Raw genomic sequence first — 56,882 nt, forward strand, 5'->3', positions numbered from 1 at the left:
TTATTTTGAAGTTTTTGCGAGAAACTCGTTTAGCTTCAAACACTTGGCTCGCTTCGATCTCTCGTAGCGGGAGGCGAATAATACAGCGTTTAGAAACGCTGTCAACCACCATTTCAACCACTATCGATCAGATGACCGAAGCACCTCCAGCACTACCTGGATTAAGCAACCCATTGAATTTCAAGGAGTTTCTCGTTCCGACTACGCTGGGAGTGGGGCGCATTATAAGGGGATTCGAGAACGCGTCAAGGCTTAATTCCAATTAACTTCACAATCGCTGCAAAACAAAGCGGGGAGGCCTGCCGGCCTCCCCGCTGCGCTTCTCACACCTTAAAGGCTAGGGAAGGCAAATTGCGACGCCTCGTGGCTCGCACGCTGTGGCCACCGCTGGGTAATCGCCTTGCGACGGGTATAGAAGCGTACGCCATCCGGCCCATAAGCATGCAGGTCGCCAAACAGCGAGCGCTTCCAGCCGCCAAAGCTGTGGTAGGCCACCGGCACCGGCAGCGGCACGTTCACGCCAACCATACCCACTTCGATCTCATCACAGAACAGGCGTGCCGCTTCACCATCACGGGTGAAGATGCAGGTCCCGTTACCATACTCGTGATCGTTGATCAGTTGCATGGCCTGCTCCAGGCTGTTCACGCGCACCACGCACAGCACTGGGCCGAAGATCTCTTCTTTATAGATGCGCATTTCTGGCGTCACCTTGTCGAACAGAGTGCCGCCCACGAAGTAGCCATCTTCATTACCCGCCACACGCAAACCACGGCCATCCACCACCAGCCTGGCGCCAGCAGCAACACCCTCATCGATGTAGCCCACTACCTTGTCACGGGCAGCCGCAGTCACCAGCGGCCCCATGTCCAGGCCACAAGAGGTGCCAGCACCGATCTTCAGCGCCTTGATCTGCGGCTCCAGCTTGGCGATCAGCGCATCGGCAACCTGGTCGCCCACACACACCGCCACCGAAATTGCCATGCAACGCTCGCCGCACGAACCGTAGGCCGCGCCCATCAGTGCGCTGACCGCGTTGTCCAGGTCGGCATCGGGCATCAGCACTGCATGGTTCTTCGCACCGCCCAGTGCCTGGACGCGCTTGCCGCGCTTGGTACCTTCGGCATAAATGTACTCGGCGATCGGGGTCGAACCCACAAAGCTCAGCGCTTTAACTTCCGGCGCCTCGATCAGCGCGTCCACGGCTTCCTTGTCACCGTGCACCACGTTGAGGATGCCCTTGGGTAGGCCGGCTTCCAGCAGCAACTGGGCAATGTACAGGGTAGAGCTTGGGTCACGCTCGGACGGTTTGAGGATAAAGGCGTTACCGCAAGCGATGGCCAACGGGTACATCCACAGGGGAACCATGGCCGGGAAGTTGAACGGCGTAATACCGGCGACCACACCCAGCGGCTGGAAGTCGGACCAGGCGTCGATGTTCGGGCCGACGTTACGGCTGTATTCACCCTTGAGCACCTCAGGTGCCGCACAGGCGAACTCAACGTTCTCGATACCGCGCTTCAGTTCGCCTGCAGCATCTTCCAGTGTCTTGCCATGCTCTTCGCTGATCATCTGCGAGATACGTGCCTCGTTCTGCTCCAGCAGCTGCTTGAAACGGAACATCACCTGGGCGCGCTTGGCCGGGGGGGTGTTGCGCCAGGCAGGGAAGGCTGCCTTGGCAGAGTCGATCGCTTCCTGCACGGTCGCGCGGCTGGCCAGTTCGACCTTGCGCACGGCCTGGCCGGTGGACGGGTTGAAGACATCGGCGGTGCGCTCGCCCTTGGAAACCAGCTCGCCGTGGATCAGGTGCTGAACAATGCTCATGCAAAACTCCAGATAAAGAAGGTTGATGCTGGCGCGCTAACAGCTCGCGCGCCTTACGTCAGAATCAGAAAGATCAATCGATCTTGTTCAGCGCCTCACCGACCGCGTCGAACAGGCGGTCCAGTTCCTGCGGCTGGGTATTGAAGGTTGGGCCGAACTGCAGGGTATCGCCGCCGAAGCGTACGTAGAAACCGGCTTGCCACAGCTTCATCGCGGCTTCATACGGACGCACAATGGCATCGCCATCCCGGGCCGCGATCTGGATCGCGCCGGCCAAGCCGTAGTTGCGGATGTCGACGATGTTCTTGGTGCCCTTGACGCCGTGCAGCAGCTTCTCGAAGTGCGGTGCCAGTTCGGCGGCCGACTGCACCAGATTTTCCCTTTGCAGCAGATCGAGCGCGGCGATACCCGCAGCACAGGCAACCGGGTGGGCCGAGTAGGTGTAGCCGTGGGGGAATTCCACAGCATATTCCGGGGTCGGCTGGTTCATGAAGGTCTGGTAGATCTCGCTGCTGGCGATCACTGCGCCCATCGGAATGGCGCCATTGGTGACCTGCTTGGCGATGCACATCAGGTCAGGGGTCACGCCAAAGGCCTCGGACCCGGTCATGGCGCCCATACGGCCGAAGCCGGTGATCACTTCGTCGAAGATCAGCAGAATATTGTGCTGGGTGCAGATTTCACGCAGGCGCTTCAGGTAGCCCTTAGGCGGCGGCAGAACACCCGCCGAACCTGCAAGCGGCTCGACAATCACAGCTGCGATGTTCGAAGCATCGTGCAGTTCGATCAGCTTGAGCATCTCATCTGCCAGGGCGATGCCGCCCTCTTCCGGCAGGCCTTTGGAGAAGGCATTGACCGGCAGCACAGTGTGCGGCAAATGGTCGACGTCCAGCAGCTGGCCAAACATCTTGCGGTTGCCGTTTACGCCACCCAGGCTGGTACCGGCGATGTTCACGCCATGGTAACCGCGGGCTCGGCCAATGATTTTGGTCTTGGTGGCCTGGCCCTTCAGGCGCCAGTAGGCACGGACCATCTTCAGCGCGGTATCGGCGCACTCGGAACCGGAGTTGGTATAGAAGACGTGATTCAGGTCGCCAGGGGTCAGCGCGGTGATCTTCTCGGCCAGCTGGAACGACAGTGGATGACCGAACTGGAAAGCAGGCGAGTAATCCAGCGTTCCAAGCTGACGCGCCACCGCCTCGGTGATTTCCTTGCGGGTATGCCCGGCACCGCAGGTCCAAAGGCCCGACAAGGCATCGAAGATCCTGCGCCCTTTGTCATCGACCAGATAATTACCTTCGGCCGCCACGATCAGGCGTGGGTCGCGATGGAAATTGCGGTTGGCGGTGTAAGGCATCCAGTGCGCATCCAGCTTGAGCTGGCTTGCGATACCGGCAGGGGCGGTTTCGGGCATGTTCATCGGCGGTTCCTCGAAAAACGAATAGGCAACGATGGATGTTGTTGCAGCTAAATTCGCACGTGGATAAAGTCTGAAAAAGACTACTTTTCTAATCTTCAGGTAGCGCAAGACTAAACTTATGAGCCGACGCCCCGACCCACTCGCCCAAGTCAGCGATTTCGACATCCGCCTGCTGAAAATCTACCGCAGCGTAGTAGAGTGCGGCGGCTTCTCGGCTGCCGAAAACGTGCTTGGCATTGGCCGCTCAGCCATCAGCCAGCAGATGAACGACCTCGAACAGCGTTTGGGCCTGCGCCTGTGCCAGCGTGGCCGCGCCGGCTTTTCGCTGACCGAGGAAGGCCGCGAGGTCTACCATTCGGCGCTGCAACTGCTCAGCGCGCTGGAAACCTTCCGCACCGAAGTCAACGGCCTGCACCAGCACCTGCGCGGAGAACTGAACATCGGCCTGACCGATAACCTGGTGACCCTGCCGCACATGCGCATCACCCATGCATTGGCCGAGCTCAAGGATCGCGGCCCCGAGGTACGCATCCAGATCCGCATGATCGCCCCAAGCCAGGTCGAGCAGGGTGTGCTCGATGGCAGCCTGCATGTCGGCGTGGTGCCGCAAACCAGCCCGCTATCGGGCCTTGAGTACCAGCCGCTGTACAGCGAACGCTCGCTGCTCTATTGCGCGGTCGGCCACCCGCTGTTCTATGCCGACGATCAGCAGATCGACGAAGCCCGCCTCAACAGCCAGGAGGCGATCGCTCCGACCTTCCGTTTACCCGCCGAAATCCAGGCGCTTTATCAGGCCCTGAACTGCACCGCCAGCGCCTCGGACCGTGAGGGCATGGCATTTCTGATCCTTACCGGCCGCTACATCGGCTACCTGCCCGACCACTACGCCACGTTCTGGGTCCAGCAAGGCCGGCTGCGCGCCCTCAAGCCCTCACAGCGCTTCTATGACCTGAGCCTGAGCTGGGTAACCCGCAAAGGGCGACGGCCGAATCTTGTGCTGGAAAGCTTCCTCGAGAGCCTGGCTGCGACACGCTGATGCCTGCTTGTGACGCTAATGCTTGTTACTTGAGCGCAGGAAGGTAATCTTGTCCGACATCCGTTGCCACAGACCTGTACGGAATCGTCCATGACCCTAGAAGTCCCTGCGCATCGCCTTTCCGCCTCGGGCAAGCCCGCCGGCCGCATCCGCCAGAAGAACGAACAGGCCATCATCCAGGCCGCCGAAGACGAGTTCGCCCGCCATGGCTTCAAGGGCACAAGCATGAATACCATTGCGCTCAAAGCCGGCTTGCCCAAGGCCAATCTGCATTACTACTTCACCAACAAGCTCGGCCTGTACATTGCCGTGTTGAGCAACATCATCGAGCTCTGGGACAGCACCTTCAACGCCTTGAGCGTCGATGACGATCCAGGCGTTGCGTTGAGCCATTACATCCGCACCAAGATGGAGTTCTCCCGGCGCAACCCGCAAGCTTCCCGGATATTCGCCATGGAGGTGATCAGCGGCGGCAGTTGTCTGACCGAGTACTTCAGCGCCGACTACCGCGAGTGGTTCCGTGGCCGGGCGGCGGTATTCGAGGCGTGGATCGCAGCAGGCAAGATGGACCCGGTAGACCCGGTTCATCTGATATTCCTGCTCTGGGGCAGCACCCAGCACTATGCCGACTTCGCCACCCAGATCTGCCAGGTTACCGGCCGCAGCCGCCTGACCAAGCAAGACATGGAAGATGCGAGCAACAACCTTATCCACATCATCCTCAAGGGGTGCGGCATCACGCCGAGTGCCTGACATCTACTTATGCCTTCTACCCTGCTCGACCTCTGCGAGTTTCGCGAGGAAATCCGTAAGAGCCGCTTCATCACCCTTGCCGGCCCGATATCCAGCGCCACCGAGGCGATGAGTTTCATCGAACGCCATAGCGACTTGGCTGCCACCCACAACTGCTGGGCCTGGAAACTGGGCGGGCAGTACCGCAGCAGCGATGATGGCGAACCTGGCGGCACGGCCGGCAGGCCAATCCTGGCTGCCATAGAAGCCCAGGACTGTGACCAGGTCGTGGTATTGGTGATCCGCTGGTACGGGGGCATCCAGCTAGGCACCGGCGGCCTGGCCCGGGCGTATGGTGGCGGTGCCAACAAGTGCTTGCAGCAGGCGCCGAAAAGGCTGCTGGTGCAACGAAGCGAGTACAGCTGCAGCTGCAGCTTCAGCGAACTGGCCCTGGTCAAACTGCGCCTGGCCGAAGTCGACGGTCTCGTGCTGGAAGAGCGGTTCACCGCCAATGGGGTCGACCTGCACATTGCGGTCGGCGAGGCGCACACCGGCGCGCTGCAACAGCAACTGGCCGACCTCAGCCGCGGGCGCATCCTCTTGGAAGCCCACTGACCTTTGCCCACAACAACTGTGGGCCTGCCTGTGGATAAGCTTGGGGCACTCCGATGCAGGCCACGCCCTTCATGGCCTGCAGAGCATTGAGCATTTTTTGATCATAGTACGATAAAAGGCTCGGTCGGCTGAGCTTGGGTGAGTTATCCCCAGTCATGAACCCTCTATAACCAAGGCCGCCTGGCATCTTGCGCACATTAACTGTGGAACAGCCTGTGGATAACCCGTTAGCCAACAAGCGAAGCCCCCGGGCACGCACGGCCAAACACCATTGATCATTTCTTGACCACTCGTGATGCGGCGCATGACGCCAGTCTGCAGTATGCTCAAATCCTTTTCCCTACTGCGACAGGAATGTACCTATGACGACTCCAAGAACTGCCCTCATCATCGGTGCCTCCCGCGGGCTTGGCCTTGGCCTGGTGCAGCGCCTTCACGAAGATGGCTGGAACATCACGGCCACGGTGCGTGACCCGCAAAAACCCAGCGCTCTCGATAACGTGCCAGGGGTACGCGTCGAACAGCTGGAAATGAACGACACCGCACAGCTCGATGGCCTGAAGCAGTGCCTGCAAGGCGAAGTGTTCGACCTGGTGTTCATCAATGCCGGTGTCATGGGGCCGCTGCCGCAGGATTTGGAAACCGTACAGCGCAATGAAATCGGCGACCTGTTCATGACCAACGCCGTCGCGCCGATCCGCGTTGCCCGGCGCCTTGCCGGCCAGGTGCGTGAAGGCTCGGGCGTGTTGGCGTTCATGAGCTCGATCCTGGGTAGCGTGACCATCCCCGACGGTGGCGAGGTCTGCCTTTACAAGGCGAGCAAGGCTGCGCTGAACTCGATGATCAACAGCTTCGTGATCGACCTGCAGCGGCCTGACCTCTGCGTATTGGCCATGCACCCGGGCTGGGTCAAGACCGATATGGGCGGCGAGAACGCCGAAATCGACGTGCTCACCAGTACCCAGGGCATGCTCGAACAGATCAAGGCGCAAAGTGGCAACGGCGGGCTGCGCTTCATCAACTACAAAGGCGAATCGCTCGTCTGGTGAGTCGAACCTGATCGGTGGTTGAAACGATGCAAGGCCAGGCCGGGCGCAATACCCGGCCTGGCCCTGTAGAATGGCGGCAACCGTACCTGATTTGAGAACACCCACTATGTATGAATGGTTGAACGCCCTGCCCAAGGCTGAACTGCACCTGCACCTGGAAGGCTCACTGGAGCCGGAGTTGCTGTTCGCCCTGGCCGAGCGCAACAAGATCGCCCTGCCCTGGAACGACGTCGAAGCCCTGCGTAGCGCTTACGCCTTCAACAATTTGCAGGAATTCCTCGACCTGTATTACCAGGGTGCAGACGTGCTGCGCAGCGAGCAGGACTTCTATGACCTGACCTGGGCCTACCTGCTGCGCTGCAAGGCGCAGAACGTCATCCACACCGAGCCGTTCTTCGACCCGCAGACCCACACCGACCGCGGCATCCCGTTCGAGGTAGTGCTCAATGGTATCAACCAGGCACTCAAGGATGGTCGCGAGCAACTGGGTATCAGCAGCGGCCTCATCCTCAGCTTCCTGCGCCACCTGAGCGAAGAAGAAGCACAGAAAACCTTGGACCAGGCCCTACCGTTCCGCGACGCGTTCATCGCGGTCGGCCTGGACAGCTCCGAGAAAGGCCACCCGCCGAGCAAGTTCCAGCGTGTCTTCGACCGTGCCCGCAGCGAAGGCTTCGTCGCCGTGGCCCACGCTGGCGAGGAAGGCCCACCCGAATACATCTGGGAAGCCCTCGACCTGCTGAAAATCAAGCGCATCGACCATGGCGTGCGCGCCATAGAAGACGAACGCCTGATGCAACGCATCATCGACGAGCAGATCCCACTCACCGTGTGCCCGTTGTCCAATACCAAACTCTGTGTGTTCGATCACATGAGCCAGCACAACATCCTCGACATGCTCGAGCGCGGCGTGAAGGTGACCGTGAACTCGGATGACCCGGCCTACTTCGGCGGCTACGTCACCGAAAACTTCCACGCCTTGCACACCCACCTGGGCATGACTGAAGATCAGGCCCGCCGCCTCGCGCAGAACAGCCTGGACGCACGCTTGGTGTGACCGGGCAAGGCGTTGCAGCTACCCCACTTGCAACGCTGGAACGCGGGCAATGCGATTGATCTGTTGAATCCCCAGTGCCGAGATCTGCAATGCCCGCGTGTTCTCCGCCTCGCGTATCCATCCCGACTGCAGGAACAACGTGAGCAAGGCCTGCCCCAGGCTGCCGCCAAGATGAGGCCCCTGGTCGCTCCACTCATTACAGTGGCAGATCACGCAACCGCGCTGCTGCTGAGGCGCCAGTGCATCGATATAGACGCCAATGCCAGCCAACTGCGCCCGGCCCTCCTCACTGACCATCATCTGGTGCACGCTGCCCTCCAGCCAGCCTGCTACTACCAACCGATGATAGAGCTCACCGGCCAGCTCGCCGCCCAGGTGATCACCGCAACGACGGGCCCGGCGCGTCGACATCGGCATTGGCAGCGGCTTGGCCTGCACGCCCCGGTCGGTACCCAGCTGCACGCTGGCCAAGGCTTCCACGGCCGCCCCCACTTGTGGCGTCGCCAGCCGGAAGTAACGCTTGCGACCGCGCGCCTCAAGCCTGAGCAGGCCTGCCGACGACAGCAATGACAAGTGGGCGCAGGCCGAGGAGGACGTCAACCCAGCCATCATCGCCAGCTCATCGGTCGGTCGCGGCGTGCCATCGATCAACGCCCACAACATGGCGCTTCGCTTGGGGTCGGCCATCAGGCCGGCAATCTGACTGATACTGCTGACTGTATTCATGTCCCTTCAACTCCCTGCAAGATCCGAATTCCAATGGCCAACATTGGCAACGCCGATGGCCCCCTAGCTGCTACCGGCCTGGCACCGGGGTCAGTATAAGCCGCATGAACGGCCCGTCCGGCAGCCGCGCAGACAGCCCAGGGGAGTCAAAGAGGGATGGGTAGGGCAACCCTTGACCGATTGGAATAGGCCAATGGCCCCGCGTCAGTTTTAGGTGACAGGCATCAGGCCGCGAAATAGAAGGGAAGAAACGACGCACGAGGAACAATGGCCCCGCGCGGGCAGAGACTCTGCCGACAGCGCCGTTCCATAAATAGCGCAAACAAAAGTGAAGGTTCTACACCCTCCAGCCATTGCCTCTGGAAGCGTCTGACGCCCCTGCCGGAAAATGCCCTGACCGCCAGTCAGGACGCCCACTCATACCCTGGCACCCCGCAACCGCAGCGCTACACTTGAGCCGCTCTCCCCATCCTTCGGAGGTATGCCGCGATGGAGATTATCGTCAGTGCGTCTAACCGTAACCCCAACGGCCCCTGGGAAGTCAGGCTTGACCAGCATGTGGTGAGCTTTCGCAGCGAAGCAGAAGCACGCGCCTTCGTCGTCACACTGGAAGCTCGTCTGCGCGCGCCTCACCCACTCAAGCCGCAGGCGTGGCCTGCAAGCGCCGGGTCAACAGCGCAACACTGACCACCAGCGCCCCGCACAGGCTGATTACCAACGCCATGGGCACTGCACTGCCATCGTGCAGCAGGCTGACCAGCGCCGCCGCGCCTGCGGCGACGCTGAATTGCAGGCAGCCCATCAAGGCCGAGGCGCTACCGGCGCGTGCGCCCTGGCCGCTCATGGCGCACGCCGAAGCATTGGGGATGATGCAACCCAGGCTGGCGATGCAGATGAACAGCGGCACCAGCAATGGCCATAGTTCAGCTGGGCGCAGCGCTGCCACACCGAGCAACACCAGCCCCGCAGCCAGGTACAGCCAGACTGCACGCACCAGCAGGAAGGCCGGCCCACGCTTTGCCAGCAGACGCGCGTTGATCTGCGCCACCAGGATGAAACCTGCCGCATTGGTACCGAACAACCAGCCGTAGTGCTCGGCCGGCACACCGTAGAGCTTAATGAACACGAACGGTGAACCGGCGATGTAGGCAAACATACCCGCGATGGCGATCCCTCCGGTCAATGCATGGCCAAAGAACGTGCGGTCAGCCAACAACCGAAGGTATTGACGCAAAGCGCCCGACAACGGCTGGCGCGGCATGTGCGCAGGTAAGCTCTCTGGCAACCCCAGGCCGACCGCCAGCAAGCAAGCAGCACTGAACAGGCTCAATGTCAGGAAAATCGACTGCCAACCCGCCAGGTTCACCAGTACGCCGCCGAGCATCGGTGCAAGAATTGGCGCCAACCCCATCACCAGCATCAGTTGTGAGAACACTTTGGCCGAGGCCACCGGGTCGCACTTGTCACTGACGATGGCCCGTGACAACACCATTCCGGCGCAGCCGCCCAGCGCCTGGACGAAGCGCGCCAGGATCAGCGTGTCCAGGTTTGGCGCGTAGGCGCAGGCCAACGACGCCAGGGTAAACAGCGTGACGCCAAACAGCAGCGGCTTGCGCCGGCCAAAGCGATCGGCCACCGGCCCATACGCCAGTTGCCCGAGCGACAGGCCGAGGAAGTAGGCGGCCAGCGTGGTCTGGACGTGTTTTTCGTCGGTGGCGAACGCCTGCGCCATGGCCGGGAAGGCGGGCAGGTAAAAGTCGATCGCAAGGGGCCCGAACGCACTGAGTGCGCCCAGGATCAGCACCATTCGCAGGTTCATCAGGAATCCATAGCAGGCTAAGCAAGTGCGTAAGTCTACCTGCAAGCGACGCCATCAGCATGAAAACATTTGCAACAAAACAGGGCCGCAGAAGCGGCCCATTCGACTTCAGGCCACGTCGGCCTGGTAGCCCTCTTCACGAATCGCTGCCAGCAACTGCTCAGCAGCCAGAGCGCTCTGCACACGCACCTGCCTGCCGGCCAGATCGACCTCGACCTTGGCGCTCGCATCCTGGTCCTGCACCGCGCGGGTGACCGCCTTGACGCAATGGCCACAGGTCATGCCTTGTACGTTGAACACTTGCATGGGTGTTGCCTCCTTCAGGGTTTGGCGCAGTTTCAAGCTTGCCATCGGGGCAAGGTCAAGTTCTGCATCGAACGGCCGGGCTGGAAATCCCTACCAACCTCGGCCAAGCTGCGCCTTTACGATTCGGCAAGCAGGAGATTCTTCATGTTCAGGACAGCAGTGGGCGTTGTCGGGCTATTGGGCACGCTGGCAGCAGTGCCACCGGCAAGCGCCGAAGGCAACTCGGACTACAGCGTGCTGATCATTTCACGCGAACGCCTGGAAGTGGCCACCAGCTGCGAAATCGGTGTCTATCTGAACGACCAGCTCTCCGGGCGCGTGTTCCAGGAGCAGTCGGCCTCCTTCAACCTGCCGCCCGGCCCTGTTGACGTGCGCTTGCGCCTGCTGCCGGGGCAGATGCCCGGCTGCGCGCCCGGCCTGGAAGACCAGCGTAGCACTCGGCTGACCCTGCAAGCGGGCCAGATCAACAAGTACCGCATTGCCATGGGCCACAATGGGCTGGTACTGAGGCGAGCCAGCCTGGACTATTGACCTTCCCCACATGGCAAGGTTGATGCTGGTGGCCTGTCCAAGGAGGAGAGCCATGCCCGCATCCACTTCATTCGACCTGCCGATCTCCGGCATGACCTGCGCCAGCTGTGCTGGCCGCGTCGAGCGCGCGCTGCGCAAGGTCAATGGCGCTGAAAAGGTCAGCGTCAACCTCGCCAACGAACAGGCCAGGGTCCAAGCCCCGGCCGGCAGCCTGCCGGCCCTGGTCGAGGCCGTGCGCAGCGCCGGGTACCAGGTACCGACCCGCACCCTGGAGCTACGGATCGAGGGCATGACATGCGCCAGTTGCGTCGGCCGTGTCGAGCGCGCACTCGGTAAACTACCGGGCGTTGAGCAGGTGAGTGTCAACCTTGCCAACGAACGTGCCCACCTTCAGGTGCTGCAGGGCCTTGATGACAACCTGTTGCTCGGCGCGGTCGAAAAGGCCGGCTACGGTGCCAGCCTGCCGCTGCCGGCCGACAACGATCAGCAAGCCGTCCAGCGCCGACTGCGCAACGAACGTCTGGCCGTAGGCGCCGCCCTTGTGTTGGCCCTGCCCCTGGTGTTGCCGATGCTGCTGCAACCCTTTGGTGTGCACTGGATGTTGCCGGCGTGGGCGCAATTCGCGCTGGCCACCCCCGTGCAGTTCATCCTTGGTGCACGCTTTTATGTGGCGGCCTACAAGGCTGTGCGCGCTGGCGCCGGCAATATGGACCTGCTGGTCGCGCTGGGCACCAGTGCCGGTTACGGCCTTAGCTTGTACCAATGGGCCAAGGCACCGGTCGGGATGGCCCCGCACCTGTACTTCGAGGCGTCGGCGGTGGTGATCGCCCTGGTGTTGTTGGGCAAGTACCTTGAAAGCCGCGCCAAACGCCAGACCGCCAGCGCCATCCGTGCCCTCGAGGCGCTGCGCCCAGAGCGCGCAGTAAGGGTGGTCGATGGCCACGAAGAAGACGTTGCAATTGCCCGATTGCAGCTCGGTGACCTGGTGCTGGTCAAGCCAGGGGAGCGCTTCCCGGTCGATGGTGAAGTGGAAGAAGGCACCAGCCACGCCGACGAAGCCCTGATCAGCGGCGAGAGCCTGCCAGTGCCCAAGCAACCGGGCGATAGCGTTACCGGCGGCGCGATCAACGGCGAGGGCCGGCTGCTGGTGCGTACCCGGGCGTTGGGTACAGAAACCGTGCTGGCCCGCATCATCCGCCTGGTCGAAGATGCCCAGGCTGCCAAGGCGCCCATCCAGAAACTGGTAGACCGGGTCAGCCAGATCTTCGTGCCGGCCGTGCTGTTGATCGCACTGCTGACCCTGATCGGCTGGTCACTGGCCGGCGCGCCGCTGCAGACTGCGCTGATCAATGCCGTCGCCGTGCTGGTGATTGCCTGCCCTTGCGCCCTTGGCCTGGCCACACCTGCCGCGATCATGGCGGGCACAGGCGTTGCCGCGCGCCACGGCATCCTGATCAAGGACGTCGAGGCACTGGAGCGCGCCCATGCAGTGAACCGCGTGGTGTTCGACAAAACCGGTACGCTCACCTCTGGCAGCCCGCGCGTTGTCCACAGCCAGGCACTGGTCGGTGAGAAAGCTGAAATGCTTCGCTTGGCCGCTGCCCTGCAACGGGGCAGCGAACACCCCTTGGCGAAGGCAGTACTCGATGCCTGCACCGGGCAGGGGCTGGAGGTGCCTACGGTAACCGGCAGCCAGTCCCTTACCGGCCGCGGTATCGCTGGCCAGGTGCAAGGCCGTGACCTGGCCTTGGGCAACCGGCGCCTGCTCGACGAATGCAACCTGCAACCCGGCGCCCTCGCCACACAAGCACAGGCCTGGGAAGCCGAAGGCCGTACCCTGTCCTGGCTGATTGAACGGGGCCCACAGCCTCGCGTGCTAGGGTTGTTCGCCTTCGGCGACAGCCTCAAGCCAGGTGCCGAACAGGCTATCTCAGCCCTGCACCAGCGCCATATCAGCACCCACCTGTTGACCGGCGACAATCGCGGTAGCGCCAAGGTGGTCGCCGACACCCTCGGCATCGACGATGTACATGCCGAAGTGCTCCCGGCCGACAAGGCCGCCACGGTAGCCGAGCTGAAAAAGGGTGGTGTAGTGGCGATGGTCGGCGACGGTATCAACGACGCCCCAGCGCTTGCCGCCGCCGATATCGGCATCGCCATGGGGGGCGGCACCGACGTGGCCATGCAGGCTGCCGGTATCACGCTGATGCGTGGTGACCCGCGCCTGGTGCCTGCCGCCCTGGAAATCAGCCGCAAGACCTATGCGAAAATCCGCCAGAATCTGTTCTGGGCATTCATCTTCAACCTCATCGGCATCCCGCTGGCCGCGCTGGGTTATCTGAACCCAGTAGTGGCCGGCGCCGCCATGGCGTTGTCCAGCGTCAGCGTGGTGAGCAACGCCTTGTGGCTCAAGACCTGGAAACCCACCAGCACCTCGCAGGAGGCCCCATGAATATCGGCCAGGCCGCCCGCCGCAGCGGGCTCAGCACCAAGATGATCCGCTATTACGAAGCAATAGGCCTGCTCAAGCCGGCCACCCGCAGCGACAGCGGGTACCGCCTGTACCAGCCAGAGGACCTGCACAGCCTTGCCTTCATCAAGCGCTCACGCGACCTGGGGTTTTCCCTGGAAGAGGTGGGCAAGCTGCTGACCCTGTGGCAGGACCGGCAGCGCGCCAGCGCCGACGTGAAGGCGCTGGCGCTGCAACACATCGATGAGCTGAACCGGCGTATCGAGGAACTGGCCAGCCTGCGTGACACCTTGAGCGAACTGGTAGCGCACTGCAAAGGCAATGACCGGCCTGACTGCCCGATTCTCAAAGATCTCGCAAAAGGGAGTGAATGCTGCAGTTGAGCCCACGCTTGGTATGCCATATTAGCCTGGAGCCGACCGAATAGTCGCCAAATGCGCCTTTGCCCAATAAATACGGGCATTTTCACTCAAAAAAACCCGGACGCCGCCGATACAGTTTCTACCTGCCTCGCGTGTCGAAAAAAATAAATTCCGGGAGCGTCGATGAACATCAAACAGAAACTGACCTGGGCATTCGCGGTCATCGCCGCACTGCCCATCGTCCTCGTAGCCACCTTGGTGGTCATCAACCTGCGCGGCGAAGCCCGCGACGATTTTCTTGACGGCAGCAGCCGGGAAATCCGCCAGGTCAGTAACGCGATGAACCTGTTTTTCCAGGGCATCACCCAAAACGTCGACTACCTGGCCAGCCTCCCCCAGGTCACCGGTAGCGGCGACAACGTCAAGAAACACATCAGCGCCGACGCTGCGCAAATCACCCCCAGCGAACAGGACAAGACACTGTACGAACTGTTCACGCGCCTGGCCAAAAGCCACCCGGACTACGCCTACGTGTCCTATGGCCTGCAAGACGGCGGCTACGCCTTCTGGCCAGGCGATCCGAACATGAGCAACTACGACCCGCGCACCCGCCCCTGGTACCAGGCGGCCATGGCCAACCCTGGCAAGACCCTGCGCACCGCCCCCTACTACTGGGCCGGCGACGATGCCGTACTGGTCAGCACCGTGCGCACCGTTGCCAACCAACTGGGCAGCCCCGGTGGCGTGGTCAACATCGACGTATCGCTCAAGGGCCTGACCGAAATCGTCCAGCAGATCAAACTAGGCGAAAGCGGCTACCTGATTCTCATGGAAAACAACGGTAACGTGATGGTCGACCCACGCGATGCCAGTCACAATTTCAAACAGCTGGCCAGCTTCGGCGACGGTTATGCCGAGCTGGCCAAAGCCGGCAAGGGCTTGGCTGAGGTCGAAATCGGCGGCGTGCGCTACATGGCCAACGTCTACCCCGACGAAAAACTCGGTTGGACCTTCATAGGCCTGATCCAACAAAGCGAAGTGATGCAGACCACCACCCGCCTCACCTGGCTCATCGGCGGCGTCGCGCTGGTGCTGGCTGCGCTGTTCGCTGTGGTCGGCGCCACGTTCGCCAAACTCATCGTACGCCCCATCAACAGTGTTTCCAGTGGCCTGGAGGACATCGCCCAGGGCGAAGGCGACCTGACCCGCAACCTGGAAGTCCGTGGCCGTGATGAAACCGCGCAACTGGCCGGTTGGTTCAACCAGTTCCTCGGCGCCATCCGCAGCCTGATCCAGCATATCGGCTCGGCGGCGAGCAAGATCCTCAGCACCTCCACCAGCTCCACTCAGGTCTCCAGCGACATGGCCGAGGCCGCCGGGCGCCAGCGCGAAGCAGTGGACATGGTCTCCACCGCATTCCACGAAATGGTCGCCACCGCCAACGAGGTTGCCCGCTCCTGCAGCCAGGCCGCGCAGTCGGCCGACAGCGGCCAGCAACAGGCCCGCGAAGGCCAGCAGCAGATCGATGCGGCCGTCAACAGTGTCGACCGGCTGAGCCAGGAGATCGAGCAATCGGCCCAGTCGATCCAGCAATTGGAGCGCGACAGCAATGCCATTCAGTCGATCCTCGGCACCATTCGCTCGATTGCCGAACAGACCAACCTACTGGCGCTCAATGCCGCGATCGAAGCCGCCCGCGCCGGCGAACAGGGCCGCGGGTTTGCGGTAGTGGCCGACGAGGTCCGGGCGCTGGCCAAGCGCACCGCCGACTCGACGGCTGAAATCGATGGGCTGCTTGGCAACCTGGCCAGCCGTACCGCCGAAGTGGCCGAGCAGATGCATGCCAGCCTGGAAGTGTCGCAGCAGTCGGTCAACCGCATTGGCCTGGCCCGCGACAGCTTTGGCCAGATACGCGAGTCGGTGGACATCATCCGCGACATGAACACGCAAATCGCCACCGCGGCAGAAGAACAGCACCAGGTTGCCGAAGACATCAACCGCCATATCAGCCAGATCCACGGTGATGCGCAGTTGGTGGCCGACCTGGCGCAGGCGGCGCGGCAGGACTCGGAAAGCCTGGCCGGGTTGTCCAATGAGCTGGATTCGCTGGTACGACGCTTCCGCACCTGACCGGCAGGCTGCACCGGCCTCTTCGCAGGTTCCCCGAGAAGAGGCCGGCCCCCCCGCTACAACGTCAACTCACCCGGTGTAGAGCCAAACAATTGCTTGAAGGCGGCGATGTAGGCCGACGTCGAGTCATAGCCGCAGCCCAGCGCCGCGTCAGTCACACTCGCCCCCGTCTCCAGCAACGCCAGCGACGACAATAACCGCATGCGTTGACGCCAGTTGCGAAAGCTCAACCCCGTCTCGCGCTGAAAAAGGCGCATCAGGGTCTTTTCCGAGCACTGCAATTGGCCGGCCCACTGCTGCAAGGTTTGCACCTGATCCGGCGCGGCAATCAAGCTGTTGCACAGCGCCAGCAAGCCGGCATGCCGGGGCAGCGGCAGGGAGAACCCCACTTCAGGCAAAGTACGAAGCTGGTCGAGCAGCACCGAGACCAAGCGGCCTTCGACGCTATCGCCTTCGGGATAGTGCGGTGGGAAAACACAGAACTGCTTGATCAACTCACGCGCCAGCGGTGTCACTTCCAACACCCGGCACTGCGCCGAAGCCCAAGGGCAAGCGTCGCGGCGAATGTACAGGCTGCGCATTTCCGCCCGTCCGGAGGTCACCACTTCGTGTTCAGCGTCGGCAGGAATCCACACACCCCATTGCGGTGGGGCGAAATAGCTGCCATCACGCGTGTAGACACCCAGCACACCGCTGATCGCATAGGAAAACTGCACCCAGTCGTGGCTGTGGCGAGTGGTCCAGGAGCCGGCCCCCAGGCTTTCAGCACGGGCATAGAGCGGCCTGGGCAAATGGACCAGGGCTGGAATGGCGCGGGGGTGTCCGATACTCGGCATAGTGAGTTCTTGTGGTTCTGACCAGACAAGCCTAACACCGCCTACCGGCACCCTGCAGCCCAACAGGCGGTCACCGCTCGACGATCACTGTCACCCCTTGCCCGCCCGCCGCGCAGATCGAAATCAAGCCGCGCCCCTTCCCCGCCGTCGCCAGCAGTTTGGCCAGGTTGGCCAGGATCCGCCCCCCGGTCGCCGCGAACGGGTGCCCTGCCGCCAATGAGCTGCCCTTGACGTTGAGCTTGCTCCGATCGATCGCGCCCAGCGGCGCCTCCAGCCCCAGCCGCTCGCGGCAGTACTCGGCACTCTCCCAGGCTTTGAGCGTGCACAGCACCTGGGCAGCGAATGCCTCATGGATCTCGTAATAATCGAAGTCCTGAAGGCTAAGGCCATTGCGCGCCAGAAGCCGCGGTACCGCATAGGCCGGCGCCATCAGCAGCCCTTCCTGCCCTTTGACGAAGTCCACCGCAGCCGTCTCGCCATCGACCAGATAGGCCAGCACCGGCAGGCCCTGTGCCTGCGCCCACTCCTCCGTGCCCAGCAGCACCAGCGACGCACCATCGGTCAGCGGTGTGGAATTGCCCGCTGTGAGTGTGCCCACGCCGCTGCGGTCGAAGGCGGGCTTGAGCTTGCTCAACTGCTCGAGGGTCAAGTCCGGCCGCAGGTTGTTGTCGCGCGTGAGGCCCAGAAAGGGTGTCAGCAGGTCATCCTGCCAACCCTCGGCATAGGCCGCTGCCAGATGCTGATGGCTAAGCAGCGCCAATTCGTCCTGCTCGGCGCGGTCAATCTGCCAGGCCTGGGCCATGCGCTCGCAATGCTCGCCCATCGACAACCCGGTACGCGGTTCGCCATTGCGCGGCAACTCGGGCTTCAGATGCCCCGGGCGCAGTTGTAGGAACGGCTTTAGCCGCTCGCCCAGGGTCTTGCCACGGTTGGCCTGCAGCAAGATGCGCCGCAGCCCCTCATTGACCCCGATCGGGGCATCGGAAGTGGTGTCGACGCCACCGGCGATACCGCTGTCGATCTGCCCAAGGGCAATCTTGTTGGCCACCAGCAAGGCCGCCTCCAGCCCGGTGCCGCAAGCCTGCTGAATATCGTAGGCCGGCGTCTGTGGCGAGAGCCGCGAACCCAGCACACATTCGCGCGTCAGGCTCATGTCGCGAGAATGCTTGAGCACCGCACCGGCCACGACTTCACCCAGGCGCAAACCGTGCAGGCGGTAGCGTTCTGTCAGCCCCTCCAGCGTGGCCGTGAGCATTGCCTGGTTGCTGACAGTGGCGTAGGTGCCGTTGGAGCGGGCGAAAGGTATTCGGTTGCCGCCCAGAATCGCGACCCGGCGAAGTGAACGCATGCGTAGATTCCTCCTGAAACATCTCGATCCGAACAGCCTAGGTGTTTTTGCCGCATTCGAACGACCTTCCTACAAAGTTGGTCCACACTTCAGTGCTTGCCTTCAGGGAGACCCGCACATGAGCGACCGCTATCTCGACTTTGCCAACTCCAACCTCGGCCGCCGCCTCATCGATGCCGTCGGGCTGCCACACCCGGCACCGCTGGAACGCTGGCAGGCAGGCCGCCTACGCCCCGTGGAAGGTGCGCTGGTGATCGGCGGAGGGCCTTTGGCAAATCAGGTCGAAGCCATCGCTCCCCGCCTGACCAGCGAATGCTACAGCTTCAATGGCGCAAGCCTGCAGGCGCCGGCATGGGTGGCGGGTCTGGGGCCCAAGCTCAAGGCGGTGGTATTCGATGCCAGCCATCTGTCCGACAGCGACGAGCTGAAGCAGTTGCGCGAATTCTTCCAGCCGTTGCTGCGCAGCCTGGCGCCCTGCGCCCATGTGGTCATACTCGGGCGCCCTCCGGAAGGCATCGACGACCCGCTGGCCAGCGTCGCCCAGCGTGCCCTGGAAGGCTTCAGCCGCTCGCTGGCCAAGGAGCTGCGCAACGGTGGCACGGCGCAGCTGTTGTACCTGGATGAAGCTGCCGACAACCAGCTCGAAGGCGCCTTGCGCTTCTTTCTGTCACCCAAGAGTGCGTTCATTTCCGGCCAGGTGCTGCGCTTGCAGGCCTGTGCCAGCGAGGTCGAAGACTGGACGCGGCCGCTGGCCGGGCGCCGGGCACTGATCACCGGTGCTGCGCGAGGGATCGGCGCAGCCATTGCCGAAACCTTGGCGCGTGATGGTGCCGAGGTGATGCTGGTGGACGTGCCGCAGGCCCAACAAGACCTCGATGCCCTCGCCGCCCGCCTGGGCGGCAAGGCGCTGGGCCTGGACATCTGCGCCAGCGACGCCGCCGAGTTGCTGCTCCAGGCTTTGCCCGGCGGCATCGACATCGTCGTGCACAACGCCGGCATCACCAAAGACAAGACCCTCGCCAACATGACCCCTGACTACTGGGACGCGGTGATGGCAGTCAATCTCAAGGCACCCCAGGTACTGACCCAGGCACTGTATGCAGCCGGCGCGCTGGGGGCGGACGTACGCATCACGCTGCTGGCCTCGGTCAGCGGCATCGCCGGCAACCGCGGCCAGGCCAACTATGCCGCAAGCAAGGCCGGGCTGATCGGTTTTGCCCAGGCCTGGGCGCCGAAGCTTGGCGCGCAAGGTGGCAGCATCAATGCCGTGGCCCCCGGTTTCATCGAGACGCACATGACCGCCGCCATGCCCATGGGCCTGCGCGAAGCCGGGCGGCGCCTGAGTTCGCTGGGCCAGGGCGGTCGCCCTCAGGATGTCGCCGAGGCCATCGCCTGGCTCAGTCAGCCCGGCTCCGGCGCGGTCAATGGCCAAGTGCTGCGGGTCTGTGGCCAGGCATTGATGGGAGCGTGACCATGAACCGCCCTTGGCATGACCTGAACAGCCCCGACTCACGCGCAAGCCTCTATCTGCGCGCTGCCAGCAAACGCAAGATCAGCGGCCAGGCGCTGCCAGCCGATGGCCTGCGCTGCTTCATGCGCGTGCAGCACGGCAATCTCGCAGCGTACCGGCATCTTTGCCACTTCACCGATGACGCCCGCTTGCCGGGCACCTACCCCCACATCATGGCGTTCACCCTGCAGTTGCAGTTGCTGACCGCCGACAACTTCCCCTTCCCGCTGCTGGGCCTGGTACACCTGCATAACCGCATCGAGGTGCTGCGCCCCCTGGGTGGCATCGACGGGCTGCACTTTGCGGTCTATGCCGACAACCTGCAGCCACATGCCAAGGGCGGCACATTCGACCTGATCACCGAAGCCGAAGATGGCTTAGGCCTGATATGGCGCGAAACCAGCCGGATGCTGGTGCGCGGTTTGAAACGTGAAGGGCAGCCCGAAGAGCGAGAGGAAAGCGAACCCCAGCCATTGCCTGAAGCGACCCGCTGGTACGCCGACAGCGATATCGGCCGGCGCTACGCCAAAGTCTGTGGCGACTACAACCCGATTCACCTGAGCGCCACCAGTGCCCGGCTGTTCGGCTTCCCCAAAGCTATCGCCCATGGCATGTGGAGCAAAGCCATGGCACTGGCAGCGCTGCGCGGGCACCTGCCAGACAGCGGATATGCCTTTGAGGTGGATTTCCGCAAACCCGTGCGGTTGCCCTCGGAGGTGGTATTGAGCGCCAGCGCGGCCGGTCCTGCCGGGGAACTGCGCCTGGATGGGCATGGCCAGCTGCTGCATATGGTCGGGCGCTGGGCGGCGCTGTGAAGGCCGCAGGCTACCGTGGCCCGTGAATCCTCTTGCTTTGCGTTGGGGCTGCACGGAAGCTATGCGGCACTAGGAGACCCGCGATGAACCTGCAAGAACTCACTCAACGCCTGCACCAGATCCGTGACAACAACGACTGGCGCGGCTTCCACAGCCCGAAGAACCTGGCCATGGCGGCCAGTGTGGAAATGGCCGAGCTGGTGGAAATCTTCCAATGGCTCAGCGAGGACGAATCGCGCCAGCTGCCTGCGGACAAACTCGCCCACGCCGGCCAGGAGGTAGGTGACGTCGTCCTCTACCTACTGCTGCTGTGCAGCGAACTGGGCCTGGACATGGAGCAGGTGGTACGGGCCAAGCTGGCCGACACCGAAAGGCGCTTCGCTCGATGAACGACCGTCACTTCGATGAACTGGCCACCCGCTTCGCCGAGAAAATCTACGGTGGCGCCAAGGGCGCTATCCGCCTGGCCGTGCTGCAGGCCGACCTGGCCGAAACCCTCCCAGACCGCCCGCTACGGGTGCTCGACATCGGCGCAGGGCTCGGCCACATGGCGTTATGGCTGGCCGAGCGCGGTCACCAAGTGACCCTGGCCGAACCGGCCGCACCCATGCTCGAAGGTGCCCGCACGCGCTTTGCCGATGCCGGCCAGACCGCCACCTTCATCCAGGCGCCATGGCAGGACCTGCTCGGTCAACTCACCGAGCCCTACGATCTGGTGCTGTGCCACGCCGTGCTCGAATGGCTGGCCGAGCCAGAGAGCATCCTTCCCGTGCTGCACCAGCTGACGGCGCCCGGCGGGTGGTTGTCCCTGGCCTTCTACAACCGGGATGCGCTGGTTTATCGCAACCTGCTCAAGGGCCATTTCCGCAAGTTGCGCAGTAACCGCCTGGAAGGTGAAAAACAGAGCCTCACCCCGCAGAAACCGCTTGATCCGCGTGAGCTCAAGGTGCAACTTGATCCTCTATGGCAGGTCGAAACCGAGAGTGGCGTGCGAGTGTTCCACGACTACATGCCCAGGGAGTTCCAGGCCAAGGCGCAGATGCTCGACCTGCTGGAAATGGAACTGGCCCACCGCCGCCACCCAAGCTTTGCCGGGCTTGGTCGCTACCTGCACTGGATGTGCCGCCCTCGCTGACCTGCCCGCCGGGAGGACCTCATGCCGTACCGCCTGTTGTACCTGGCCTTGCTGCCGCTGGCCCTCAGCGCCTGTCAGGGCAGCAACCCGTACGTTGCCAGCAGCCGCCCCTTGCCACCGGCGCCCGCGCAGGCAGCCACCACCTTCGACGCCAGTGCCTACCCTGCCCCACCGCGTGACTATGGCCGTTACCGCAGCTGGAGCTGGCGCAACGGCCAGTTGCCAAGCGGCACTGCCGACGCCGACCCGGGGCAACTGGCCGATGCCGTCAGTGGTGCCCTCGACCAGCATGGGCTGCGCCCAGCCCGGGGCGCGACCGGCGACTTGCTGGTCAGTGCCGACATGCGCCTGGAGCGGCGTTTGCGCCAGGTACGCGACTATGACTACTACGACCCCTACTACGGCCCGTCCCCCTATGGCGGTGTCGGTTTCGGCGGCTACCGCAACGGTTATGGCGCCTATGGCAGCGTGCCGATCGTACGCACCTACGAAGTTGAGGTGATGGTGGTGCGCATCGACCTGTTCGACGCTCGCAACGGCCAGCCGGTGTGGAGCGCGAGTGCTGAAAGCGGCAGCGACAAAAGCTCGCCACGTGACCGCGAAAGCGCCTTGCGCGAATCGGTACACAAGGCGCTCAGCGGCTATCCTCCCAGTTAATGCCTAACGGAGAACCATCATGATGCGTCGCTTCGTTCTACTGTCATTGGTACTGTTGCTTGCCGCCTGCTCGAGCAACAACGTCCAGCAGGATTTCGACGCCAGCCGAGACTTTGCCGCGTACCGCAGCTGGGCATGGCAAGAGCCGGCCCTGCACTACCGCCCGGATGACCCGCGGATCAAGAGCGACCTTACCGAACAGCGAATCCGCCAGGCCGTCGCCGACCAGCTCGACCAGCGCGGCCTGCGCCCGGTCCAGGGCAGTGCCCAGCCTGACGTCAAGGTCCGTGCTTATCTGATCGTCGAGCAACGCCAGCAGCAGATCACCACCAACTACGGCGGTGGCTGGGGCGGCTATTGGGGGGGCTATTGGGGCGGGCCGATGTACAACGAAACCCGTAGCGTCGATTACAAGGTGGCGACCATCCAGGTCGACATGTTCGATGGCCGTGACGGCAAGCTGGTCTGGCGCGGCAGTGCAGAGCAGATCATGAACAATTACCCGCCCAGCCCTGAGGAGCGCAACAGCGCCATCCAGAAGACGGTGAGCCAGGTACTGGGCAACTACCCGCCAGGCAGGGCCAAATGAGCATCGCATAGCCCGTTCGTCAGATCGCGTCTACCCTGTTGATAAACCTTGATGAACGGGTAGACGTGTTCAACGAATAAGGATCGACCTGCCAATGCAAAGCATTGTTCTGCTGATGTGGCTTGCCTTGTGCACTGAACAGGATATTCGCGAACGCCAGATCGCCGACGTCCTGACCTTGGGGGTAGCAGCGGGTGCCTTGGTCTGGCTGTTCTTCACCGGCCACACCTGGATTGGCGCCGAGGCCAGCGACGCCGGCTGGGCCTTGGCCATCGTCATGCTATTGACCTTGCCAGGCTACATGCTCGGCCGCTTCGGCGCTGACGACGTCAAGCTCATGGGCGCCCTGGCGTTGGCGACCAGCCATGAATATGTGCTCGGGACCTTTATCGGTGCAGGCGTCAGCGTGTTGCTCTGGCTGCTGACTCGCCGGCGCCTGTGGACCCTGTTCAATCCGAAGGTGAAGAAGAGGTTGCAGGCACTCACCGAACAAATGGGCGACAAACAAGCCTTCGTGCCCTACGTGCTGGCCGGCTTTCTGCTCACCGCGGTGTGGATCCAATGATCAATCCCGTTGTCCGAATACTTGTACATGCGTTGTACAGGTTCGCCAGCAGCGTCTATGGTTAAGCTGCCAGAGCGTCTGGCCCGGGAGCAGGGCCGCTTAGGAACAGGGAGGTGATCGTGACCAAGTCATTCAGTGAGGTGAAGGTTCTGGTGGTTGATGACCAGCCGCTGATCGTCGAACAGCTGTGTGAGTATCTTGAAAGTCAGGGCCATCATTGCGTGGCCGCGCATTCGACAGACGAAGCCATCGAGCGCTATGTGGCAGATGAAGCCATTGGCCTGGTGCTGTGCGATCTGCACATGCCCGAGCGCGATGGCATTGAACTGATGCGCGAGCTGAAAGAAATTGCCGGGCGCCAGCGCGTGTTCGAAGCGATCATGCTCACTGGCCGCGCCGACAAGCAGGACGTGATTCGTGCGCTGCGCGAAGGCTTCACGGATTACTACCAAAAACCCGTGGACCTCGACGAACTGCTGGAAGGCGTGCGTCGCCAGGAGCAGGTTTTGCTGGAGCGCAGATCCAACTTCCAGGATTTGGGCAGTCTCAACAAACGCTTGCAAGACTTGGCTGGCTGCATCGATGAACTTTACCAGGACCTGGAAAAAGCTCGGGGCCAGGGCGTTCACCGTCGCGCCAGCGATGTCGAAGAGGGTGAGAGCGACCTGCCTGCCGCGTTCGAGAAGCTCTCACCACGCCAGCTGGAAGTGGCACGGCTGGTGAGCAAAGGCAAGACCAACTACCAGATTGCCTGTGAACTCGGGATTACCGAAAACACCGTGAAACTTTATGTGTCGCAAGTGTTGCGGCTGACCCATATGCACAACCGCACGCAACTGGCGCTGGCACTGACACCCAGTTCGTCGCCGGTGCACCTGCGGTTCACCACCCATTGATTGAAGCTGCCTTCACAGGCCCTATCACCGGCAAACCGTCGATAGGGCCTAAAGCCGGTGGCTCAATCCAACTGATAGCTGACACTCAGCATCAGCCGCGGCCCACGGTTCAGGCTGTCCAGTGCCACATCCGCCAGCGGCTTGGCGACCTCCAGCGCCACATTGCCATACCGCCCGCCTGCCAGGCGCACGCCCAGCGCTACTGAACTGAGGTGCGCATCCTCGAAAGGCCCGCCGTTGTACCAGGCGTGCGCTGCATCGAGTACCGCATAGGGCTGCACCCGCTGCAACCAGGCACGGCCAGGCCTGATGCTGTAGTTGAGCTCGTAAGCCACACCCCAGCCCTTGTCACCCGCAGCCTGGTCGCTTGGGTAGCCGCGGCCGAAATGCTGCCCGCCAAACGCCGCCCGCTCACTCTCGGGCAGCCTGTCGTCACTCCAGTGCACTGCGGCCGCCACCACGCTCTGCCAGTTGTCAGACAGTTGGTCGCTCTGCAGCCCAGCGATTCGAAAGCGCAGAAAGTCCATGTCGTAGTCCGCATCGCTGCGCGCCCCCAGATAGTCCATCCCCTGGTAGACACCGGCACTGGCGATACGCAGGCGACGGTGGTCAGCCTTGCGCCAATCGCCTTCAAATGACAGCGCGCGAACAGAGGAGTCGTACTCGGGTAAGCCGCCCGACCGATACTCGATGTGCTCCCCGACCGAATAGAAACGCCCGGCCACGTTCACCCATTCGTTCGGCGCAATCATCAGCGGCTGGCCGAGGCCGACCGAATAACGCTCACTCTCGAGCCGCTGATCAATGTCGGCACCGTGATCCAGGCGCACGCGTGTACGCGGCTCGCTGCGGTACCGCGCTACGGCTAACAGCAATTGGCTGCCCTGAGCGTCCAGAGGCTGGCTGTAATCCAGGCGCTGGTAATCAACGTGGTCGCCACCGGCCGATAGCAGAAAGCTCGCAGCCAGTTGCTCGGCAAAGCGCGTCTGGCCATTGCTGGCGAGTTTGAACAGCGCCTGCGGCCCCCCGCGGCTGCCGTCACTCAGGGTCACGCCAGCATCAACGGGTCTGTGCCATGCACGTACCCTCAGACGGTTTGCCTCTTCAGGGGCGCGCCCTACCACCACCTCCGCCTTCACATTGATACCCGGTATCCGCTGCGCCGCGCCGACATAGCGCTCGAGCGTCTCCTGGGACAGTGGCCGCTCGGCCAGCAGGCGTGCTGTCATCTGCTTGAGGTGGAGCGCAGACGGGCCGATATCACCCAGCAGCTCATATTCTTTGATGTACCCTTCCACCAGCACCACCTGCACACGGCCCTCGGCAAAGTCCTGAGGTGGCAGGTAGGCATACGACAGCGGGTAGCCATCATGCTGGTAACGCTGGGTCAGTCGCTCAGTGAATTGCTGCAGATCGCCCACGGATATCTGGTGCCCGATCAATGTTTGATAGTGCTCTCGCAATTCACTCAGCGGATAAACCGTACCGCCTTCAAAACGCACCTTGTGCAGTACGAACCGGGCTTCTGACGGCACGCGGGTGGGGGCAGTGGGCAACACGACCTGCAGCGCCGGTGTCACGGGGCGATAGGTATCCACCGGCAGGTTGGCGGTCGGCAGACGGCGCTCGTATTCCTGGGTGTCGAGAAACGCCGGCAACGGCTCGGCGAGGGCCAGGCTGGCCCAGGTCAGCAGCAACGGGGGCACGACCGCAAGACGCATAGGACGCTCCACAATCCCTTGGGCGCCGGGGCGTCGGCCGGCCACACCCATCACCAGCAAGCGTAGGTGCTGCCCCGCTAAACGTCGAACGGTTACTCGCTGACCTGGAATGCCACCCGCGCAGTTTCACCGCTCTCATCGAGTGCGCTGAGCTCATTCTGCCCAGCCTGTTCGAAGCGTACCCGCATGCTGCCCTGCCCCTCGGTCTGGCCAAGGGGCTGGCCGTTGAGGAACCACCAGCGTCGCCCACCCCCACCCAGGGCCGAAACCTGCAGTTGCAACGGCTCGCTACTGGTGGCCGGGCGGCGCAGGTTGTCGCCTGGGCGTACACCGACGATCGATAGGGGCGGTGCTGTGGCAGGCACCTGCGGCGGGCAGCTTGGGTCCACGGCCGGCAACCGCGCCGCACGCCGCTCGACCCGCGCCAGCCAAGGCTCGAGCGGGGCTGGCCAAAGGGCTATATCGCGCGCGTGGGCACCCGGGCAAGTGCCATCCACCCGCAGCCCCTGCGCGTTGACCCAGACCTGCTCATGCAAACCCAGCCCAAGCGGTTGATCGGCTGCCTGCAGGGTCGGCGGGATGGTGCCGTCCAGGGTCCAGGCGAAGCGCTGGCGCCTGCAGTTGGGGTCTTGCCGGCTCATTGGCTGGCCCAGCGGCCAGCAGATCGCGGCCACGCCAATGCTGGCAGGCACGTGCTCGACCGGCACGCCAAGGCCCCGCTGGCTATCGCGGTTGGTCAGCAGGGCGTGAATCTGCAGCATCAGCGGCGCTGCCGAGGCCAGGCCGAACTGGCCGGGTACTGGCGTGCCGTCGGGCCGGCCAATCCACACGCCAATCAGGTAACGCGCCCCCACGCCGATCGACCAGGCATCGCGAAAGCCATAGCTGGTACCGGTTTTCCAGGCCAACTGTGGGCGCTGCACCCACTGCGCGTGCGGATCACGGTCCGGTCGCGCCTGGCCGCTGAGAATCCGCCGGATGATCCACGCCGCCCCCGGCGACAGCAGGCGCCGCTCCAGCAGTGGGTCCTGCGGTTGCAAACGCACCCGCGCACTGTTGCCGCCGCGGGCCAATGCCGCATAACCACCCACCAGTTCCTCCAGGCGGCTGCCTGCGCCACCGAGGATCAACGACAGGTTAGGCTCGGCCAATGGCGGCAGCGCCAGCGGCATACCGGCCATGCGCAGTTGCGCGGCAAAGCGCTTGGGCCCGTACGCTTCGAGCAACTGCACCGCCGGCAGGTTCAGCGACAAGGCCAGCGCCGAACTGGCCGAGACCGGGCCGCTGAAACCCATCGAGAAGTTGCCAGGCCGGTAATCACCATAGCGGCGCGGCACATCCTGCAGCAGCGATTCGGAATGGATCAGGCCGTCGTCCAGGGCCATGCCATAGAGGAACGGCTTGAGGGTCGAGCCTGGTGAGCGCAAGGCGTGGACCATGTCGACGTGGCCGAAACGGCGCTCATCGGCAAGGTCGATCGAGCCCAGGTAGGCGCGCACGGCCATGCTGTGCGCATCCACCACCAGCACGGCTGCAGAAGTACGCTCGGGCAAGCGAGCACGCCAGCCCAGCAGCAGGTCTTCCAGGCGTCGTTGCAACGAGGCATCGAGCGTGGTGCGGATCAACGGCGGGCTACCGGGAGTGTTCAGCCGGCGCGCCAGTAGTGGTGCCAGGGCTGGCTCCTGACGCGGGGCCAACAACAACGCTTCTTCGGCAGCTTCCTTGATCTGCCAGGCGGGCCATACCTGATACTCGCCCAGGCGCTGCAGCACCTTGTCCCGGGCACGCTGGGCGCGTGCGGGGTGACGGTCGGGGCGCAACCGGCTGGGTGCCTGGGGCAATACCGCCAGCAGCGCTGCTTCGGCAGGTGTGAGGTGCATCGGTGACTTGCCGAGGTACGCCCAACTGGCCGCCGCCACGCCCTGCAACGTACCGCCGAAGGGCGCCCGGTTGAGGTAGATCTGCAGAATGTCTTGCTTGGACAGGTGCCATTCCAGCTGCGCCGTACGCCACAGTTGCCGCAGCTTGCCTGCCAGCGTGCGGTCGTGAGGATCGAGTAGGCGCGCCACCTGCATCGACAGCGTGCTGCCACCTGAAACAACACGCCCACCGCGCACGTTCAGCCATGCCGCGCGCACCAGCGCCAGGGGGTTGACCCCTGGGTGGTAGTAGAACCAACGGTCCTCGTAGGTCAGCAGGGCCTGCAGGTACAAAGGCGAAACCTCTTGCGGGCTGACCGGGTAGCGCCACACGCCCTGGGCATCGGCGAAGCGCCACAAGGGCGTGCCGTCTTCGGCCAGCACCACCCGCGCCAGGTCATCTGCCGGCATGGGCAATGGCCAGATGCGGTCAGCCAACCACAACAGGCCGACCAGCCCCACCAACGCCACCACGCTGGCGCGCAGGATCCTTGCCGCGCGGTGGCGCGGCCGCGCTAAGCTAGGCATCGGGAACCGACCGGGCCAGGTGATGGCCAAAGGCTTGGGGACGGCAAACTCGCCGATTCGTACATCAGGAAGCAACTATGCATGTAGAAGGTTTTTTCGAGTGGCTTGGCCAGGCACTGGGTTCGTTGATCCGCTTCATCGTCGATGCGTTGAGCGGCTTGTTCAACCTGCTGGCCAACGCCGGGGGCAACTTCATCGATGGTCTTGCGCGCACTCTGGGCATGGACACCTCACTGATCAGCATCCTTGCCCTGATCGTCGGCCTGCTGCTGCTGTACTCGGCAATCCGTGCCTTCATGCGCGCCTCGATCATCCTCGGGATCATCTGGCTGGTGCTCGGGTTGTGGGTGATGAGCTGGGTCATTCGCTGAGCTGGAAGCTGCAAGCTGTAAGCTTCAAGCTGCAAGAAAAAGCAGGCACGACGCCGATCCGCTTTGCTTGTAGCTTGTAGCTTGTAGCTTGTAGCTTGTAGCTTGTAGCTTGTAGCTTGTAGCTTGTAGCTTGCAGCTTGTAGCTGCGCGTCAGCGCCCCCCAACCGTCAGGTCGCCTTGGCCGTCGCCAACCGCCTGGAGGTTCGGGCGGTACATGGACTCCACTTGCGGGGGCGGTATGCGGTAGGTGCCTGGGGTCACGGCTCGTGCCAGGTACAACAAGTGAGTGGTGCCATAGCCGTCAAGCTTGAGCGCTGCCACGTACCGGTCATCACGGTACTCCTGGTGCACCACGCCGGCATTGAGCATCGACTCACGCCACTGCTTCACTGCGCTGCTGGCATTGTTCAGGCTGGCAGCGCTCTGCGCCAGATTCTGATTCTCCAGCTCAAGGCCCGCCGGCAACAGGTCGACCACCAGTGCATCCGGAACCCGCTCCGTGGCCTTGACCGCCAGATGCACCAGCACCAGGTCGCCACTGCGCAAATTGTGCAGGTCCAGTGGCTGGCCGTTCATCCCCAGGTATTCACGGCGGATCTGCATGCCGTTGCCGCCCGCCGCTGGCGCCTGGCGTGGATAGCCCGAGAGGGTCAGTTGCTGGTAGACCGTTTCGCTACCCTCGTTCTGCACACTCAGCGGCGAGGCCAACAGCGGGCCTTCGAGCCTCATGCCAGCGTCAGCATTGCTGAACTCCCGCACCTCGCCGGCACTGTCCAGGCGCGCCTTCCACGGGGTCTCGGGCCTATCGAGCAAGCCACTTCCGGCCAGGTATAGCGCATTGCGCTCCTGCGTCGATAGCCAACGGTTGGCTGCCAGCTCATCAGACAGCGCGAACAACCGCTGATCGACCTGGTTGCTGCCCAGACCACTCTCCTGCAACAACGCCAGGATCAGTGCCTGGTCACGCAGGCTGCTGCCGTAATCGGCCATCCAGCCTTTGCTGCGGCTGATACCCAGGCCCGCTTGCAGTGCTTGCTGCGAACGCGGCTTGTCGCCCATCTTGTCCAGCGCTACCGCCAGTTGCACCAGCGGCAGGCCAGAGCGCGCATCGGCGCGCCGTTCATACAGGCTGCGCAAGGCACCCAGCGGCGCCTGCTGGCTGCGCGAAAGTACCAGCGCGGCGTAGGCCTGTACGGCAAACCGGGTGTGTTCGGCGTTCTCGCTGTAGTCGACCTCGATCAGGTTACGCTCCTGCAGGTAGCGCAACAGGCGTTCATTGGCTTTCTTCAGCGCCTCGGCCGGCACGCCGTAGCCTTGGTCACGCGCCCTGAGCAGGAAGTCGGTGACATAGGCGCTCAACCAGTACTCCTCCTCGCCGTCCGAACTCCACAGGCCGAAGCTGCCGTTGTAACGCTGCATCCCTAGCAGGTGTTCGATGCCCATTTCGATCTTGCGCTTGCGCACCTCGGCCGGCTCGCCCTTGATCCCCAGGCGCTTGAGGCTCTGCGCATCGGCGTACAGCGAAGGGTACAGGCCGCTGGTGGTCTGCTCCAGGCAACCGTAGGGGTAGGTTTCAAGGGCACGGATCTGCTCGGCCAGGTTCAGTGGCGGGCGGCTCGACAGCGCCAGGCTGGCTTCCAGCCCGGCAGGTTCGAATGCTGCCAGGTCGGCTTCAGGCAGCGTCCAGGGCTGGTCCTTGAGGGCGACACGGTAGTGCTTGAGCATGGCCGGATACGCCGGGCGTACGCCCAGCGTCCATTCACGTTCGAAGGTGTTTTGCGGCTCGCCCGGCAACTGCAGGCCATTGACCCGCACATGCACCTTGCCCTGGCCCAAGCCACCCTGCGCCTGCACCGGGATCATCAGGGTGGTGCGCTGGCCCTCGGCCAGGGCAACACGCTGCTGGGCGTCCCCTGTTAGGCTCACCTGCCCTTCGCTGCTGATATCGACAGTCAGCTGCTGGGCCAGGCCGGAAAGGTTGGCCAGGTCCAGCGCCAGGCGGGTGCGGTCGCCGCCGGCGAGGAAGCGCGGCGCCGAGAGTTCGGCTATCAGCGGGGCCGCCACCACGGTCTTGCCCTCGGCCATGCCGAAGTGGTCCTCGGTCCACGCCTGGGCCATCAGGCGCAATTCGCCATTGAAGTCGGGGATATCCACGCTCGCCTCGCCCTCGCCCTGCTCGTTCAGGGCCACCGGCACGCTCTGCCGGGCAACGATGGTGACCGTCGTGTTGGGGCGCTTGCCACCCTTGGCCATGGCGGCGTCACCGCCGAAGGCCAGGCTGGCCAGGCGCCCCTGACCGGCTTCGATCAGTTGGCCATAGATGTCCAGCTGGTCAGCGCCGTAGGCCTTGCGGCCGAACAGGCTGGCGTAGGGGTCAGGGGTTTTGAAGTCGGTGATGTTGAGGATGCCGACATCCACCGCGGACAGCAGCACATGCGCCTGTTTTGGAATACTGCCATCGGCATTGGTGGCCTTGATCCTGACCTTCAGGGGTTGCTTGGGGCGCATTTTTTCCGCTGCCTGCAGGCTGACCGCCAGTTTGCGCTCGGCGCGGCCCAGCGGCAGGTGCAACACACCGATGGCGCGCTTGGGCGTGGCATTGGCCTTGCGCTCGCCGGGGCGGATCACCAGGGCACTGATGTACAGGTCGTGACGAGCCCACTGTTTGTCCAGTTGCACATCGAAGGTCTTGCCTTCGGCGGGCACATCGATCTCCTGCCACCACAGCGGACCATCACTGGACTCGATCATCAGGTAGCCATTGCCGGCAGCTGGCGGGGTTACCGTGACCTTCGCTGTCGCGCCGTCAGCGTAAGCCGGCTTGTCCAGCGCCAGCTTGACCTGGTCGGGGCGCACTGCGCCGCCTTCGGCATTGTCCTGGGCGCGATATCCCGCCCAGAAGCGTTGGCTGGACACCAGGCCCGTCTCCGGGTCTTCCACTTCCACGCGGTAGGGGCCCCACTCGACCTGAAAGGTCAGCTTGGCGGTAGAGCCGGCTTGCACGTTCACCTGCTCCTCGCTCTGAGTGAGGAATTTTTCGTTGTAGTTGTAGCTCCAGCCGTCGCTTTGCGAGTAGTTCCAGTAGTAGTCGCGGCGCTCTCGAATCAGCCGTACCTTGAGGCCGCTGGCAGCGAGCTTGTTGCCGTCACGGTCGGCCACCAGGAACTCGAATTCCACCGGGCCGTCGCTGTCGGTTTCTTCACCCTCGAACACGCCACGCAGGCCAGGCAGGCGGTCGGCGGGCCAGATCGGTTGTTCGAGACGACGGGTGATCGGGCGGCCACCGGACTCCTGCAAGCTGGCCTGGACGGTCAACTGCAACGGCGAGCGCGCTTCGGCCCAGCGGCTTTCGATAGCGATCACGGCCTTGCCGGCCTGATCGAGGGTCACTTCATCCAGCTCCAGATCCTGGTTCAGTTCGGTTTCGGTAACCGAACCGAACTGGTACCCCGGCAAAGCAGGCACCGCTTCGCGCAGGGGGCGCACGTACGCCTGCCCGCTCAGCCGATTGCCCGCCGCCGGCGCACCGTAGAGGTAACGGCCATTGACCTGGACCTGCGCCGTTTGCTCGGGCGAGAGCGGTGTGCCGCTGCCCTTCAGTTCAAGCGCCAGGCGTTCAGGAAGGAAGTCTTCGACGAGGAATTCATAGACCTGCTTGCGCCCCCCTCCCAAGTCGAGCAACAGTTGCCAACGACCGGTCGGCGCTTCTGTGGCCAGTTGCAACGGGTATTGATAGAGGCCACTGGCATCGGCCTCCCAGACAAACTTGCGGCTGACCTGCTCATCCGGGCGGCGCACCTCGACGCTGACCGGCTGGGCCTTCACCGGCTTGCCATCCTGGTCGCGCAAGAGGCCGTTGAGCAGCACCGTCTCACCCGGGCGATACAGGTCGCGCGGGCCAAAGATGAAGAACTGCAGAGGGTTTGCCTGCGGGCCGGTGATGTCGAATTCGGCCAGGTCCAGCGCTGCAGTGTTCAGGCGTAGCAGTGTGGTATGCACACCCTGGGTCGCGATCAGGGTATCGGCCTTGGCCGTGAGCGGCAGTTGGGCATGGCCTTGGCCATCGGTCTTGGCCTGGGCCAGCAGCTTGCCCTTGTCGTCACGCAGCTCGAGGTTTACCTCCTTGAGCGCCTTGCCACCCTCCAGGGCTTGGGCAAACACGTCAAGACGGTCGCGATAGCGGTGGGCCGATACGCCGATGTCGCTGAGGGTGAACAACGTCGCCGGCTGCGAATAATCGTAGGTCCCTGACGCGCGCATCACTGCCAGGTACACGCCCGGCTCCTGCAGCGGCTTGATCCCGGCGATCGGCAGCAACACGGTCTCGCGGGTATTGCGCGCCGGGTTGAGGTCGAACCGGCCGCTGTAGACCAGGTCGGCCAGGGCCAGGGTTTCCTTGGACTGGTAGTCGTAGAGGCTGCTGTTGCGGCCCCAGTTGACCAGGAAGGTCGAGAGCATGTCCGGCTTGACCCGGAAAAACTCGACATCGACCTTGTCGACGTTCAGGGCAATCACCGGCAGGCCCTCGGCCAGCCGCGTCGGCAGCAGCGAACCACGGCTGGCGAAGCCGATGGTCGGCTGCATGTCGCGGGTTTCCAGACGGGTCACCGACTCGCCTTCAAGCTGCTTGCCGTTGATGGCCAGCAGGCCCTTGTCGACGGTCAGCACCAGTTTGCGCTGCGGCTCGAGGTGCCGCAGGCGCAGCTCCATGTGGTTGTCGGCAAGCTCCCAGGCACCGTCGACCTTGCCTTTGACGGTATCGACCAGATGCAGCTTGGCAGCGAAGTCCTGCTTGGCGTCCAGCGGCGCGGAAAAACTGACCGAGAGGGCACTGGCGCCGTCGAGCTGCACTTCCGAGACATCCAGCACGCTGAGCTCACGGCCCTCGTAGCGTTTGGCCAGTTCGGCAGTGTCCTCACGCCTGGGCGCCGCAGATTCGGCCGGGGTGCTTGCCGCCGGTTTTTCGGTAGCGGCAGGTTCGTCTGGCGTGGTGGAATCACAGGCACTGAGCAGGGCCAGCGCGCAGGCCAGCAACAATCCTTTGTTGAACATGGAGTGGGGACTCTAAATAGGCAGCGTAGGCGTGAAGGCAGCAACTATAGCGCAACGGCAGGTGGCTGGCCGGTACAATGCGGCCTCTCGATCCAGAAGGGCACATAGCGGCCTGCTTTCTCAGGAACACAAATGTCGCAAATTGCCACCGACTGGCGCCACCGCCTCACCCACCGCAACGTCTGGGCCCTGGCCGCGCCGATGATCCTGTCCAACATCTCGGTGCCATTGGTAGCCTTGGTAGACAGCACGGTTATCGGTCACCTGCCCCACGCCCATCAGCTTGGCGCAGTGGCCGTAGGCGCCACGCTGTTCACCTTCATGGTCGGCCTGATGGGCTTCCTGCGCATGGGCTCCACCGGCTTCGCTGCCCAGGCCGCAGGGCGGGCCGATGGTGCTGCGTTGCGCCAGGTACTGGTGCAAGCCCTGCTGCTAGCGGTGGGCTTTGCCGTGCTCATCGGCCTGCTCGCCCTGCCCTTCAGCCAACTGGCGCTGCACGCGATGCAACCGAGCCAAGCCTTGCAGCAATCGACCGAGGCCTTCTTCCATACCCGCCTGCTCGGCCTGCCGGCGGCGCTGGCCAGCTACGCGCTGGTCGGCTGGTTCCTCGGCACACAGAATGCCCGCGCGCCGCTGGCCATCCTGCTGACCACCAACCTGCTGAACATCGCTCTCAACCTATGGTTCGTGCTTGGCCTGGAGTGGGGTGTGCTGGGGTCGGCGCGGGCGTCGGTGATCGCCGAGTGGGCGGCCGCACTGCTGGGGCTGGCCTTGACCCGCCCTGCCCTGCGCGCCTACCCCGGGCATATCGCCTGGGCGGCACTCAAGCGCTGGCAAGCCTGGCGGCCGTTGCTTTCCGTCAACCGCGATATCTTCCTACGCAGCCTGGCCCTGCAGCTGGTGTTCCTGCTGATCACTGTGCAAGGCGCCCGCTTGGGCGAAGCGACGGTGGCGGCAAACGCCCTGCTGCTCAACGGCCTGCTGCTCACCGCCTACGCCCTGGACGGGCTGGCGCATGCCGTGGAGGCCCTGTGCGGCCATGCCATCGGTGCCCGCGATCGGGACACCCTGCGCCGCTCACTGGTCGTGGCCTGTGGATGGTCATTGATCACCAGCCTGGGGTTTGCCGGGCTGTTCCTGCTGGCCGGGCATGTGTTCATCGACCTGCAGACCGACATCGACAGTGTGCGCGCGGCGGCATACCCGTACCTGCCGTACCTGGCGGTGCTGCCATTGGTTGCGGTGTGGAGTTACGTGCTGGACGGGCTGTTCATCGGTGCGACGCGGGCGCGGGAGATGCGCAATGCGATGCTGGTTTCGGTGCTGATGGCATTGCCGCTGGCGTGGGCCATGAGTGGGTTTGGCAACCACGGGTTGTGGTTGGCGTTTCTCGGGTTCATGGCGTTACGGGCGGTTACGCTGGGTTGGACGGGCTGGCGCCTGCAACGAAAAGGGCTATGGATTCACTGATGCAAGGCTGCTCCTGCAGGGATAGCAGGAGCAGCCGTGACAATCACGACGACAAGTACGAAGACCGGGTCAGCCCCAGGCGCAGTGCATCGAGGAACTGGGTCCGCTCGCGCGCAGTGATCTTGGCGCTGGCCACTTTGTCGCGGTAGTGGGTCATCAACTCCTCCGGCGACAGGTGCACGTAGCGCAGCATGTCTTCGATGGTGTCGTGGGTCTCGATACCGGCGTGGTACACGCTGCCGTCGGCGTGCTGGTAGATGTTCACCGAGTCGGTGTCACCGAACAGGTTGTGCATGTCACCCAGAATTTCCTGGTAGGCACCGACCAGGAACACCCCCAGCAGGTAGTCCTCACCGTCCTTGAGCGAGTGCACCGGCATGCTGGTCTCGATGCTCTGCTCGTCGACGTACTGGTTGATCTTGCCGTCGGAGTCGCAGGTCAGGTCCTGCAGCACGGCGCGGCGCAGCGGCTCTTCGTCCAGGCGGTGCAGCGGGATGATCGGCAGTACCTGGCCAATGGCCCAGGTGTCCGGCAGGCTCTGGAATACCGAGAAGTTGCAGATGTACTTGTCGGCCAGCTTGTCGTTCAGTTCATCCAGCACCTGGCGGTGCGAGCGCTGGCGGGCCTTCAGCGAGTTGTGCAGGCGGCGGCACACAGCAAAGTAGCACTGCTCGGCCAAGGCCTTTTCGCTCAGGCTGATCTTGCCATCGGCGTACTGCGCCGCCACGTCACCCATGTAGTGCGTAGCGCGCCAGTAGGTCTCGGTGACCATCTCGATGTCGGTCGGGCCGAGCAGGTCGGCCAGCCACTGCACGGTCTCGGGCAGGCTTTCCTTGTTTTCGATGGTCGGCACGTCGTCGTTGTGTTTCTCGACGTCGGTCACCTGGATCACCAGCATGGCATGGTGCGCAGTCAGCGAGCGACCACTCTCGGAGAAGATATGCGGATGCGGCAGGCCCTGGGCGTCACAGAACTCCTTGAGCATGCCCACCACCACGCCGGCATAGTCGTCCATGTCGTAGTTGATCGAGCTGGCGTTGCGCGAGTGGGTACCGTCGTAGTCCACACCCAGGCCACCACCTACGTCGATATGGTCGACCGGCAGCCCCAGGGCACGGAGCTCGCCGTAGTAGCGGATGGCCTCCTTGAAGCCGTGCTGGTAGTCGGCCAGGTTGGCGATCTGCGAGCCCATGTGGAAGTGCAGCAGACGGATGCCCTGGTCCAGCCCGGCATCGCGGAAGCGCTGCACGACCGAAATCAGCTGGGCAGCAGAAAGGCCGAACTTGGACTTCTCGCCACCGGTGTCTGCCCACTTGCTCGAAGCCAGCGACGACAAGCGGACGCGCAGCCCAACCTGCGGCTTGACCTTGAGCTCGGCGGCCTCTTCGATCACCAGCGCCACCTCGGACTCTTTCTCGATGACGATGAACACGTTGTGGCCGAGCTTTTGCCCCATCAGCGCCAGGCGGATGAACTCACGGTCCTTGTAGCCGTTGCAGACGATGGTGCCGCCCTTCGGTGCCAGCGCAAGCACCGCCAGCAGCTCAGGCTTGGAGCCCGCTTCCAGGCCGATGGAAACGTTTTGCGTGGCGATGATGTTCTCTACCACCGCTTCCTGCTGGTTGACCTTGATCGGATACAGCGCGGTGTACTGGCTCTGGTACTCGAGGCGCGCGATGTTGGCGTCGAAGGCACCGGTCAGCTGGCGCACGCGGTCCTGCAGAATATCGGGGAAGCGTACCAACAGCGGCAGCGACAAACCGCTCTGGCGCAGCTCATCGACCTGCTCGAACAGGTCGATCGGCGCGCTTTGAGGGCCGTTGGGGCGCACTTCGACGCGCCCGGCTTCATTGATGGCGAAATAACCAGCGCCCCAATGGCGGATGCCATAAACACTGCGGCTGTCGGCCACGGTCCATTGGCTACCATCGTCTTTGCGTGTGCGTCGTACGGACATTCAAGTCCCCTATAAAGTCGAAGACACTGCCCCACATGGTGGCGGGCGCAGTGTAAAAGCTGGAAATGACGATTCATCCGTGCCCAGGAATAGACCCTGGTCGCGGGAACGAGTTTAGAAAGCGCTGGGCAAAAAGTCGCGGGATGGCCTCAGCCCCCGGACTTTTTCGCCTTGAAACCCTGTTTGGTCAGCTCGCCGATCAACAGCTCGACATGGTCGCCCTGGATCTCGATAACCCCGTCTTTCAGGGCACCGCCGGTACCGCAGCGGCGCTTGAGCGTGGTGGCCAGCGCTTTGAGCTGGTCTGGCGGCAGCGGTACACCGGTGACGGTGGTCACGGTCTTGCCGCCACGGCCTTTGCTCTCACGGCGAACACGGGCGATGCCGTCGCCTTCGGGGAGGGTTTGCTGCTTGCAGATGCAGGCATCCACCGGCTGGCTGCAGTCGGGGCAGTGCCGACCGGCGTCGGTGGAGAACACGAGACCGCCAAGGGCGGAAAAGGAAGAAGCTTTCTTGGCCACTTTTGTTCCTCTGTGCTGAGGACAAAAACTGGTCGGCAGGAGCCGACCGCGAAGCCCCACTCTGGCAGGGGCGGCGCTACTGCCGCAAGACCTGCGGCAGCCCGAAAAGGGCGCGCAGTGTAACGATAAAACAGGCAATTGCTAAGTACTGGAATGCGCCATTATGCGAATGTTTTGCGACTTCGCCGCCTGTCGGCGCCTGCGTTGATGCAAACTGGCGCGTCTTACCCAGGAGACAGGCCCATGACGACACCTCAAATCGGTACGTTCATCTCCAGCTGGCACGAGCTTGGCGTAGCCGTGCCCACCCCATGGGGCGTGACCCAGGCATGTGAAAGCCAGGTCCTGTCCCTGATGACGCGCCTCGACGCAGGGTATCGGCGCCAGGGTGATCATGCCATTCATCACACCGCCGTCGTTGAGCCCGGGGCGGTGCTGAAGGGGGCAATCATCATTGGCCCCGGGGCCTTCGTGGCTGCGGGTGCCTACCTGCGAGGCGGCGTCTACATCGCCAGCAACTGCATCGTCGGGCCAAGCTGCGAGGTGAAAAGCAGCTTCATGCTCGATTCGAGCAAGTTGGCCCATTTCAACTTCGTCGGCGACTCGCTGATCGGGGCCAACGTCAATATCGAAGCCGGGGCGATCATCGCCAACTACCGCAATGAACTGGAGGGGGCCGTCATCAGGATTCGCCACGCACAGGCGACCCTCGACACCGGGGTGCGCAAGTTCGGCGCCTTGATAGGCGATGGTTGCAGGATAGGTGCGAACGCGGTCATCGCCCCTGGCGCAGTGCTCGAGCCCGGTACCCGGGTGCCGCGCCTGGGGCTGATCGACCAGTTCGCCTACGACTGAGCAGCCTTGTAGCGCGCCAGCGCTGCCAAGGAGTCAGGGCAGTAAGGGTAGATATGCTGATCTTCTGCGACCTGTGCGAGGCTGACGAAACGCGCTTCGCTCACCTCCTCCGGCTGCAGCCGCAAAGGCGCATCGGACACCGCCGAATACACCGCGCACCACAGGCGGTTATCCGGCTGGTCGAAATAGAACCGCTCATGAAATTGCAGCGCCACGCCTTCGACACCCAGTTCCTCGGCCAGCTCGCGGGCTGCCGAGACGGCATACGACTCGCCCGCGGCCACCATGCCGCCTGCTGCCACATCCCAGTAACCTGGGTATAGCGCCTTGCTCAAGGTACGCCGGTGTACGCAGAGTTGCCCTGCGCCGTTGAACAGCAGAATGAAGGTACACCGGCCGATCAGGCCCCGCTCACGCAGCTCGGCCCTTGGCAGCGCACCAAGCACCTGGTCGGCTTCGTCCACCCAGGCAACCAGCTCTCGGTCGGAGGCCGCCCGGTGGGCGGCCTCTTTGGGGCTGATGGCCATATTCAACCCTGCGACAGCAGCTGGCGCAGATCGATGACCGCAGCGTTGGCCCGGGAAATGTAGTTGGCCATGACCAGCGAGTGGTTGGCCCACATGCCGAAACCACTGCCATTGAGCACCATCGGACTCCACAGCGCCTCTTGCGAGGCCTCCAGTTCACGGATGATCTGGCGCACGCTGACGGTGGCATTCTTCTTCGCCAATACGTCAGCGAAGTCCACCTCGATAGCCCGCAGCAGGTGCGACAGCGCCCAGGCTTGGCCACGGGCCTCGTAGAACACGTTGTCGATCTGCAGCCATGGGGTCTCCACCACCTCCTCGTCCACCTGCGGCGCCTGGCCGGCAACCACCGACTCGGTCTTCAGTGTGGTGTTGAGCTTGACCCGGCCGACGCTGGCCGACAGGCGCTGCGACAGCGAGCCCAGGCGCGTGGCGACATCGCCCAGCCAGTTGTTCAGGTTGTCGGCACGGGTGTAGAAAATCGCGCCCTTGTCGCCTGCAGCCAGGCGAGCCTGATAGCGGGCAAGCGATTTGATGCCCTCTTCGAACTCCGACTCGCTGGATGGCAGGATCCAGCTCTTGTTATCGAAGTTGAAGCGCGGCTCCGCTTTGGCCAGGTCCGCGTCCTCGGTAGATTGCGACTGCGAGCGGGCGAAGTCTTTACGCATTGCGCGGGACAGGTCACGCACCTGGACCAGCACGCCGTATTCCCAGCTCGGCATGTTGTCCATCCACAGCCCCGGCGGGAAGCGATCGTTGGAAATGTAGCCGCCCGGCTTGTTCAGCAGGGTTTCGGCCACAGTCTTGAGCGTTTCGATGGTGGTGTAACCAATCACCATCTGTTGGCCATTTCGCTCGGCGGCTGCCTGGGCGGTCTGCTGCACCGGGAACAGCTCCGGTTCCTGGCTCCAGTACCAGCCCAAGCCGATGCAGACCAGCAGGTACAACCCGATCAGGGTTCCCAGGGCTCGGCTCCAGAGGCCACCCAAATAGCCACGGGCGGCAGCACCGCGGCCATCGACACGCTCACGGGGCTCGGCCTTGGCCTCGCGGTTTTTCCAGTCCAGCATGGCTTTGTCCTTATCAGTCACGACGGTTCAGGGCTTTTGACCACAGGCCAGTGCCAGGGTGCCACGGCAAGCCCATGTTGCTGCACTATAAAGCAGACACCACCGTACGCATAAGCGACCAATCAGTCAGTAACTGAATATTCCTCATCAACGCTTTGTTGATCCGCCGCACTCGCATGGGTGAAAAGAACTGCTAGCATAGAGCCATCATCGCACCTGCACATCCACTAATAAGTAGTCAGGACATGACCCAAGCCGCGGAGCCGAGCCAAGAGCGCCTCAAGCAGGAGCTCGATCAACTGCTGCAACGCCTGTCGCGCACAGGTTTGCGCAAGGGCGACCAACTTGACCAGTTGACCCTGCCACCTGCCCGCAGGCCGGTGTATCTGCTGCTGCGCGACCACGAACGTGCCGAGCGTCTGGCCCAGCAGCTGGAGTTCTTCGGCCTGAGCGTGCAACCGCTGTTCAGCGTCGACGCGTTGCTGGCCTCTGTGGCAGAGCTGGGGCCATCTGCCATCGTGATGGATGTCGACTTCGGCGGGCCGGGCTGCGGTATGCAACTGGCGGCGCAGGTGCAGTCGGGGCTGGAGCAGCCGATCCCGCTGTTGTTCTTCAGCCTGAACGAAGCGGACACGCCAACGCGTCTGGCCGCCGTGCGCGCAGGTGGCCAAGCGTTTCTCACCGGCACACTGGAGGCCTCCAGCCTGCTTGAGAAGCTTGAGATCATGACCAGCACCGCGCCGCTTGAACCACTGCGCGTGCTGATCATCGACGACTCACGCACCCAGGCGCTGCACACCGAACGCGTGCTGGGCAGCGCCGGCATGATCACCCGCAGCCTGACCGACCCGATCCGCGCCATGGCCGAGCTGGCTGATTTTCAGCCCGACCTGATCATTCTCGACCTCTACATGCCCGCCTGCTCCGGCCCGGAACTGGCCAAGGTGATCCGCCACAACGACCGCTACGTCAGCGTACCGATCATCTACCTGTCCGCCGAGGACGACCTGGACAAACAGCTCGATGCCATGAGCGAGGGCGGCGACGACTTTTTGACCAAGCCGATCCGCTCACGCCACCTGATCACCACCGTGCGCAACCGCGCTGCACGTGCGCGCCACCTCAAGTCGCGCATGGTCCGCGACAGCCTTACCGGCCTGTACAACCACACGCACATCCTGCAACTGCTGGAGGACTGTAGCTTTCGCGCCCGTCGCGAGGGCCAGCCGCTGAGCTTTGCCATGCTCGACATCGACCACTTCAAGAAGATCAACGACCGCCATGGCCACCCCATGGGCGACCGGGTGATCAAGAGCCTGGCGCTTTTTCTCAAGCAACGGCTGCGCAAGACCGACTTCATCGGCCGCTATGGCGGCGAAGAATTCGCCATCGTCATGCCCAACACCGCATTGGATGCCGCCCACAAGGTGCTGGACGAGATTCGCCGGCGCTTCGCCGAAATCCTCTACCCCGCGCAGCCCTGCGACCTGCAGTGCACCTTCAGTGCCGGGATCGTGCAACTGGACGATGAGCTCGATGCATTGAGCATGGCCAGCACCGCAGATGAGGCGCTGTATCGGGCCAAGCATGCCGGGCGCAACTGTGTGGTACGGGTCGAGCCCTGAGCGGCCGACCCGCGCCAACAAGATAGCCTTGAGCCACCATCGTCATCACCGCGTCACAAAATAGCAATAACTTCAGGCACCTACCTCCCCACCCCCGCAGGAAGTTAGCGGCTATGCGCCTGAAGTGGCTGACCAATTTCAACACCCTGTTACTGGTGACCGTGTGTATCGCGCTGGGTGCAACCCTGTGGTGGTCGCAGCGTGCCCTGGAGCGCCCCTATCAATTGATGGAACGCTATCTGGGCCTGTCCCAGCAGTTCCAGAACCAGGCCGCGCGCAACATCCAGGCCTATCTGGGCAGCGGCGACGCCCTGCGCCATGCCGCGGCGCTGGAGGCCAACCAACAGCTTGCGCAGGCACTCGCCGACTGGCCTGAAGCGCTGGCCGGCCAATTGCGCCCAAGCCTTGATAGCCTGCAAGCCTTCACCGCCAACGAGCTGCTCGCGGCCGGCAAACTGGCCGGCGACCCTCAAGCCCTGCTGTTGCAGGCCGAACGTGAACTGGGCGCCAATCTCGAACAGCTGGCCAACTATGCCCGCGACAGCGCCAGCAGCCAGGCTAGCCGTTATCTGCTGCCGTTGTTCGACGCCAGCGTCCACCTGGGCCGCCTGTCGCTGGCCCGTGACAAACTGGTCAGCAGCGGGCGGGCCGAGCTGGCCGACGAGGTGGAACGCGAGCTGCAATTGATCCGCGCCCAGGCTCAGGTCATCGACAACCTGCCGTTGCTGGGCGTGACCCGCGCCGCCGAATCCAACGCCGATGATTTCGCTGCCATGATGGGCCTGGAAACGCAGACCGCAGGGGAGCAGGAAGACGTTGCCGTGGGCCTCAAGCGCGAACTGCAAAGCCTGCTCAACCGCTACCCCGGCGAACTGCAACGGACCCGCGACCAGATCGAACGGCGTACCGTGCTGGCCGCCAGCACCAACGAACGGCTCGACGCCGTGCAAAAGGCCATTGCCAGCCTTGAGCCTGAAGTGCGCGGCCAGCATGCACGTATCGCCAGCGAAGTGCGCCTGATCCAGGGCCTGATGATCGGCCTGATCCTGCTGATCGCCCTGCTCATCGACACCCTGCAGCGGCGGCTGACGCGTACCCTGACTGGCTTGGCCCCGGCGCTGTCACGATGGGCCGAAGGCGACTTCGCCGCCCCCATCGTCCTGGGCAAGACCAACCGCGAGTTGCACGACATCCAGGAATCGCTCAATCGCCTGCGCCAGTACCTGGTAGAGCTGGTCGGCACCATCCGCCACAACGCCGAGCAGGTGGCCGGCAGCAGTCACGCACTGGCCGGCATGAGCGCTGCCCTGCATGACGGCGCAGAGCGCCAGGCGGGTGACACCGGGCAGATCCGCGATGCACTGGGCGAACTGGAGGCAACCATTTTGCAAGTGGCCGGTGATGCCAGCTCTGCGGCCGATGCCAGCCGCGCTGCCGGCCGCGCCGTGGAGCAAGGCCAGACGGTTATCGGCCAGAGCCTTGGCGGGCTGCGTACGCTGGTCGATGAAGTACAGGGCAACGCACGCATGATCGAACAGCTGGCCGAGGAGTCGGCCACCATCGGCGGTGTGCTCACGGTGATCAGGTCGATCGCCGAGCAGACCAACCTGCTGGCGTTGAACGCCGCCATCGAAGCCGCCCGCGCGGGCGAGATGGGCCGCGGCTTTGCCGTGGTCGCAGACGAGGTACGCTCGCTGGCGCAACGCACCACTGGCGCCACTGGCGAGATCCAGGCCTTGATCGACCGGCTGCAGCAGGCGGCAAGGGAATCGGTGACGGGCATGCGCGCGCAACTGGAACACGCCCAAGCTACAGCTGACCAGGCACAGGCTGCCGATGGCGCGCTGGACGAAATCGTCAACGCGATCCGCACCATAGCCAATACCGCAGTGCGCATTGCTGACGTCACGGCCCAGCAGAGTGATGCGGTGAGCGAGATCCGGGGGCACAGCGAGCGGATTCATGAACTGGGTGAAGACAACCTGCAGCGCATCGGTGAAGGGCGTGAGCAGGGCGAGCAATTGCTGACCCTTGGTGGCGAACTGAACCGGGCGGTGCGGGCCTTCAGGCTGTGATCGTTTGCCTGCCCCGCCCCCCAACGAAGGCCAACTCCGTTATCATGCCCGGCACGTTCCACCCCGCGAGGACGCCATGCGCCGCCTGTTTTTCCTGCTTTTCCTGCTGCTGGCCAGCCCTGCCTTCGCCACGGGCCTGCTCGACAACCGCCCCAGCGCCACCCTCGGCGCCGCCTCGCTGAGCAACAGCGCAGACTTTCTGCCAGTACACGAAGCCTTCAAGCTCAGCCTGGTCCAGGCTGATGCGCACACCCTCAAGCTGCGCTTCGTCGCCACCGACGGCTATTACCTCTACCGCCATCGCTTCCAGTTCCGCACCGAGCCGGCAGACATCGCCCTGGGCTCGCCGAACATTCCCAAGGGCGAGGCCAAACACGATGAGTTCTTCGGCGACGTTGAGGTCTACCACGGCGTACTGGACATCGAACTGCCGCGCACCGACGCTCGCGCCTTCACCCTGCTGGTCGGCTACCAGGGCTGTGCCGACAAGGGCCTGTGCTACCCGCCAGAGACGGCACGCCTGAGCATCGACGGCGCAGGGGGTAGCACCGCCGACGCCCCCGCGACGGCCAGCGAACAAGGCTGGAGCTGGAAATCACTGCTGCTGTTCTTCCTCGCCGGGGTTGGCCTGACCTTCACTCCCTGCGTGTTGCCGATGCTGCCGATCCTCTCTGGCGTGGTCTTGCGTGGCCAGGTCGGTGGCCTGCGCGGCCTGGCCCTGTCGCTGGCCTATGTGCTGGCCATGGCCGCCAGTTTCGCCATGCTGGGCGCATTGATGGGCCTGTTCGGTGCGAGCCTGAACCTGCAGGCGCGGCTGCAATCGGCGTGGGTCCTGGTGCCTTTCGCGCTGTTCTTTGTGCTGTTCGCCCTGGCCATGTTCGGCCTGTTCGAACTCAAACTGCCACAGGCCTTGAGCAATCGCCTCGATTCCCTCGCCCACCGCACCAAGGGCGGCTCGCTGCTGGGCGCAGCGGTGCTGGGCGTGCTGTCCAGCCTGCTGGTTTCGCCGTGCGTCTCGGCACCTCTGGCCGGCGCCTTGCTGTATATCAGTGCCAGCGGTGACGCCCTGGGTGGCGCTCTCAAACTGTTCGCCCTGGGCCTGGGCATGGGCGCGCCGTTGTTGGTGGTGGCCACGGGGGGCGCGGCCTGGCTGCCAAAGAGCGGGCCTTGGCTGAACACCGTGAAAAACGCTATTGGTGTACTGCTGCTGGGCCTGGCCATCGGCCTGCTCAGCCGCGTACTGCCGGGGCCGGCGACCTTGTTGCTGGTCGGGTTCCTGAGCGTGGGCGTGGCCGTTTTCCTCGGGGCGCTGGAGTTCGTGGTCAAGGCGCCACGCCAACGCCTGGCGCAACTGCTGGGCCTGGCCCTGCTGGTGTACGGCCTGGCCTGCTGGTACGGCGCCCTGCATGGCCAGGGCGACCCGCTGCGCCCATTGCCAGCACCCGCGCCGGCAAGTGCCGGCAGTGGCCCGGCAGCCTCGGTGGATGCCTGGCAAACCGTCACCACGCCGGCTGCACTCGACGCGGCACTGGCCGAGGCGGAAGCTGCGGGGCAGCCCGTGTTGCTCGACTGGTACGCCGACTGGTGCATCAGTTGCAAGGTCATCGAGCATGAAGTCCTCAACGCAGCGCAGGTCCAACCCCAACTGAGCGCCTTCAAGTTGCTGCGTTTCGACATCACCGAAAGCAACGCCGAGCAACGTACCCTGCTCGACCGCTATCAGCTGTTCGGCCCGCCTGCACTGTTGTTCTTTGCCGCGAACGGCAGCGAAATGATCACCGATCGGGTCATTGGCGAGATAAACGCCGCCGAATTCGCGGGTATTCTGGCGCGCGTGCGCGGCAAACTCGGTCTATAACTTCCCGCGTGCCGGCATAATTCTGCGAAGGAGTGACCAGATTTAATTTTTTGGTCACATACTTCGCGCGAACCTCGGACATCGTGCTGGCTATTGCCGGGAACTGGACACTTGCGGTCGCTTTACGGCACACTCGCCGCGCTGTGTCGAATTGCCCTACAAATCCAAGGAATCTGCAGATGGCAACGCTACTGGTGCTTCACGGCCCCAACCTGAACATGCTCGGGCTTCGCGAACCGAGCCACTACGGCGCCGTGACCCTGGCCCAGATCAACCAGGACCTGGAGCAGCGCGCGCGCGCCGCAGGCCATCACCTGCAATACCTGCAGAGCAATGCCGAGTACGAGCTGATCGACCGGATTCACGCCGCACGCAACGAGGGTGTGGACTTCATCCTGATCAATCCGGCTGCTTTCACCCACACAAGCGTCGCATTACGTGACGCATTGCTTTCGGTGAGCATCCCATTCATCGAAGTGCACCTGTCAAACGTGCACAAACGCGAACCGTTCCGTCACCACTCCTACTTCTCCGATGTAGCCGTAGGGGTGATCTGCGGTCTGGGCGCCAGCGGGTATCGCCTGGCCCTGGAGGCCGCACTGGAACAACTGGCTGCCAACGCACAGCCCTGATGATAGAAGCCCTGGCCTGAGTGGGCCGGGGTTCGAGAAAAACGTTTCAGATACGTTTTTAACTTATGCCCCCTGACCGAACCTTTGGGAGTTGATGATTAATGGATATCCGTAAAGTCAAGAAACTGATCGAGCTGCTGGAAGAGTCTGGCATCGACGAACTGGAGATCAAGGAAGGCGAAGAGTCGGTCCGTATCAGCCGTCACAGCAAGACCCCAGCCGCTCAGCAGTTCTACGCACCTGCGCCAATGGCTGCCGCACCTGCCGCTGCTCCGGTCGCTGCTGCTGCGCCGGCTGCCGAAGCTGCCGCCACCGCCCCGGCGCTCAAAGGCACCGTGATCCGCTCGCCAATGGTCGGTACCTTCTACCGCAAACCTTCGCCGACCTCGCCGAACTTCGCTGAAGTGGGCCAGAGCGTGAAGAAAGGCGACACGCTGTGCATCGTCGAAGCGATGAAGATGATGAACCACATCGAAGCCGATATCGGCGGCGTTATCGACGCCATCCTGGTGGAAGACGGTCAGCCGGTTGAGTTCGACCAGCCGCTGTTCACCATCGTTTGATTCGCGGAGAGCCAACGATGTCTGGGAAGCTGGAAAAAGTCCTGATCGCCAACCGCGGGGAAATTGCCCTGCGGATCCTGCGTGCCTGCAAAGAACTGGGCATCAAGACCGTCGCCGTGCACTCCACGGCCGACCGTGAACTGATGCACCTGGGCCTGGCAGACGAGTCGGTCTGCATTGGTCCTGCTTCGTCCAAAGATTCGTACCTGCACATCCCGGCGATCATCGCCGCTGCTGAAGTGACAGGCGCTACCGCCATCCACCCGGGTTACGGCTTCCTCGCAGAGAACGCCGACTTCGCCGAGCAGGTGGAGAAGTCCGGTTTCGCCTTCATCGGCCCGCGCGCCGATACCATTCGCCTGATGGGCGACAAGGTGTCGGCCAAGGACGCGATGATCAAGACCGGCGTACCGACCGTACCAGGTTCCGATGGCCCGCTGCCGGAAGACGAAGAGGTCGCCCTGGCGATCGCCCGTGACGTCGGCTACCCGGTGATCATCAAGGCCGCCGGTGGTGGTGGTGGCCGCGGTATGCGCGTGGTGCACAAGGAAGAGGACCTGATCGCCTCGGCCAAGCTCACCCGTACCGAAGCCGGTGCCGCCTTCGGCAACCCGATGGTCTACCTGGAGAAGTTCCTGACCAACCCACGTCACGTGGAAGTTCAGGTGCTGTCCGACGGCCAGGGCAACGCCATCCACCTGGGCGACCGCGACTGCTCGCTGCAGCGTCGTCACCAGAAAGTACTGGAAGAAGCACCTGCTCCGGGCATCGACGAGGAGGCCCGCCAGGAAGTCTTCAAGCGTTGCGTCGATGCCTGCATCGAGATCGGCTACCGTGGTGCCGGCACCTTCGAGTTCCTGTACGAAAACGGCCGTTTCTACTTCATTGAAATGAATACCCGTGTGCAGGTTGAGCACCCGGTCTCGGAGATGGTCACCGGTATCGACATCGTCAAGGAGATGCTCAGCATCGCCGCTGGCAACAAGCTGTCGATCCGTCAGGAAGACGTGGTGATCCGCGGTCACTCGCTGGAGTGCCGGATCAACGCAGAAGACCCGAAGAAGTTCATTCCGAGCCCAGGCAAGGTCAAGCACTTCCACGCCCCGGGTGGCAACGGCGTTCGCGTCGATTCGCACCTGTACAGCGGTTATTCGGTTCCGCCGAACTACGACTCGCTGATCGGCAAGCTGATCACCTACGGCAAAGACCGCGATGAAGCCATGGCCCGCATGCGCAACGCCCTGGACGAAATCGTCGTCGACGGCATCAAGACCAACATCCCGCTGCACCGCGACCTGGTGCGTGATGAAGGTTTCTGCAAAGGCGGCGTGAACATCCACTACCTCGAGCACAAACTGGCCAACCAGGAGTGATCGCGTTAGCGTGATGCAACCCCGAACCCCGGCCCTGTGCCGGGGTTTTTTGTGGGGCTTTTTCACGCCAACGGTCATGCAGCACCCCATTTACTGGCCCGATCGCGGGCAAAGCAGCGCCTTCGGTCAGATCACCACACTGAAAAACACTGAAGGGCCTAAGGAAGCCGGCTTGCCGGCCAGTGGGCTGCAGGCAGCGCCTCAAGCCATCCACAAACACCCCGCACTCGCGTAAACTGCCAGCCTTCGCGCAGCCTCGGGCTGCCCCTCTCGATTTACCAAAGGTGCCCGCCATGCCTTGGCTGCAAGTACGCCTGGCCATCAGCCCGGAACAAGCCGAAACCTACGAAGACGCCCTGCTCGAAGTCGGCGCCGTGTCGGTCACGTTCATGGACGCCGAAGACCAGCCGATCTTCGAACCCGACCTCAACACCACGCCGCTGTGGTCGCATACCCACCTGCTGGCACTGTTCGAGGCCGACGCCGACCCTGAACAGGTGTTCGCTCACCTGCGCCTGCTGACCGGCACGCAGCTGCCGGAACACCAGGCCGAAGTGATCGAGGATCAGGATTGGGAACGCAGCTGGATGGACAACTTCCAGCCAATGCGCTTCGGCCGCCGCTTGTGGATCGTGCCAAGCTGGCACGAGGCTCCGGAAAAGGACGCCGTGAACCTGCTGCTTGACCCAGGCCTGGCCTTTGGCACCGGCACCCACCCAACCACCGCCCTGTGCCTGGAATGGCTCGACGGCCAGCAGCTCGAAGGCACCCAGGTCCTGGACTTCGGCTGCGGTTCGGGCATTCTGGCGATTGCCGCACTGTTGTTGGGCGCACGCGAAGCGGTCGGTACCGACATCGACGTGCAGGCCATCGAAGCCTCGCGTGACAACGCCCAGCGCAACGGCGTCGCCGACGAGAAGCTGGCGCTGTACCTGCCCGAGCATATGCCGGCCATGCAGTCCGACGTGCTGGTCGCCAATATCCTCGCAGGCCCTTTGGTCTCGCTGGCGCCGCAGCTGTCCGGCCTGGTACGCCCAGGCGGCCTGCTCGCATTGTCAGGCATCCTTGCCGAACAGGGTGAGGAAGTGGCCGCAGCTTACGCTGCCGACTTCGAGCTGGACCCGATCGTCGTACGCGACGGCTGGGTACGCATCAGTGGTCGCCGCCGCTAAGCGGGCCTAAAATACTTTTCTGCACAGCTCCCGGATCGCCGCATGACCGACAGTTTCGTCACCCAGTGCCCGCATTGCCAGACCAGCTTTCGCGTCACCCACCACCAATTGAGCGTGGCGCGTGGGGTCGTGCGCTGCGGCCATTGCCTGCAGGTGTTCAACGCGGCGAAGCAACTGCTGGAGCAGAACCGCGCCAGCGCCGCCCCGGCAGTGCCGCCAATCCCGGCGGTTGGGCCAGTCACTGCGCCCGAGCCACCGGTCAGCGAGCGCCCAGCCGCCGAGCCGCAAGACTGGGCAGCCACAGCTCAAGCCCTCGACGAACTTGACCTGGACCAGGAACTGGCCCGCCTCGAACGCCGTGGCAAGGCAGACGAGCCGCGCCCCGCCGCCCCTGTCGATGCACTACAAGCGCGGCGTAACGAGCCCGCCGCCGAGCCCCATGGCGACGAGCCGTTCGGTAATGCGACCGACGATCACCATGAGCCGCTGGAGCCCGAAGAGCCCGCCCCGGTACTGCTCAAGCCAGAGCCGCTGGACCTGGAGCCTGCCCCGGGCGATCGCACCGAGCCCACGCTGGACGGCAACCTGGACCTGGACTTCGATGATGAACCTGCCGTGCATCGGCCCGCCGAGCGCGACAACCCCAACGACTTCCCCGAGCGGCTGCCGCCAGATGACGAACCCGTTCACGAAAAGGGCCTGAGTGCCCGTGATGATGACGATACGGATCTGCATCTTTCGGCGCACGATGACACCCCTGCCCCGGGGCTGACCGGCGAGCGCCTTGAACCTGGCTTCACCGCCAAGGCCTCGCGTGCGTCACGCAAGGAGCCGCTCATCGACGTGGTCGACGACCCTTTGCAACTGGGCTGGGAAAAGCCGCGCCCCCACTGGGGCAAACGCGTGCTCTGGAGCGTGCTCACGCTGCTGGCCGCCGGCCTGCTGGCCTTCCAGTACGTGTGGTTCCATTTCGATGAAATGGCGCGCCAGGACCAGTATCGCCCGCTCTTCCAGCAGCTGTGCCCGATGCTCGGCTGCGAGGTGCCTACCCGCGTCGATATTGGCCGGATCAAGAGCAGCAACCTGGTAGTGCGCAGCCACCCGGACTTCAAAGGCGCGCTGATCGTCGACGCGATCATCTACAACCGCGCCCCCTTCGCCCAGCCGTTCCCCCTGCTGGAGCTGCGTTTTGCCGACCTCAATGGCCAATTGATCGCCAGCCGGCGCTTCAAGCCGAGCGAGTATCTTTCGGGTGAACTGGCCGGCCGTGGCGAAATGCCCAGCCAGACGCCCATCCACATTGCCCTGGATATCCTCGACCCTGGCCCTAGAGCGGTGAATTACAGCTTGAGCTTCCGCTCCCCCGAATAGACGCCGAGCTGCAAGCGGCAAGAGAAGCGAGCCGACAACCGGTCTGCTCCCTCTTGCCGCTTGCAGCTTGCAGCTTGCAGCTTGTAGCGCCTGGTCATAAGCCTGCAACTGTTCAGAATTTATCCAAATCCATCTTTATCCGGTCACCGAGAGCGGGTATTATGCCAACCCTTTTTCGACTCCAATGATTCGGCCCCACAACAGGGAACACCTATGTCGGCGGTACGCATCGGCCCATATACACTACGTAACAACCTGATCCTCGCGCCCATGGCCGGGGTCACGGACCAGCCTTTCCGTACACTTTGCAAGCGCCTGGGCGCGGGCATGGTGGTGTCGGAGATGGTCAGCAGCGACATGAGCCTGTGGAACAGCCGCAAGTCCAGCCTGCGCCGCATTCACGAAGGCGATCCCGAGCCACGCTCGGTACAGATCGCCGGTGGCGATGCGCAGATGATGGCAGCGGCTGCCAGGGCCAACGTCGAAGCTGGCGCCCAGATCATCGATATCAACATGGGTTGCCCGGCAAAAAAAGTCTGCAACAAAGCTGCAGGCTCTGCTTTATTGAGAGATGAAGCGCTGGTCAGCGAGATTCTCCACGCCGTGGTCGGCGCGGTGGACGTCCCGGTGACCCTGAAGATCCGCACCGGTTGGGACCGGGCGAACAAGAACGGCCTGAACGTGGCGAGAATCGCCGAGCAGGCTGGCATCCAGGCGCTGGCGGTGCATGGCCGCACACGCGCCGACCTGTACACCGGCGAAGCCGAATACGACACCATCGCTGCCATCAAGCAGGCGGTGTCCATTCCGGTTTTTGCCAACGGCGATATCACTTCGCCAGAAAAGGCCCGGGCGGTGCTGGACGCCACCGGCGTCGACGGTCTGCTGATTGGCAGGGCCGCCCAAGGGCGGCCCTGGATCTTTCGCGAGATCGAGCATTACCTGGGGACGGGCCAGCATTTGCCGGCCCCGCAGCTGGACGAAGTGGAACGTATCCTGCTGGAGCACCTTGCCGCGCTGCACGCCTTCTATGGCGATGTGATGGGCGTACGTATCGCCCGTAAGCACGTCGGCTGGTACCTGGCAACACGACCCGGCGGCAAGGAGTTTCGCTCCCGGTTCAACGCTTTGGAAGACACACAAGCGCAGTGCGCCAACGTTCGAGCTTTTTTCAGCGAACGTCGACAGAGCCTTGAGACAGAGGACGGACAAGGGGTGGCCGCATGACGATGATGACCGAGACATTAGTGAGTGGAACAACGCCCGTGAGCGACAACGCCAACCTCAAACAGCACCTCAACACGCCGAGCGAAGAGGGCCAGACCCTTCGTGACAGCGTCGAGAAGGCGCTGCACAACTACTTCGCACACCTGGAAGGCGCTACCGTCACTGACGTGTACAACCTGGTGCTCTCCGAAGTAGAGGCGCCCCTGCTCGAAAGCGTGATGAATTACGTCAAGGGCAACCAGACCAAGGCCAGCGAGATGCTCGGGCTCAACCGAGGCACCCTGCGCAAGAAACTCAAGCAGTACGACTTGTTGTAAGCCAGAATCCCAATCAGAAAAGGCGGCTCCCTGAACAGAGGCGCCTTTTTTGCTGACTCCACCGCGTTATTGGAATCCGAAATGACCGACCAGACTACCCGCCTGCCAGTCCGCCGCGCCCTGATCAGCGTCTCCGACAAGACCGGTATCCTCGAATTCGCTCGTGAGCTGCAGCAGCTCGGTGTCGAGATCCTGTCCACCGGCGGCACCTACAAGCTGCTCAAGGACAACGGCGTGAACGCGGTGGAAGTGGCCGACTACACGGGCTTCGCCGAAATGATGGACGGCCGGGTCAAGACCCTGCACCCGAAGATCCACGGCGGCATCCTCGGCCGTCGCGGTGTCGACGACGCAATCATGAACGAGCACGGCATCAAGCCGATTGACCTGGTCGCCGTCAACCTGTACCCGTTCGAAGCCACCATTGCCAAGCCTGGCTGCGACCTGCCGACCGCCATCGAGAACATCGACATCGGCGGCCCGACCATGGTCCGTTCGGCTGCCAAGAACCACAAGGACGTCGCCATCGTGGTCAACGCCGGCGACTACGCCAGCGTCCTCGAAGGCCTCAAGGCCGGCGGCCTGACCTACGCCCAGCGTTTCGACCTGATGCTCAAGGCCTTCGAGCACACGGCGGCGTACGACGGCATGATCGCCAACTACATGGGCACCATCGACCAGGCCAAGGACACGCTGTCCACTGAAGCACGCAGCGAGTTCCCGCGCACCTTCAACAGCCAGTTCGTCAAGGCTCAGGAAATGCGCTATGGCGAGAACCCGCACCAGAGCGCGGCGTTCTACGTTGAAGCCAACAAAGGCGAAGCCAGCGTTTCCACCGCCATCCAGCTGCAGGGCAAGGCGCTGTCGTTCAACAATGTGGCCGACACCGACGCCGCGCTGGAGTGCGTGAAGAGCTTCGTCAAGCCGGCCTGCGTCATCGTCAAGCACGCCAACCCCTGCGGCGTCGCCGTGGTGCCTGAGGACGAGGGCGGTATCCGCAAGGCCTACGACCTGGCCTACGCCACCGACAGCGAGTCGGCCTTCGGCGGCATCATCGCCTTCAACCGTGAACTGGACGGCGAAACCGCCAAGGCCATCGTCGAGCGCCAGTTCGTCGAAGTGATCATCGCCCCGAAAATCTCCCAGGCTGCCCGCGACGTGGTGGCTGCCAAGCAGAACGTACGTCTGCTGGAGTGCGGCGAGTGGCCAGCCGAGCGTGCCGCCGGTTGGGACTTCAAGCGCGTCAACGGTGGCCTGCTGGTGCAGAGCCGCGACAACGGCATGATCACCGCCGAAGACCTGAAGATCGTCACCAAGCGTGCACCGACCGAGCAGGAAATCCACGATCTGGTGTTCGCCTGGAAGGTGGCCAAGTTCGTCAAGTCCAATGCCATCGTCTACGCCAAGCAGCGCCAGACCATCGGCGTCGGCGCTGGCCAGATGAGCCGCGTCAACTCCGCGCGCATCGCTGCCATCAAGGCAGAGCATGCCGGCCTGCAAGTACAAGGTGCGGTCATGGCGTCGGACGCGTTCTTCCCGTTCCGTGATGGCATCGACAATGCCGCTAAAGTGGGTATCAGCGCCGTGATCCAGCCCGGTGGTTCGATGCGCGATGCCGAGGTGATCGCTGCCGCTGACGAAGCCGGCATCGCCATGGTATTCACCGGTATGCGCCACTTCCGCCACTGATAGCAGCGGCAAGCTTTACGCTGCAAGCTGCAAGCAAGAGCAGGGCAAATTGCTCCTGCTTGCAGCCACAGCCCCTTGAATCCCTGAGTTGTGAGCACGTGAAAGGATCAGCGCCAACCGCTTTCTTTTGACGCTTGCAGCTTGCAGCTTCTCCGAAGGAGCCTGTAATGAAAGTTTTGATCATTGGCAGCGGCGGCCGTGAGCACGCCCTGGCCTGGAAAGTCGCCCAGGACCCACGCGTCGAGAAAGTATTCGTCGCCCCTGGCAACGCCGGTACCGCCATTGAAGCCAAGTGCGAGAACGTTGCCATCGACGTGACAGCCCTTGAGCAACTGGCAGACTTCGCCGAGAAGAACGTCGACCTGACCATCGTGGGCCCCGAGGCGCCACTGGTCATCGGTGTGGTGGACCTGTTCCGCAGCCGCGGCCTGGACTGCTTCGGCCCGACCAAGGGCGCGGCCCAGCTGGAAGGCTCCAAGGCATTCACCAAGGACTTCCTGGCTCGCCACAAGATCCCGACCGCCGACTACCAGAACTTCACCGAGATCGAGCCGGCCCTGGCCTACCTGCAGGAAAAAGGCGCGCCGATCGTGATCAAGGCCGACGGCCTGGCTGCAGGCAAAGGCGTGATCGTCGCCATGACCCTGGAAGAAGCCGAAGCCGCCGTGCGTGACATGCTCGCAGGCAACGCCTTTGGCGACGCTGGTTCGCGCGTGGTGATCGAAGAGTTCCTCGACGGCGAGGAAGCCAGCTTCATCGTGATGGTCGACGGCCACAACGTGCTGCCAATGGCCACCAGCCAGGACCACAAGCGCGTAGGTGACCAGGACACCGGCCCGAACACGGGCGGCATGGGTGCCTACTCCCCTGCCCCAGTCGTTACCGCCGATGTCCACCAGCGCGTGATGGACCAGGTGATCTGGCCGACCGTGCGCGGCATGGCCGAAGAAGGCAACGTGTACACCGGCTTCCTGTATGCCGGCCTGATGATCGACAAGGCGGGCAACCCCAAGGTCATCGAGTTCAACTGCCGCTTTGGCGACCCGGAAACCCAGCCAGTCATGCTGCGCCTGGAATCGAGCCTGGTGCTGTTGATCGAAGCCGCTTTCGCCAAGGCGCTGGACAAGGTCGAAGCGCAGTGGGACCCGCGCCCGAGCCTGGGTGTGGTGCTGGCTGCCGGCGGGTACCCGGGCGACTACGCCAAGGGCGACGCGATCAGTGGCCTGGAGGCCGCAGCCAAGATCGAAGGCAAGGTGTTCCATGCCGGTACTTCGCTCAAGGACGGCCAGGTCGTGACCAACGGTGGCCGCGTGCTCTGCGCCACGGCCATGGGCAGCACGGTCGCAGATGCCCAGCAGCAGGCTTACCGCCTCGCCAAGGAAGTCACCTGGAACGGTAGCTTCTACCGTACCGACATCGGCTATCGGGCCATTGCCCGCGAGCGCGGTGAACACCAGCAATAACCTTGACCGGATAGCCGCAGCGTCTTGCGCGTGCGGCTTTCGGCTCGTCGACATGGCCCCATCGGGGCCTTGCCTTCGACTTGGCGCGCCGCGCATAGTTACTCCACGGCACATCAGCTAGGAAGGGATCTCGTAGTGCGTCGGCTTCGGATTGCCACAGCTCTGATCGTCAGCTTGCTGACCCTGCTCTGCCTGCTCCCGGCTTCGGCCGACCAAGGCGGAGGCTGGTCCGTTTTGCTCGACGAACAAGCCAACCTGCAATTGAGCGACGTCCGCTCGGATCGCTATCGCAACCAGTTCAGCCCCACGACCCTGGGCGACCTCGATGCAGCACCGTCGCAACAGGCCCTATGGCTACACTATCGCCTCGAACCGGGTGAGCAGGAGCGACTGTTGCGGGTCTTCGCCCCGGACCTTTCACGCCTGGACCTCTACGCCCTGGAGGGCGACAGGCTGCTACGCCAGCTGCACCACGGCCGCCAGGCCGGCAACGCCAGCCCGACCCTGCGTGGCAGCGACCAAGTATTGCCCCTGCCGAACAGCCCGACCGCGGTGGACGTCTACCTGCGCCTGGTCTCCGAACATCAATTGCGCCCGGCCATCACCCTGGAGCCTGCGGCAGTCGCCGCTTCGAATCAGGGCCAGCCATTGCTGTTCGGCATGCTCTTCGGCGGCCTGGCCATGCTCATCCTGCACAACCTGATCCGCTTTCTATACACCCGCTCCAGCACCACCCTGGTCCTTGCGTTGTACCACGGGCTGATGCTGCTCAGCGGCCTGATCCTGCTCAACCTCAGCGGCCCCTGGTGGCACCTGTGGCACAGTGCGCAAACCCCGGCCGCCTACCTGACCCTGGTGTTGGCGGGCCTCGCGGGGCTGTATTTCACCCAGCACTTCTTCTCGCGCTGCAATTCACCGCAGCTCAATCGCTTGCTGCAGGGCGAAATGCTGGTGGCCACGGTCAGCGGCCTGATCCTGCTGTTCGTCGATACCCTGCCGCTCAACCTGATGACCTACGCCCTGCTGGCCTTGGGCAGTGTGAGCATGCTGCTGGTCAGCAGCTACCACTGGTACAAAGGTTATGCACCGGCACGCCTGTTC

Annotated in this window: 48 protein-coding genes and 2 pseudogenes (1 of these 50 running past the window's edge); 36 read left to right on the plus strand and 14 right to left on the minus strand. The window is 63.4% G+C overall.

Annotated elements, in window-relative coordinates:
- Positions 1-330 precede the first annotated feature (330 nt).
- Together ACIPZC_RS23265 and ACIPZC_RS23270 are read right to left on the minus strand one after the other, a co-directional pair.
- Positions 331-1,824, minus strand: a complete 1,494-nt coding sequence (locus ACIPZC_RS23265) for a CoA-acylating methylmalonate-semialdehyde dehydrogenase (RefSeq protein WP_241806144.1) — start codon at positions 1,822-1,824, stop codon at positions 331-333.
- A 73-nt stretch (positions 1,825-1,897) separates the two neighbouring features.
- Positions 1,898-3,244: an aspartate aminotransferase family protein gene (locus ACIPZC_RS23270; protein ID WP_267818938.1), complete on the minus strand. Its 1,347-nt coding sequence runs from the start codon at positions 3,242-3,244 to the stop codon at positions 1,898-1,900.
- Between the two features lie 118 nt (positions 3,245-3,362).
- On the opposite strand from ACIPZC_RS23270, the gene ACIPZC_RS23275 reads away from it, so the two are divergent.
- From ACIPZC_RS23275 to ACIPZC_RS23295, 5 genes are all read left to right on the plus strand, one after another.
- A complete protein-coding gene (locus ACIPZC_RS23275; RefSeq protein ID WP_267818940.1) occupies positions 3,363-4,280 on the plus strand; it encodes a LysR family transcriptional regulator in 918 nt (305 codons plus the stop codon).
- Between the two features lie 90 nt (positions 4,281-4,370).
- Positions 4,371-5,033: a TetR/AcrR family transcriptional regulator gene (locus tag ACIPZC_RS23280; RefSeq protein WP_241806147.1), complete on the plus strand. Its 663-nt coding sequence runs from the start codon at positions 4,371-4,373 to the stop codon at positions 5,031-5,033.
- A 9-nt stretch (positions 5,034-5,042) separates the two neighbouring features.
- Positions 5,043-5,627: a YigZ family protein gene (locus tag ACIPZC_RS23285; protein WP_241806148.1), complete on the plus strand. Its 585-nt coding sequence runs from the start codon at positions 5,043-5,045 to the stop codon at positions 5,625-5,627.
- A 362-nt stretch (positions 5,628-5,989) separates the two neighbouring features.
- Positions 5,990-6,676 carry an SDR family oxidoreductase gene (locus ACIPZC_RS23290; protein ID WP_400629791.1) on the plus strand — a complete coding sequence of 229 codons (687 nt, stop codon included), beginning with the start codon at positions 5,990-5,992 and terminating at the stop codon, positions 6,674-6,676.
- Positions 6,677-6,782: 106 nt separating this feature from the next.
- Positions 6,783-7,730, plus strand: a complete 948-nt coding sequence (locus ACIPZC_RS23295; RefSeq protein WP_267818949.1) for an adenosine deaminase — start codon at positions 6,783-6,785, stop codon at positions 7,728-7,730.
- Positions 7,731-7,748: 18 nt separating this feature from the next.
- On the opposite strand, the gene ACIPZC_RS23300 is transcribed toward ACIPZC_RS23295, so the two are convergent.
- On the minus strand, positions 7,749-8,456 hold the full coding sequence (locus ACIPZC_RS23300) for a helix-turn-helix transcriptional regulator (protein ID WP_241806151.1): 708 nt from the start codon (positions 8,454-8,456) through the stop codon (positions 7,749-7,751).
- Positions 8,457-8,945: 489 nt separating this feature from the next.
- Here ACIPZC_RS23300 and ACIPZC_RS23305 point away from each other — a divergent pair, with 489 nt between their 5' ends.
- On the plus strand, positions 8,946-9,143 hold the full coding sequence (locus tag ACIPZC_RS23305) for a hypothetical protein (RefSeq protein ID WP_400629794.1): 198 nt from the start codon (positions 8,946-8,948) through the stop codon (positions 9,141-9,143).
- On the opposite strand, the gene ACIPZC_RS23310 is transcribed toward ACIPZC_RS23305, so the two are convergent.
- The gene (locus ACIPZC_RS23310; protein WP_400629796.1) at positions 9,094-10,275 is read right to left on the minus strand and encodes a multidrug effflux MFS transporter; all 1,182 of its coding nucleotides are present in this window, start codon (positions 10,273-10,275) and stop codon (positions 9,094-9,096) included. The genes ACIPZC_RS23305 and ACIPZC_RS23310 overlap by 50 nt on opposite strands.
- A 108-nt stretch (positions 10,276-10,383) precedes the next feature.
- Entirely contained in the window at positions 10,384-10,581 is a 198-nt protein-coding gene (locus tag ACIPZC_RS23315) for a heavy-metal-associated domain-containing protein (protein WP_241806154.1), read from the minus strand.
- Positions 10,582-10,725: 144 nt separating this feature from the next.
- Between ACIPZC_RS23315 and ACIPZC_RS23320 the strand changes: the two genes are divergently transcribed.
- The 5 genes and pseudogenes from ACIPZC_RS23320 (at position 10,726) to ACIPZC_RS23340 (ending at position 16,074) form a co-directional block, all read left to right on the plus strand.
- Positions 10,726-11,112: a hypothetical protein gene (locus tag ACIPZC_RS23320; protein ID WP_241806155.1), complete on the plus strand. Its 387-nt coding sequence runs from the start codon at positions 10,726-10,728 to the stop codon at positions 11,110-11,112.
- Between the two features lie 52 nt (positions 11,113-11,164).
- Entirely contained in the window at positions 11,165-13,564 is a 2,400-nt protein-coding gene (locus ACIPZC_RS23325) for a heavy metal translocating P-type ATPase (protein WP_400629799.1), read from the plus strand.
- A complete protein-coding gene (cueR, locus tag ACIPZC_RS23330) occupies positions 13,561-13,965 on the plus strand; it encodes a Cu(I)-responsive transcriptional regulator (RefSeq protein WP_241806157.1) in 405 nt (134 codons plus the stop codon). Before ACIPZC_RS23325 ends, cueR begins: the two co-directional genes overlap by 4 nt.
- Positions 13,966-14,283: 318 nt before the next feature.
- Positions 14,284-15,216: pseudogene (locus tag ACIPZC_RS23335) on the plus strand (sensor histidine kinase); the annotation flags it as partial.
- A gap of 129 nt (positions 15,217-15,345) precedes the next feature.
- The gene (locus tag ACIPZC_RS23340; protein WP_400629869.1) at positions 15,346-16,074 is read left to right on the plus strand and encodes a methyl-accepting chemotaxis protein; all 729 of its coding nucleotides are present in this window, start codon (positions 15,346-15,348) and stop codon (positions 16,072-16,074) included.
- Positions 16,075-16,130: 56 nt separating this feature from the next.
- Here ACIPZC_RS23340 and ACIPZC_RS23345 read toward each other — a convergent pair whose 3' ends face one another.
- Entirely contained in the window at positions 16,131-16,910 is a 780-nt protein-coding gene (locus ACIPZC_RS23345; protein WP_241806159.1) for a helix-turn-helix transcriptional regulator, read from the minus strand.
- 70 nt (positions 16,911-16,980) lie between these two features.
- Positions 16,981-18,258, minus strand: a complete 1,278-nt coding sequence (locus ACIPZC_RS23350) for an acetyl-CoA C-acetyltransferase (RefSeq protein WP_400629802.1) — start codon at positions 18,256-18,258, stop codon at positions 16,981-16,983.
- 118 nt (positions 18,259-18,376) lie between these two features.
- On the opposite strand from ACIPZC_RS23350, the gene ACIPZC_RS23355 reads away from it, so the two are divergent.
- The 9 genes and pseudogenes from ACIPZC_RS23355 to ACIPZC_RS23395 all read left to right on the plus strand — a co-directional run bounded on the left by ACIPZC_RS23355 (position 18,377) and on the right by ACIPZC_RS23395 (position 24,425).
- A complete protein-coding gene (locus ACIPZC_RS23355) occupies positions 18,377-19,729 on the plus strand; it encodes a 3-oxoacyl-ACP reductase (RefSeq protein ID WP_400629804.1) in 1,353 nt (450 codons plus the stop codon).
- 2 nt (positions 19,730-19,731) lie between these two features.
- Positions 19,732-20,583, plus strand: coding sequence for a MaoC family dehydratase (locus tag ACIPZC_RS23360; RefSeq protein WP_400629806.1), 852 nt, complete (start codon positions 19,732-19,734; stop codon positions 20,581-20,583).
- An 83-nt stretch (positions 20,584-20,666) separates the two neighbouring features.
- Positions 20,667-20,972, plus strand: coding sequence for a MazG-like family protein (locus tag ACIPZC_RS23365; RefSeq protein ID WP_241806163.1), 306 nt, complete (start codon positions 20,667-20,669; stop codon positions 20,970-20,972).
- A gap of 15 nt (positions 20,973-20,987) precedes the next feature.
- A pseudogene (locus ACIPZC_RS23370) lies at positions 20,988-21,101 on the plus strand (hypothetical protein); the annotation flags it as partial.
- On the plus strand, positions 21,053-21,718 hold the full coding sequence (locus tag ACIPZC_RS23375; protein ID WP_400629808.1) for a methyltransferase: 666 nt from the start codon (positions 21,053-21,055) through the stop codon (positions 21,716-21,718). The pseudogene ACIPZC_RS23370 and the gene ACIPZC_RS23375, both read left to right, overlap by 49 nt.
- 21 nt (positions 21,719-21,739) lie before the next feature.
- On the plus strand, positions 21,740-22,375 hold the full coding sequence (locus ACIPZC_RS23380; protein WP_400629810.1) for a DUF4136 domain-containing protein: 636 nt from the start codon (positions 21,740-21,742) through the stop codon (positions 22,373-22,375).
- 19 nt (positions 22,376-22,394) lie between these two features.
- Positions 22,395-22,964 carry a DUF4136 domain-containing protein gene (locus ACIPZC_RS23385; protein ID WP_400629812.1) on the plus strand — a complete coding sequence of 190 codons (570 nt, stop codon included), beginning with the start codon at positions 22,395-22,397 and terminating at the stop codon, positions 22,962-22,964.
- A gap of 94 nt (positions 22,965-23,058) precedes the next feature.
- The gene (locus ACIPZC_RS23390; protein ID WP_241806167.1) at positions 23,059-23,529 is read left to right on the plus strand and encodes an A24 family peptidase; all 471 of its coding nucleotides are present in this window, start codon (positions 23,059-23,061) and stop codon (positions 23,527-23,529) included.
- 113 nt (positions 23,530-23,642) lie between these two features.
- A complete protein-coding gene (locus tag ACIPZC_RS23395; protein WP_400629814.1) occupies positions 23,643-24,425 on the plus strand; it encodes a response regulator in 783 nt (260 codons plus the stop codon).
- A 62-nt stretch (positions 24,426-24,487) separates the two neighbouring features.
- On the opposite strand, the gene ACIPZC_RS23400 is transcribed toward ACIPZC_RS23395, so the two are convergent.
- Complete coding sequence (locus ACIPZC_RS23400) at positions 24,488-26,146, minus strand: ShlB/FhaC/HecB family hemolysin secretion/activation protein (RefSeq protein WP_400629816.1); 1,659 nt, start codon at positions 26,144-26,146, stop codon at positions 24,488-24,490.
- A gap of 92 nt (positions 26,147-26,238) precedes the next feature.
- Entirely contained in the window at positions 26,239-28,593 is a 2,355-nt protein-coding gene (gene pbpC, locus ACIPZC_RS23405; protein ID WP_400629818.1) for a peptidoglycan glycosyltransferase PbpC, read from the minus strand.
- A gap of 77 nt (positions 28,594-28,670) precedes the next feature.
- Here pbpC and ACIPZC_RS23410 point away from each other — a divergent pair, with 77 nt between their 5' ends.
- Positions 28,671-28,964, plus strand: coding sequence for a hypothetical protein (locus ACIPZC_RS23410; protein ID WP_241806171.1), 294 nt, complete (start codon positions 28,671-28,673; stop codon positions 28,962-28,964).
- 150 nt (positions 28,965-29,114) lie between these two features.
- On the opposite strand, the gene ACIPZC_RS23415 is transcribed toward ACIPZC_RS23410, so the two are convergent.
- Entirely contained in the window at positions 29,115-34,016 is a 4,902-nt protein-coding gene (locus tag ACIPZC_RS23415) for an alpha-2-macroglobulin family protein (RefSeq protein ID WP_400629820.1), read from the minus strand.
- A 132-nt stretch (positions 34,017-34,148) separates the two neighbouring features.
- Between ACIPZC_RS23415 and ACIPZC_RS23420 the strand changes: the two genes are divergently transcribed.
- Entirely contained in the window at positions 34,149-35,486 is a 1,338-nt protein-coding gene (locus ACIPZC_RS23420; protein ID WP_400629822.1) for an MATE family efflux transporter, read from the plus strand.
- 43 nt (positions 35,487-35,529) lie between these two features.
- Here ACIPZC_RS23420 and speA read toward each other — a convergent pair whose 3' ends face one another.
- Positions 35,530-37,443 carry an arginine decarboxylase gene (gene speA, locus ACIPZC_RS23425; RefSeq protein ID WP_241806174.1) on the minus strand — a complete coding sequence of 638 codons (1,914 nt, stop codon included), beginning with the start codon at positions 37,441-37,443 and terminating at the stop codon, positions 35,530-35,532.
- 149 nt (positions 37,444-37,592) lie between these two features.
- On the minus strand, positions 37,593-37,964 hold the full coding sequence (locus ACIPZC_RS23430; RefSeq protein ID WP_241806175.1) for a translation initiation factor Sui1: 372 nt from the start codon (positions 37,962-37,964) through the stop codon (positions 37,593-37,595).
- Between the two features lie 243 nt (positions 37,965-38,207).
- On the opposite strand from ACIPZC_RS23430, the gene ACIPZC_RS23435 reads away from it, so the two are divergent.
- The gene (locus tag ACIPZC_RS23435; RefSeq protein ID WP_400629825.1) at positions 38,208-38,819 is read left to right on the plus strand and encodes a transferase; all 612 of its coding nucleotides are present in this window, start codon (positions 38,208-38,210) and stop codon (positions 38,817-38,819) included.
- On the opposite strand, the gene ACIPZC_RS23440 is transcribed toward ACIPZC_RS23435, so the two are convergent.
- Complete coding sequence (locus tag ACIPZC_RS23440) at positions 38,810-39,346, minus strand: NUDIX hydrolase (protein ID WP_400629827.1); 537 nt, start codon at positions 39,344-39,346, stop codon at positions 38,810-38,812. The genes ACIPZC_RS23435 and ACIPZC_RS23440 overlap by 10 nt on opposite strands.
- A 2-nt stretch (positions 39,347-39,348) precedes the next feature.
- A complete protein-coding gene (locus ACIPZC_RS23445) occupies positions 39,349-40,416 on the minus strand; it encodes a DUF2333 family protein (RefSeq protein ID WP_241806178.1) in 1,068 nt (355 codons plus the stop codon).
- Positions 40,417-40,661: 245 nt separating this feature from the next.
- On the opposite strand from ACIPZC_RS23445, the gene ACIPZC_RS23450 reads away from it, so the two are divergent.
- From ACIPZC_RS23450 to ACIPZC_RS23510, 13 genes are all read left to right on the plus strand, one after another.
- The gene (locus ACIPZC_RS23450) at positions 40,662-42,041 is read left to right on the plus strand and encodes a diguanylate cyclase (RefSeq protein ID WP_400629829.1); all 1,380 of its coding nucleotides are present in this window, start codon (positions 40,662-40,664) and stop codon (positions 42,039-42,041) included.
- A 227-nt stretch (positions 42,042-42,268) separates the two neighbouring features.
- Positions 42,269-44,116, plus strand: coding sequence for a methyl-accepting chemotaxis protein (locus ACIPZC_RS23455; protein WP_400629871.1), 1,848 nt, complete (start codon positions 42,269-42,271; stop codon positions 44,114-44,116).
- Between the two features lie 76 nt (positions 44,117-44,192).
- A complete protein-coding gene (locus ACIPZC_RS23460) occupies positions 44,193-45,974 on the plus strand; it encodes a protein-disulfide reductase DsbD (protein ID WP_400629831.1) in 1,782 nt (593 codons plus the stop codon).
- Between the two features lie 179 nt (positions 45,975-46,153).
- Positions 46,154-46,606 carry a type II 3-dehydroquinate dehydratase gene (gene aroQ, locus ACIPZC_RS23465; protein ID WP_241806182.1) on the plus strand — a complete coding sequence of 151 codons (453 nt, stop codon included), beginning with the start codon at positions 46,154-46,156 and terminating at the stop codon, positions 46,604-46,606.
- Positions 46,607-46,707: 101 nt separating this feature from the next.
- A complete protein-coding gene (gene accB, locus ACIPZC_RS23470) occupies positions 46,708-47,169 on the plus strand; it encodes an acetyl-CoA carboxylase biotin carboxyl carrier protein (RefSeq protein WP_241806183.1) in 462 nt (153 codons plus the stop codon).
- Positions 47,170-47,186: 17 nt separating this feature from the next.
- On the plus strand, positions 47,187-48,542 hold the full coding sequence (gene accC / locus ACIPZC_RS23475; RefSeq protein WP_400629834.1) for an acetyl-CoA carboxylase biotin carboxylase subunit: 1,356 nt from the start codon (positions 47,187-47,189) through the stop codon (positions 48,540-48,542).
- A gap of 293 nt (positions 48,543-48,835) precedes the next feature.
- Positions 48,836-49,714 (plus strand): 50S ribosomal protein L11 methyltransferase, encoded by an 879-nt coding sequence (prmA, locus tag ACIPZC_RS23480; RefSeq protein ID WP_400629836.1) that lies wholly within the window; start codon positions 48,836-48,838, stop codon positions 49,712-49,714.
- A gap of 42 nt (positions 49,715-49,756) precedes the next feature.
- Positions 49,757-51,085 carry a DUF3426 domain-containing protein gene (locus ACIPZC_RS23485; RefSeq protein ID WP_400629838.1) on the plus strand — a complete coding sequence of 443 codons (1,329 nt, stop codon included), beginning with the start codon at positions 49,757-49,759 and terminating at the stop codon, positions 51,083-51,085.
- 213 nt (positions 51,086-51,298) lie between these two features.
- Complete coding sequence (dusB, locus tag ACIPZC_RS23490; protein WP_241806187.1) at positions 51,299-52,312, plus strand: tRNA dihydrouridine synthase DusB; 1,014 nt, start codon at positions 51,299-51,301, stop codon at positions 52,310-52,312.
- Positions 52,309-52,629 (plus strand): DNA-binding transcriptional regulator Fis, encoded by a 321-nt coding sequence (gene fis / locus ACIPZC_RS23495; RefSeq protein WP_008093076.1) that lies wholly within the window; start codon positions 52,309-52,311, stop codon positions 52,627-52,629. Before dusB ends, fis begins: the two co-directional genes overlap by 4 nt.
- An 81-nt stretch (positions 52,630-52,710) precedes the next feature.
- The gene (purH, locus tag ACIPZC_RS23500; RefSeq protein WP_241806188.1) at positions 52,711-54,318 is read left to right on the plus strand and encodes a bifunctional phosphoribosylaminoimidazolecarboxamide formyltransferase/IMP cyclohydrolase; all 1,608 of its coding nucleotides are present in this window, start codon (positions 52,711-52,713) and stop codon (positions 54,316-54,318) included.
- A gap of 167 nt (positions 54,319-54,485) precedes the next feature.
- Positions 54,486-55,781 carry a phosphoribosylamine--glycine ligase gene (purD, locus tag ACIPZC_RS23505; protein WP_046787841.1) on the plus strand — a complete coding sequence of 432 codons (1,296 nt, stop codon included), beginning with the start codon at positions 54,486-54,488 and terminating at the stop codon, positions 55,779-55,781.
- A 135-nt stretch (positions 55,782-55,916) separates the two neighbouring features.
- Positions 55,917-56,882 carry the beginning of a response regulator gene (locus ACIPZC_RS23510; protein ID WP_400629842.1) on the plus strand. The gene runs 1,806 nt beyond the window's last position, so only the first 966 of its 2,772 coding nucleotides appear in the window; it begins with the start codon at positions 55,917-55,919; its stop codon lies beyond the right edge, outside the window.

Source organism: Pseudomonas sp. NPDC089743, assembly GCF_044748785.1.
GTDB lineage: Bacteria > Pseudomonadota > Gammaproteobacteria > Pseudomonadales > Pseudomonadaceae > Aquipseudomonas > Aquipseudomonas putida_X.

What these genes read in the sequence shown, in the direction of transcription:
- ACIPZC_RS23460 (WP_400629831.1), top strand. Translation starts at nt 44,193, where the DNA reads ATGCGCCGCCTGTTTTTCCTGCTTTTCCTGCTGCTGGCCAGCCCTGCC.
- accB (WP_241806183.1), top strand. Translation starts at nt 46,708, where the DNA reads ATGGATATCCGTAAAGTCAAGAAACTGATCGAGCTGCTGGAAGAGTCT.
- aroQ (WP_241806182.1), top strand. Translation starts at nt 46,154, where the DNA reads ATGGCAACGCTACTGGTGCTTCACGGCCCCAACCTGAACATGCTCGGG.
- fis (WP_008093076.1), top strand. Translation starts at nt 52,309, where the DNA reads ATGACGATGATGACCGAGACATTAGTGAGTGGAACAACGCCCGTGAGC.
- pbpC (WP_400629818.1), bottom strand. Translation starts at nt 28,593, where the DNA reads ATGCCTAGCTTAGCGCGGCCGCGCCACCGCGCGGCAAGGATCCTGCGC.
- ACIPZC_RS23385 (WP_400629812.1), top strand. Translation starts at nt 22,395, where the DNA reads ATGATGCGTCGCTTCGTTCTACTGTCATTGGTACTGTTGCTTGCCGCC.
- ACIPZC_RS23420 (WP_400629822.1), top strand. Translation starts at nt 34,149, where the DNA reads ATGTCGCAAATTGCCACCGACTGGCGCCACCGCCTCACCCACCGCAAC.
- ACIPZC_RS23450 (WP_400629829.1), top strand. Translation starts at nt 40,662, where the DNA reads ATGACCCAAGCCGCGGAGCCGAGCCAAGAGCGCCTCAAGCAGGAGCTC.
- ACIPZC_RS23360 (WP_400629806.1), top strand. Translation starts at nt 19,732, where the DNA reads ATGAACCGCCCTTGGCATGACCTGAACAGCCCCGACTCACGCGCAAGC.
- ACIPZC_RS23415 (WP_400629820.1), bottom strand. Translation starts at nt 34,016, where the DNA reads ATGTTCAACAAAGGATTGTTGCTGGCCTGCGCGCTGGCCCTGCTCAGT.
- ACIPZC_RS23410 (WP_241806171.1), top strand. Translation starts at nt 28,671, where the DNA reads ATGCATGTAGAAGGTTTTTTCGAGTGGCTTGGCCAGGCACTGGGTTCG.
- ACIPZC_RS23285 (WP_241806148.1), top strand. Translation starts at nt 5,043, where the DNA reads ATGCCTTCTACCCTGCTCGACCTCTGCGAGTTTCGCGAGGAAATCCGT.
- ACIPZC_RS23280 (WP_241806147.1), top strand. Translation starts at nt 4,371, where the DNA reads ATGACCCTAGAAGTCCCTGCGCATCGCCTTTCCGCCTCGGGCAAGCCC.
- ACIPZC_RS23390 (WP_241806167.1), top strand. Translation starts at nt 23,059, where the DNA reads ATGCAAAGCATTGTTCTGCTGATGTGGCTTGCCTTGTGCACTGAACAG.
- ACIPZC_RS23315 (WP_241806154.1), bottom strand. Translation starts at nt 10,581, where the DNA reads ATGCAAGTGTTCAACGTACAAGGCATGACCTGTGGCCATTGCGTCAAG.
- ACIPZC_RS23300 (WP_241806151.1), bottom strand. Translation starts at nt 8,456, where the DNA reads ATGAATACAGTCAGCAGTATCAGTCAGATTGCCGGCCTGATGGCCGAC.
- ACIPZC_RS23265 (WP_241806144.1), bottom strand. Translation starts at nt 1,824, where the DNA reads ATGAGCATTGTTCAGCACCTGATCCACGGCGAGCTGGTTTCCAAGGGC.
- ACIPZC_RS23290 (WP_400629791.1), top strand. Translation starts at nt 5,990, where the DNA reads ATGACGACTCCAAGAACTGCCCTCATCATCGGTGCCTCCCGCGGGCTT.
- ACIPZC_RS23275 (WP_267818940.1), top strand. Translation starts at nt 3,363, where the DNA reads ATGAGCCGACGCCCCGACCCACTCGCCCAAGTCAGCGATTTCGACATC.
- ACIPZC_RS23345 (WP_241806159.1), bottom strand. Translation starts at nt 16,910, where the DNA reads ATGCCGAGTATCGGACACCCCCGCGCCATTCCAGCCCTGGTCCATTTG.
- ACIPZC_RS23325 (WP_400629799.1), top strand. Translation starts at nt 11,165, where the DNA reads ATGCCCGCATCCACTTCATTCGACCTGCCGATCTCCGGCATGACCTGC.
- ACIPZC_RS23270 (WP_267818938.1), bottom strand. Translation starts at nt 3,244, where the DNA reads ATGAACATGCCCGAAACCGCCCCTGCCGGTATCGCAAGCCAGCTCAAG.
- ACIPZC_RS23340 (WP_400629869.1), top strand. Translation starts at nt 15,346, where the DNA reads ATGGTCTCCACCGCATTCCACGAAATGGTCGCCACCGCCAACGAGGTT.
- ACIPZC_RS23485 (WP_400629838.1), top strand. Translation starts at nt 49,757, where the DNA reads ATGACCGACAGTTTCGTCACCCAGTGCCCGCATTGCCAGACCAGCTTT.
- speA (WP_241806174.1), bottom strand. Translation starts at nt 37,443, where the DNA reads ATGTCCGTACGACGCACACGCAAAGACGATGGTAGCCAATGGACCGTG.
- ACIPZC_RS23350 (WP_400629802.1), bottom strand. Translation starts at nt 18,258, where the DNA reads ATGCGTTCACTTCGCCGGGTCGCGATTCTGGGCGGCAACCGAATACCT.
- ACIPZC_RS23305 (WP_400629794.1), top strand. Translation starts at nt 8,946, where the DNA reads ATGGAGATTATCGTCAGTGCGTCTAACCGTAACCCCAACGGCCCCTGG.
- purD (WP_046787841.1), top strand. Translation starts at nt 54,486, where the DNA reads ATGAAAGTTTTGATCATTGGCAGCGGCGGCCGTGAGCACGCCCTGGCC.
- ACIPZC_RS23355 (WP_400629804.1), top strand. Translation starts at nt 18,377, where the DNA reads ATGAGCGACCGCTATCTCGACTTTGCCAACTCCAACCTCGGCCGCCGC.
- ACIPZC_RS23440 (WP_400629827.1), bottom strand. Translation starts at nt 39,346, where the DNA reads ATGGCCATCAGCCCCAAAGAGGCCGCCCACCGGGCGGCCTCCGACCGA.
- ACIPZC_RS23320 (WP_241806155.1), top strand. Translation starts at nt 10,726, where the DNA reads ATGTTCAGGACAGCAGTGGGCGTTGTCGGGCTATTGGGCACGCTGGCA.
- ACIPZC_RS23445 (WP_241806178.1), bottom strand. Translation starts at nt 40,416, where the DNA reads ATGCTGGACTGGAAAAACCGCGAGGCCAAGGCCGAGCCCCGTGAGCGT.
- ACIPZC_RS23400 (WP_400629816.1), bottom strand. Translation starts at nt 26,146, where the DNA reads ATGCGTCTTGCGGTCGTGCCCCCGTTGCTGCTGACCTGGGCCAGCCTG.
- ACIPZC_RS23435 (WP_400629825.1), top strand. Translation starts at nt 38,208, where the DNA reads ATGACGACACCTCAAATCGGTACGTTCATCTCCAGCTGGCACGAGCTT.
- prmA (WP_400629836.1), top strand. Translation starts at nt 48,836, where the DNA reads ATGCCTTGGCTGCAAGTACGCCTGGCCATCAGCCCGGAACAAGCCGAA.
- ACIPZC_RS23380 (WP_400629810.1), top strand. Translation starts at nt 21,740, where the DNA reads ATGCCGTACCGCCTGTTGTACCTGGCCTTGCTGCCGCTGGCCCTCAGC.
- ACIPZC_RS23310 (WP_400629796.1), bottom strand. Translation starts at nt 10,275, where the DNA reads ATGAACCTGCGAATGGTGCTGATCCTGGGCGCACTCAGTGCGTTCGGG.
- ACIPZC_RS23365 (WP_241806163.1), top strand. Translation starts at nt 20,667, where the DNA reads ATGAACCTGCAAGAACTCACTCAACGCCTGCACCAGATCCGTGACAAC.
- purH (WP_241806188.1), top strand. Translation starts at nt 52,711, where the DNA reads ATGACCGACCAGACTACCCGCCTGCCAGTCCGCCGCGCCCTGATCAGC.
- ACIPZC_RS23455 (WP_400629871.1), top strand. Translation starts at nt 42,269, where the DNA reads ATGGAACGCTATCTGGGCCTGTCCCAGCAGTTCCAGAACCAGGCCGCG.
- ACIPZC_RS23295 (WP_267818949.1), top strand. Translation starts at nt 6,783, where the DNA reads ATGTATGAATGGTTGAACGCCCTGCCCAAGGCTGAACTGCACCTGCAC.
- dusB (WP_241806187.1), top strand. Translation starts at nt 51,299, where the DNA reads ATGTCGGCGGTACGCATCGGCCCATATACACTACGTAACAACCTGATC.
- accC (WP_400629834.1), top strand. Translation starts at nt 47,187, where the DNA reads ATGTCTGGGAAGCTGGAAAAAGTCCTGATCGCCAACCGCGGGGAAATT.
- cueR (WP_241806157.1), top strand. Translation starts at nt 13,561, where the DNA reads ATGAATATCGGCCAGGCCGCCCGCCGCAGCGGGCTCAGCACCAAGATG.